Raw genomic sequence first — 53,879 nt, 5'->3', positions numbered from 1 at the left:
TGGTCGCGACCCGTGTCGGCTATACGGGCGGCGACACCGATCGGCCGGTCTACGAGACCGTGAAGACGGGAAAGACCGGTCATGCCGAGGCGATCGAGATCGAATTCGATCCCGGCAAGACCGATTATCGGGCGATTCTGGAGCTGTTTTTCCAGATCCACGATCCCACGACCCTGGACCGTCAGGGCAACGATGTCGGCAGCCAGTACCGCTCGGCGATCTTTTACACCACCGACGAACAGCGCCGTATCGCCGAGGACACGATCGCCGATGTCGAGGCGTCGGGCCTGTGGCCGGGCAGGGTGGCAACCGAAATCGTGCCGGCCGGCGCGTTCTGGCAGGCAGAGCCCGTCCACCAGGACTATCTGGAAAAATACCCGAACGGCTATACCTGCCACTTCCCGCGCCCGAACTGGACGCTGCCGGCCCGCGACAAACAAACGGCCTGACCGCCGGCGTCGCGGACCGCGACCGCACGCATGGGCGCGGCTGCCTGTCGCGCGTCGGCGGTTGCATCGTGCCATCCCGAACCGTTCTGTAGTAGGCTTCGCCATTCCGCCGCGGGCGCGAAGCCCCGGCCGCCGCAGACCGGCCGTACGGGAATGTTGAGAGGGAGCCGCGATGTCGCCGGAACTGGTTGTCGGGCTGTTGTCGCTGGTGGCCGTCTACGCCGTTCTGTCGCATGCGCTCGAGGTCCGGCTGGTCACCCTGCCGATGGTGTTCACCGCCACCGGACTCGCGATCGGGCTGGCGGGCGCGGATATCGTGCCGATACATGGCGCGCGCGAAGTCGTGCATCTGGTCGCCGAGGTGACGCTGGTGCTGGTGCTGTTTTCCGATGCCTCGCGCATCAGCCTGCGCGCGCTGTCGGGCGGCTTCGTCATACCGCTGCGCATGCTTTTGATCGGCATGCCGCTAACCGTGCTGTTCGGCACGCTGATCGCCAAATGGGTCTCGCCGGACCAGTCCTGGGCGCTTGCCATGCTGGTCGCCGCCATTCTCACCCCCACCGATGCCGCGCTCAGCCAGCCGGTCGTCACCAGCGATGCGGTGCCGGGTCCGATCAGTCGCGGCATCAATGTCGAAAGCGGGCTCAATGATGGCCTGGCCCTGCCGATCGTTCTGGTCGCGGCCACGCTCGCCGCCGGCGCGGGCACCATCGACGCGGCCCAGCAGCCCGGCGGCCTGGCCGCCTTCGCGCTGAAGCAGATCGTGCTCGGCCCGCTGGTCGGCGTGGCGATCGGTTTCGGCGCGGCGCGCCTGCTCGATGTCGCCATCCGGGCCGGCACGTTGACGGAGGTCTATCAGGGTATCTTTTTTCTCAGCATCGCCTTCATCGCCTATTTCGGGGCCGAACTGGTCGGCGGCAACGGTTTCATCGCCGCCTTCACCGGCGGGCTCGCCTTCGGCAACAGTCTGCGTGCCTCCGCGCGCTTCATCGAGGAGTTCATGGAAGGCGAAGGGCAACTGCTGACCATGCTGACCTTCCTGATCTTCGGCGCGGTGCTGGCGCCGCTCGGCTTCCAGCATGCCAGCCTCAAGACACTGGCGCTCGCGGTTCTGTTCCTGACCGTCGTGCGCATGCTGCCGATCTGGCTGTCCTTGGCCGGTTCGGGGCTCGGCAGCTACGAAAAGCTGTTTCTGGGCTGGTTCGGGCCGCGTGGACTGGCTTCGATCCTGTTCGTGCTTTTCGTGCTGGAGCGCTTCGAGGTGCCGGGGCGCGACGAATTGATCGCCTGCGTGGTTTTGACCGTGCTGATCAGCATCGTCGCTCACGGGCTGACCGCCAGCCCGCTGGCCGCCCGCTTCGCCGGCCGTGCCCCGGCCGGCAGGGGCGGCGGCCAACCGGTCGCGGAGACGCCCGACGATCCTTGAGCGCCATGTGTTCGGTCCTTCTACCCGGGCCAGACCCGGCGGCGCCGGGCTGTCAGCCGGCGACGAGCGCGATGTGGCGCTGGGCTTGGCGCAGCGCCGAGATCAGGCGGTTTTGACCGCGCACGAGCTGGGTCCTGGCGAAGCCGAGCGTGGTGTCGTCGAACCGGTCGAGTTCGGCGGCCGCCGCGATCGACGGCAGTGGCGGAATGGTCAGCGCCGGATCGTGGCGAAACCGGTTGACGCGGGTGAAGTTGATCGGCACCAGGATGCGCGCCAGATCCTGGATCACCCGGTTGGCCCTGCCGGCGTCGATCGATTTCGAGGCGACGCGATTGTAGAAATTCTCGAGCGCGGCGGCGAGGTCCGCGATCGCCTTTTTCGACGGCGTCAGGTCGAAACGATCTCCGGCCTTGACCTGGTACTGCGCCACCGTCTCGGCGAATTCTTGGTCGTGGCGCGCCAGTCGAACGGCAGGATGTCGGCATTGGCGTTGCGCAGCACGGCGAGAAGATAGACCTTGATGTCGCGCAAGAGAATGTCCTTGTCGGCGATCTCCAAGGTGTCGTTTTCGGTATGCCAGGCGATGTTGCCGCCGCAGCCGCCGACCGTGTAGTCCCCCTTTTCCTCGCGCAGCACGTCCGGCATGGTCGACGACAGCATCAGATAGCTGGAAATGCCGATAGTGTTGAAGGAATAGTCGCCCGCCCGGTGCGGTCGCTCGCCCTCGATCGCCTTGCCGGCGACTTCATCGAACTCGGCTATCCGGTGCGGCTCCTGCGCTACTGCGTCGTGCCCGATTCCGGCGGACCCGGCCGCTACCGAGGCGGCTGTGGAATCGTGCGTGAATACGAGATCCTCGCCGAGGAGGCCGTGCTCGCCGTGCGCATCGACAGCGTCAAGAACCCGCCCTGGGGCATCGATGGCGGGATGGGCGATGGCGTCGGACGCCCCACGGTCAATCCCGGCACCGGGCGCGAGCGGGTTCTTGCGCCGTTGTCGGACGGCAACCGTCTGGTGCGCGGCGACATTTTACGCATGGAGACCGTCGGCGGCAGCCTGCCCGGCTATGTCTTCACCAAGATCCTCGGCCAGCCCTCCTTCGTCATCCCCTACGCCAATGCCGATGAAGCCAACCACGCGCCGAACGAGAATTTGAAGGTCGCGTGTTTCATCGACGGCATCAAGGCGGGCGCCGCGCTGCTGGCCGAGCTGGGCATGCTAAAGCGCTGACGGCTTTGCCGTGTCGCGGAGGCCCGAGTCGCGCGACGCGGCCGGGGCCTTGCCAAGCGGCCGGCCTATCGCCGATGATCGGCATGAGCCGGCGCGGTGGGCGGACAATCTCCCGTCCGCGCCGGCCTGTTTTCGTCACGGCAGCGCGCTGCCCGCCCCTCTGTTCGGTCCCGATACGGTGATGCCACGATGACGCCGCCTCTTGCCGATCCGCGCGGGTTTCTCGCCGGCCTGTTTGCAACCGCCGTCGAGGCCGCCGATCCGCTGGCGGCGCTGCGCAACCACCTTCCGCAACGCCCCGTCGGCCGCACCGTCGTGGTCGGCGCCGGCAAGGCGGCGAGCCAGATGGCGGCCGCCTTCGAGCGCCTGTGGGACGGACCGCTCTCCGGTGTCGTGGTCGCGCGCGCCGGCCCGGTTGAGGCCTGCGCGCGGATCGAGGTGCTGCAGGCGTCCCACCCCGTGCCCGACGAGAACGGGCTTGCCGCCTCGGCGCGGCTGCTCGACGCGGTCGGCGGGCTGACCGGCGACGATCTGGTCGTGGCGCTTATCTCGGGCGGCGGGTCGGCTCTGCTCGCCGCACCGGCCGACGGCCTGACGCTTGCCGACGAGATCGCGGTCAACCGCGCGCTGCTTTCCTCGGGCGCGCCGATTTCGGCCATGAACGTGGTGCGCAAGCATATGTCCCGCATCAAGGGCGGGCGCCTCGCCGCCGCGGCGGCGCCGGCCAGGGTGGTGAGCCTGATCGTCTCCGACGTGCCGGGCGACGATCCCGCGCTCGTGGCCTCCGGGCCGACCGTTCCCGATTCCGCCACCGCCGAGGAAGCGCTTGCAATCGTGCGCGACTATCGCATCGAGCTGCCCGAGCGCGTTCTCGCCCATATCCGCTCCGCCGGGGCGAGAGCGCCGTCGCCCACAGATCCCGCCTTCCGCGACAATGTGGTTGAGGTGATTGCCTCGGCGCGGCTTTCGCTCGACAGCGCGGCTGACGCGGCGCGCGCGGCCGGTGTGGAGGCCGCGATCCTGTCCGACCGGATCGAGGGCGAGGCGCGCGAGATCGGCCGTATGCACGCCGCGCTGGCGCGCGAGCACGCCGAGCGGGCGCGGACACCGACCCGACCGGTTCTGCTGCTGTCCGGCGGCGAAACCACCGTCACCATCGGCGATGCTGCGTTCGGTAAGGGCGGCCGCAATACGGAATTCCTGCTTGCCTTCGCGCTCGAGATTGACGGGGTTGGCGGCATTCACGCGCTTGCCGCCGATACCGATGGCATCGACGGCTCGCAAGATAATGCCGGTGCGTTTTGCGACGGCGCGACGGCGGCCCGCATCCGCGCGGCGGGCGGCGATCCGCGTCGTTTGCTGCTCGCGCACGATGCCTGGTCGGCCTTCGATCTTGCCGGGGATCTGTTCGTTCCGGGCCCGACCGGCACCAATGTCAACGACTTTCGCGCCATTCTCGTCAGGTGAGAGCGGCCGTTTCGCCCATCAGCCGTTGGCCGCTGCCGGCAGCTCGAGTACAGCCCGCAGGCCGGGTAGGCCGTTTTCCAGGCTGAGCGTGCCCCCGGCCGCCGTCGCGATCTCGGCGGCGATCGACAGCCCGAGCCCGGCGCCATGTCGGTCTTCGTCGAGGCGCCGACCGCGCCCGGCGATCGAGGCGAGTGCGTCGTCCGGTATCCCCGGTCCGTCGTCGCGGATCTCGATGCGCACGCGCCCGTTGCTTTGCCGCGCCGTCATCGCGACCCGGGAGGCGGCGTGGCGCGCGGCGTTTTCGGCGAGCGCGCCGAGCGCTTCCGACAGGTCGGCCGGGTCGAGCGCCACGGCGAGCTCCGCCGGCGCGTCGATCGCCCAGTCGAGCCGCTCGCCGTTGGGCGTACGGCGCAGGACCGAGGCGATCCGCGCGACCATTTCGGCGACCGGTGCCGCTGCCTGCGCCGCGCGCGCGGCGGCCCGGGCGCGGATCAGTTCGCGATTGACATGGGTCTGCATGGCGCTGGCGACCTCTTCGATGGCGCTGGCGGCCTGATCCTCGCCGCGCGCGCGCAGCCGTCCGGCTTCGCCGAGCAGGGCCTGCAGCGGTGTCTTCAGCCCATGCGCCAGATCGCCGGCGCGGGCCCGGGCGCGTTCGACATCGGCCTGGCGTGCCTCCAGCAGGGCATCGATCTCCCCGGCGAGCGGACGCATCTCGCGCGGCCAGTCGCCGCCCATGCGCCTCACCCCGCCGTCGCGCAGGGCCGCCACCCGCGCGCCGATCCGCCCGAGCGGACGCAGCCCGAAAACGAGTTGCGCGCCCTGAGCGGCGATCAGGATCAGGGCGAGCAGCAGCAGATAGGGCGACAGATCGGCGGCGAAGGCGCGCCGCGCGGCTGAAAGTTCGGCGGCGTCCATCGCCACCGTCGCTCGCGCTGCGCCGCCGCCGAGCGAGGCCGGAAGCTCGACGATGCGTTCGAGCGCCAGCAGCGTCGTGTCGTCGGGGCCGGCGATCTCGTGGCTGTGCACCTGGCCGTCGGCCAGCTCGTCGGCCGGCAAGTCGAGCGCCGCGTCCCACAGCGAGCGCGAGCGCAGCGTCTGGTCGGTCGTCTCGATCTGCCAGTAGAGCCCGCCATAGGGCCGGCGAAACCGAGGGTCGGCGGGCGGCGTGATAAGCCGCAATGCTTGTCCCTGCCGCGCCAGGCCCGCCAGCACCTGGTCGAGTTGGACCGCCATTTCGGCTTCGGCGCGGCGTTGCACATGGGTGCCGAACAAGGCTGTCAGGCCGAGACCGGCCAGGCTGAGCGCCACGATAACCGCTGCCGCGCCGGCGAGCGCGAGCCGCAGCCGCAGCGACATGCCGCTCATGCCGTTCCACCTTCCAGGAAATACCCGAAACCGCGGCGCGTGCCGATCACGCCGGTACCGAGCTTACGCCGCAGACGGGTCATGACGGCTTCGAGCGCGTTGGCTTCCCGCGCGTCGTCATCGCCGTAAAGATGCTCGAGCAGTTCGCTCGGCGGCACCACGCGGTCTCCGTGCAGGGCGAGATAGGCAATCAGACGGTATTCCAGCGCGGTCAGCGAGACCGGCACGCCGTTCACCGACACCGTCATGCGGTTGGTGTCGATGGCGAGCGGGCCGGCCTGCTGGAGCGCGCTACCGCGCCCGGCGGCGCGGCGCACCAGCGCCCGGGCCCGCGCCACCAGCTCCTCCATCCGGAACGGCTTGGGCAGATAGTCGTCGGCACCGGCCTCGATGCCCTCGACGCGTTCCTGCCAGGACCCGCGCGCCGTCAGCACCAGCACCGGCATCTCGCGCCCGGCGGCGCGCCACTTCTTCAGCACGGCAAGCCCGTCCATGCTGGGCAGGCCGAGATCGAGCACGACGAGGTCGTATTCCTCGGTGTCGCCGAGAAACCAGGCGTCCTCGCCGTCGGCCGTCGTTTCGACCCGGAAACCGGCGTCGGTAAGTGTGGTCTTGATATCGCGCGCGATCCGCGCGTCGTCCTCGACCGCCAGGATCCGCATCAATCGTCCTCGTAATCGCTTTCGATGAGGTCGCCCGTGGCCGCGTCGATCTCGGCCTCCAGCAACCGTCCCGCCGGCGTCACGATCTCGATCTCGTAGACGAAACGTCCGTCGTCGCGACCGAGATCGACCTCGATCACCCGCCCGCCCCATGTTTTCTCGACTATCGCGAGGATCCTCGACAGGGGCAGAATGTCGCCGCGCTCGAGCGCGGCGCGGGCCCGGTCGTGGTCGTCGCCGTCGGCGATCGCCGGCGCCGACAGCATCAACAGGATGGCTAAGCAGATGGAGCGCATCATGCGCCATCTTTTACCGTCGGCAAGCTGACGGCAAGCTGACAAAACGCGTCAGGTAGGCGTCAGGCGCTATGGGGCAGAACGTGCCTTGTCAGCGCGGCAATCCCGCCGCGTCCAACAAGGAGAAACCCGATGAAACGCACCGTTTTGCTCGCCGCCGCGCTCGCGACCGCCGTTGCCCTGGCCACCGCCGGAGCCCGTGCCTCGGACGACGACGGCCGTCGCTTCGCCGACATGCCGCCGCGCGCTCAGTGGATGAGCATCGCCGACCTCGCCGCCAAGCTCGAAGCGCAAGGCTACACCGTGCGCGAGATCGATACCGAAGACGGCGTCTACGAGGTGGAGATGACCGACGCCAACGGGATGCGCGTGGAAGCCTATCTGCATCCCGTGACGGGCGAGCCGCTCCGCAGACAGAGCTCCGACGACTGATGGTCGCGGATGTCCAGGATCGAAGCACCGGGATGGAGCGGGTCTGGGACCCGCTCGTCCGCACCGGTCACTGGGTGCTGGTGGCGGGGTTCGCCACCGCCTACCTGTCCGAGGGCGAGCCCGAATGGCTGCACTCCTGGGCGGGTTACGCCATCGCCTTCGTGGTGGCTTTTCGTATCCTTTGGGGTTTTGTCGGGCCGCGGCGGGCGCGGTTTTCCGACTTCGTCACAGGGCCTGCCCGCGTGCTCGGCTATCTGCGGGACCTGGCGACTGGCCGGGCGCCGCGCCATCTCGGGCACAGCCCGGCGGGCGGGGCGATGACGCTCGCTTTGCTCGCCGCGCTGGCGCTGACGGCCGCTTCCGGCATGGCGACGCTGGCGATGGAGGAAGGGCGCGGACCGCTTGCCGGCATCGTCGCGCATGAAAGGACCGTTGAGGACGGTTCCGGCGCCTTGCGTGAAGGTGACGAGACCGGCGAGATCTGGGAGGAGGTGCACGAGATCGCGGCGAACCTGACGCTGGTGCTTATTGTCCTGCATGTCGCCGGCGTCGCGCTTGCCAGCTACGCCCATCGGGAGAACCTCGTTCGGGCTATGGTCACGGGCGCCAAACGTGCGTTGCCCGGTTCGGCTGCCGGCGGCGAACCGGATGCCGGCGGGCAGGCTAGCGGCGTGCGCGACGGATAAAAGCCCTCCCGCATTGGGCTCGGAAAGGACGGTCGCAGCCACCGGTCGGATCACGCGGGTGAGGCGCCGGCCTTGCCCGCGTTTTTCCGTCTTGCCCGTTTGCTCGGGCAAACCCTTCCCTAAGCAAAGTACCCGCGAAACCCGGCCGTCTAATCGCGCCAGGACGGATCGCGGGCGTCGAGGGTCGATTTCAAATAGTCGAAATGGCGTTGCGCCATGCCGCGATAGGCGGCCCAGCCGGCCGCGGTCGCGCGCGCGACGTCATCCGACAATACCGAAAGCGGTTGGCCGGTGGAACGTGCCAGCACCAGTGTCTGCGCGGCCTTTTCGAAAAAATAGAGGTCCTCGAAGGCATCGGCGACGGTCGCGCCGGCGATCGAGACGCCGTGATTGGCCATCACAAGCACGGTGTTGCCTTTCATCGTCTCCGCCAGGCGCCGGCCTTCCTCTGCCGCATCGGCGATGCCGCCAAAGGCAAGGTCGTAGCCGATGCGCCCGAAGAACCGGGCGGTGTTGTTGTCGAGCGGCAGCAGCGTCGGGTCCTTCAAACAGGCCAGCGCGACGGCATGGGGCGCGTGGCAATGTAGGATTACCCGTGCCTGCGGCAGCAGCCGGTGCATGGCGCCATGGATCGTCCAGGCCGACGGGTCGGGCGCGTCGGGCCGCGCCATCACGTCTGGATCGTCGGCGTCGAGCATAAGCAGATCGCTGGCCCTGATCGTGGCGAAATGCTGCCAGCGCGGATTGAGCAGGAAGCGCCGTCCGTCCGGCGACACCGCGGCGCTGAAATGATTGCCCACCGATTCGCTCCATCCGAATTGGTGGCAAAGCCGAAAGGCGGCGGCCATGTCGCGGCGCAGGGCGGCGACGTCGTCGTCAGGGTTCGCAACGGCTTTCAGGCTGCGCGTCGTCATGTCTTGAACCGCCCTTCGCCGACCAGCGCGCGATAGGTCGAGCGCATCTCGGCGCGGTCGGTATAGCAGCCGCGCAGGTGCCGGTCGCCGCTGGTTGCCGAATAGGCTGCGCGGCCATGCACGATGCGGTGATTGTCGAAGGTGATGCATTCGCCCGGCTGAAGTCTGAAATTCATCACGTAGCGCGGATCCTGCAGCATCTTCCCGAACCGGCAGAACGCCGGATAGTAGTCGTCGAGCACCTCTTGGCGCAGGTCGAAAATGTCGGCCATGTGCTGGCTGATCGTCAGGCCGGAGACCTCGCCCTTGTCGTCGAGTTCGATCACCCTTTGGCGCGACCGCATGTCGTAGCTGTCGTGCTCGCAATAAAACGGAATGTCGATGCTGGACAGGAGGTGAAAACCATGCGGGTCGGCGGCGCGGAAATCGTTGGCCACCGCCACGCCGTCGGCGAACAGGCTGCCGCCGCCCTCGACGGAATTGGCGCGGCAATGCAGGAACTGGACCCCCGGCGCCGCCTCCTCGGCCGGCGTGTCTGTATGCAGCTCCAGCGCCTTGGCCGTATAGGCGAGATTCGTCGGTTTGATATGCGTGCGCACGTCGAAATAGGCGCCGAAGAAGGTCGGGCGAACCTGGCCGATCAATTGGGCGGTCTCCGTCAGCCCCTGGTCGCTGTCGGGCATGTCGGTGACGACCGCCACGCCTTCGACGATGAGGGCCTCGATCCAGGCGGCGACCTTGCTGCGGTCTGCGATGAGGTCGGGCTGCGAGAAGCGCGCGACATCGCGGTAGTGGTCGCCATGCCAGGCCCGTCGCGGCAAGTCGGCCGGGTCGGGGCGCCGATGTCCATCGGCATAAAGCGCAAGCGTCGTGACCGGCATGCGCGTGACATGGTTCTCTCCCTGCCAGCCTACGACCAGCGCATCGCCGTCGAGTGCGGCCGTTTCGGCGCGCGGCGGCCGCTCGAGATGGAAGATGTCGAACACCCGCTCGCGCGTTGCCGGGTCGAACGAGCTCGGGCAATTGTCGCGCAGCCAGTAATAGTTGAAATAGGCTTGCCGGCCATCGGCAAGGACAACATGCAGGCCCTTTTCCGACAGGCTGACGGCTGGCTGCGCGCTGTGTACGATGTTCATGGCATGTCCTTAACTTAAGACCGGTGTCGGCTTGCGATGGCCCCAGCATCGCCTTACTCTCCGTGCCGGGAAAAGGCGGATAAAGCTGATCTCAACTTAAGTCCTGGGTTAAGTCATGGATCGCCTGCCGCCGCTTCGTCTCCTGACCGCCTTCGATCTGGTCGCACGGCTCGGCTCGATGCGCCTCGCGGCGGCCCGGCTCAACGTGTCCCAGCCGGCTGTCACCCAGGCGCTGAAGGCGCTCGAGGACCATGTCGGAACAACGCTGCTCGACCGCGGCACGCGCCCGGCGCGCCTGACGGAGGCCGGCCAGCAACTCGCCCGCGCAACCGGCGAAGGGCTCGACATGATCGCGACCGCCATCGCCGAAATCCGCGCCTCCGCCGATGTCCAGCACCAGCGGATCACCGTCGCCTGCACGCTCGGCATGGCAACCTACTGGCTGATGCCGCGTCTGCCCGACTTTTATGCCGCCCATCCCGACCTGCTGGTCAATGTGCAGGCACCGCCGACCGATCTGCCGGCGGTGTCGGCCGGCATCGACGTCGTGCTGCGCTACGGTTGGGGCGGGTGGACGGACGGGGAGACGCAAAAACTCTTCGACGAGCGCGTCTGCCCGGTCGGCCATCCCGCGTTGGTGGAGCGGCTGCTGGTCTCCGGCGCCGGCCTGGAGGGCGCGCCGCTCATCCATGTCCGCAATGCCGAGACGCGGCATTGGGCCGACTGGCCGGACTATCTGGCGCGGCGCGGCGCCGGCAGGCATGCCGGCTCCAGCCAGATCTTCGACAATTACGTCCAGGCCGTGCAGGCCGCCGTCGGCGGCAGCGGTCTGGTGCTCGGCTGGCGCTCGATCACCCAGGGGCTGGTCGACGAGGGCGCGCTGGTTGCCTGGCCGGACGCCGAGATCGATCTCGGCACCGGCTATTACGCCACGTTGTCGCCGGGTGGTGCGGTCAAGCCGGCCGCGCGCGGCTTCGCCGCCTGGCTCGGGCTGGTCTACGCGGAGCAAGGATCGAAAGAGGTCGCCCGCGCCGTCGTCGACCGCAACGGCAAACGCGAATGAGCCCACCGTCCGGCGACTTTGCCGCGGAACGGTGGGCCCGGTTTGCCCTCACATGCACGGCCGCATGGCCTTCGCGCCTCGGTCTTAGAGCTTGCAGTCCTTGGCGTAGGCGTCCTGGTGATCCTCGAAGGCGACGCCGACCACCTCGTTGGTGAGTTCGCCGTCGTCGGTCTTGACCACCTTGCGCACATAGATGTCCTGGATCGGATGATTGTTCGACCCGAAACGGAACTCGCCGCGCGTGGAGGCGAAATCGGCCGCCTTCAGGGCCGCGCGAAAGGCCTCCTTGTCCTTCACGTCCGCTTTGGCCGCGGCCGACAGGATCAGCTTGGCGGTGTCGTAGCCCTGGCTGGCGAAGATCGAGGGAATGCGGCCATATTTGGCCTTGAAGGCTTCCACGAAAGCCTTGTTGGCGTCGTTGTCGAGATCCGGCGACCATTGTGCGGTGTTGAACACGCCGAGTGCGGACTCGCCGATCGCGCCCAGCACGTCCTGGTCCATCGCGAAACCCGGCGCCATGACGGGAATGTCGACGGCCGACTGGGCATATTGTTTCATGAAGGCAATCCCCATGCCGCCCGGCAGGAAGAAATAGACCGCGTCGGCGCCCGAGGCCCGGATCTGGGCGATCTCGGAGGCATAGTCACTCTGGCCGAGCTTGGTGTAGAGCTCACCCGCCAGTTCGCCCTCGTAAAAGCGCTTGAAGCCGGTCAGCGCGTCGGTGCCGGCCGGATAGTTCGGCGCCAGGATGAAGGTTTTCTTGTAGCCCGACGTGTTGGCGTGCTTGCCCATTGCCTCGTGCAGATTGTCGTTCTGCCAGGCGGCGTTGAAATAGTTCTCGTTGCACAGCTTGCCGGCCAGCGCCGAGGGGCCGGCATTGAGCGAGACGTAGAACAGGTCCTGATTGACCGCGCCCGGCACGACGGCCATGGCGAGGTTCGACCAGATGATACCGGTCAAAACGTCGACCTTGTCGCTCTGAATCATCTTGTCGGCGATCTGCACGGCAAGGTCGGGCTTCATTGCATCGTCCTCAATGACGACCTCGACGTCCTTGTTGCCGGCTTCCTCGATCGCCAGCATGAAACCGTCGCGGGCGCCGATGCCCAGGCCGGAGCCGCCGCCCGACAATGTGGTGATCATCCCGATCTTCAGCGGTTCGGCCAAGGCCGTCGTGCTCGCCAGCGAGGCGCCGAGGAGCGCCGCGATTGCAGTGATCTTTTTCATGCCATTCCTCCCAAAAATGGTGTGTGGTGGTTTCGTGATCGCCGGCCGCGCCGGGTGTCAGTCCTCTTGTCGCTGCCCCGACATCAGCCTGCTGCCGTGATCGTAGACCCCGGTCAGCAGTCCGAGCGCCCGGGTCAGGGCCTCGAGCTGGTTGTCGCCATCGCTGAGCTCGCCGATCGAGGCGGTCAGATATTCGCGCCGCATGGCGACCAGCCGGGCGGAAATGCGCGCGCCCTCGGCGGTCACCTCGTAGGCCGTGCCGCGCTTCGACGCGCCCCGGACCTGACGCGCGAGTCCTGCCTTCATCAGCTTGCGCAGCGAATACTGGACGTTGGAGGCGTCGTCGCGATTGGCAAAGCGCAGCAGGTCGCCGACCTTGCGTGGCGAGCCCGCGACCACGAGCTGCTGCAGAATGACGCAATCCTGGCCGGTGAGATTGTTGTCGCGCGCCACCGGACCGAGCAGCGAGCTGGCGAAACGGTAGAAGGCCTCGGCAGCGCAGATCAGCGCCTGTTCGAAGGCGGTGATGGCCGCCTCGCGGCTCGTGGCCGACAAATGCGGTGCGATGCGAGGTGCGGACACACCATCGGCCTCAAGTGGACCATCACTGGATTTGGCCGATTGTTTCAATGTAATTTCACCATTAAATTCATGATGAATTATGCCGATCGCGCACGAAAGGTCAACAACGATGTCGATGGTCCTCTACGAACTCGCGGGACGCAACGGCGTGCGCTACAGCCAGTTTTCCTGGCGTTCACGCCTGGCTTTGGCCCATAAGGGCATACCGATCGCCTTGCGGGCGGTCGCCGTCAGCGACAAGGCCGCGCTCGCTTTCAGCGGCCAGGACAAGGTGCCGGTCCTGGTGGACGGCGAACGCGTCATCCCCGATTCCTGGGCGATCGCCACCTATCTCGAAGAACATTATCCCGACCGGCCGTCCCTGTTCGGCGACGCGACCGCGCGGGCGCTGGCGGCGTTTGCCGCGCAATGGGTCGACCGGCAGGTCGTGCCGGTTCTGGTGCCGCTGCTGGCGGTCGACGTGGTCGCATGCGTCGATGCGGCCGATGCGGCCCATCTGCGCGGCCAGTTCGAGCACGCCTTCGGCGCCACCCTCGAAGAGCTCGCCGCCGATCGCCAGCGGCGCATCAAGGCCTTCCGACGGGCGATCGCGCCGGCGCGCGCGGTGCTGCGCACGACACCGTTCCTGTCGGGCGCGCGGCCGGCCTATGCCGACTATGCGCTGTTCAGCGTCTTGCAGTGGGCCAGGCTGGTCAGCCCGTTCGAGCCGCTCGAGGACGGTGACCCGGTCGGCGCGTGGCGCGAGGCGATGCTGGACCTGTTCGACGGTCTCGCCCGCTCCCATCCTGCGCGGCGGGAGCGGGCCGAAGGCTAGCGCGCCTTACACCCGGTCGTTGCCGTCCCAGGCCATGCGCGACAGGAAGTCGTCGAGCGGCGTTTCGGCCAGTCGCGAGAAATAGTTGGACAGCGTCTTCATGGCCAGGGCGACCAGGAGTTCGGCCGCCTGCTGCTGGGTGAACCCCGCCTCGAGAAAGGTCTTGATCGCCGCTTCGTCGGCCTTGCCGCGCCGTTCCAGCATGTGTTCGGTGAACCCGCGCAGCGCCTGCAGCCGGGCGTCGTTGGCCGGCGCGCCGGCCCGTACCGCCTCGATCGCCTCCTTGTCGAGCTTGGCCATGCGCCCGCCCGAGGAATGCGCCGCAACGCAATAGCGGCAGCCGTTGCGGGTGCTTGCCGTCAACAGGACGAGCTGCTGTTCGGCCGGCGTGAAGGACGACCGGGACAGGATCTCCGTCAGCGTCAGATAGGCTTCCAGCACGACCGGCGCGCCGGCCATCTGGCGGTAGAGATTGGGCAGCAGCCCGCCCATCTTCTCTTGCACGCCCGAAAGTTGCGCGCCGGCATTGCCCGGCGCGGACGCGGGGTCGAAAAGTTCGTATTGCATTGTCTATCCTTGTTGGGGGTTGGGGGTGACCAGCATTGCCGCCAGCGCGCCGCGCATGACCTTGCGGGTCGGCGTCATCGGCAGTTTCGCAAGCGTTTCCAGCCTCTCGGGCCATTTATATTTGGCGACGCCGCGCGCCTCCAGCAGAGCACGGATGTCGTCGAGCGTGATCGACTGGCCGGGCCTGGCTTCCACGCACAGACAGGCGCGCTCGCCCAGGACGGCGTCGGGATAGGCGACCACGGCGCAGTGCAGCACGGCCGGGTGCGTGATCGCGATTAACTCGACCTCGACGGGATTGTATTTGACGCCGCCGCGATTGATCAGTTCCTTGGTCCGGCCGGTGAGCGTCAGATAGCCGGCCTGGTCGATGCGCGCGAGGTCGCCGGTGCGGAACCAGCCATCGGGGGTGAAAGCGCGTTCGGTTTCGGCCGGGTTGTTGAGATAGCCGGCAAAAACCGACGGACCGCGTACTTCCAGCTCGCCTTCTACGCCGGCTGCCGCCGTTTCGCCGGTCTCCGCCACGATCCGCAATTCGGTGCGCGGCGACACCCGGCCGGCCGTGCCGGTGCGCGTTTCGAGCGGGTCTTGCGGACGGCCGAACGTGCCGGCCTGCAATTCGCTCATCCCCCAAAGCTGGATCACCGCGCCGTGGCTAAGCAGCGCGTCGACCGCCGCGGCGAGCGTGGGCGGAACGGTCGTGCCAGAAAGGCAAAGCACCTCCACCGAACGCAGATGCGCCGCCGTCAGGGTGCCCTCGGCGACCAGGGGGGCGAAATGCGCCGGCGCGGCAAACACATGGGTTGGCGCGAGCGCCTCGAGGTCCTGGGCGAATGAGGCTGGCTGGAAAACCGGCAGCAGCGTGATCGTTGCCCCGGCAGCCAGCGCCAGATGGACGGTGAACAGCCCGTAGAGATGCGACAGGGCCGCGACCGACAAGACCCGCGAGTTTGGCCCGATTCCGAGTTCGGCGACGGAGCGGAACGCGTTGCCGAGAAAGGCGCGCGCGGGGTGCGGCACGCCTTTTGGTTCGGCTGTGGTGCCGGAGGTATAAAGCAGAAGATAGGTGTCGTCGGGGCCAGCCGCGCTTGTGGACCCGATCGGTTCTGAGCGCAGCAGCGCCGCGTAGGACAGGGTGCCGTCCACGGTTCCGCCGACGCTGATGACGTGCTCGAGTGTCGGCAGCTCGGCTTGCAGCGCCAGGATTTCGCTTGCCGGCGAGGTCCCGCCGGCGGCCGCGAGCGCGAACACCGCCTTGGCGCGGGCATGGCCGATGAGATAGCGCAATTCCTTGCTGCGATAGGGCATGTGCAGCGTCTGGAAGCTCGCGCCGAGCGCGGCCGTGGCCAGAAACGCGGTCACGAACGCGCGGCCATTGGGCAATTGCGCGGCCACGACGTCGCCCGTGCCGATGCCTGAAGCCGCCAGGCCCGCCGCGAGCCTGGCAACGTCGTCGGCCAGCTCGGCGTAGCTGACGTCGGCGCCGTCGCCGCTGATCGCGACGGCGCTCGGGCGCTCGCGCCGGTGGACCTCCAGCCAGTCCGGCAGCGTCGCCAATTCGGTTGTCGGCATTGATGGACCTCCCTCCTCGTGAACTCGCGGTCAGGCGAGATTATGCCGTCCGGGCGCGGCCTTCTTTTGCAGGTCGACGAGTTTTTCACGCGTCTTTTCCTGCTCACGGAAGGCCTGCATGGCGCCGGACAGATATTGTTTCGGCCACATCGCCTCGTTGCGGGTCCCGTACCAGGCGGCGGCCTGATGGGTGAAAAACGGGTTCCACAGATGCGGCCGCGCCAGCGCGACCAGATCGGCGCGTCTGGTGTGCAGAATGGTGTTGATCTGCGCCGGTTCGGTGATCGCCCCGACCGCCATCGTGGCGATTTTCGGCACGTTGCGAACGGCTTCGGCCAGATGGGTCTGGAACATGCGCCCGTAAACAGGCTCTTGGTCGGCGACCGTTTGGCCGGCCGACACGTCGATCAGGTCGCAGCCGGCCTCGTGAAAGGCCGTCGCGATGGCGAGCAGATCCGCCTCCGACAGGCCGCCCTCCTTCCAGTCGGTGCCGGAGACCCGCACCGACATCGGCCGTTCGGACGGCCATTCCGCGCGCATGGCCGAAAACACCTCAAGCGGCCAGCGCAGCCGGTTTTCGATCGGCCCGCCATAGGCGTCGCTGCGCGTGTTGGTCAGCGGCGACAGGAAGCTGGCCAGCAGATAGCCGTGTGCGCAATGCAGTTCGAGCATGTCGAAACCCGCGCGCGCGGCGCGCCGCGTCGAGGCCACGAACTGGTCGCGGATGCGCTCCATGCCGGCCCGGTCGAGCGCGGCCGGCACCGCGTTGACGCCGTCGACGAACGGGATCGGCGAGGCGGAGACGAGCGGCCAGTTGCGGCTTTCCTCGGCGATCGGCACGTCGGCCTTTTGCCAGCCGAGCTGGGTCGAGCCCTTGCGGCCGGCATGGCCGAGCTGCATGCAGATCTTGGCCCCCGAATGGGAATGCACGAAATCGACGATCTCGCGCCAGCGTCGCTCGTGCTCGTCGCTCCACAGGCCGGTGCAGCCTTCGGTGATGCGCGCCTCCGGCGACGGGCAGGTCATCTCGGTGAACAACAATCCCATGCCGCCCATCGCGTGCGAGCCGTAATGCACCTTGTGCCAGTCGGTCGGATTGCCGTTTTCGTCGGCGCTGTACTGCGCCATCGCGCTCATCACGACCCGGTTGGACAACTCCATGTCGCGCAGGCGAAAGCGGGTGAACATCGGCGTCGGGCGGATGTCGCGCACGTCCTCGCCGGTTTCACGCCAATGGCGCTCATACCAGGCGTCGTCGGCCCGTTGCACGAAGCCGGGATCGCGCAGCAGCAGATTGTCGTAGGTCACCGATTTCGCGCGACACATCACCACCATGGCGAATTGCAGCGGATCGAGATCCCATGAGCGGTCCATGTGCTCGAACCAGGCAAGCGAGACGTCGGCATTGTGCTGGGTGATCTGGCAGGGCGTGCGGCGTTCGCGGTCGTAGGCTTCGAAGGCGGCCTCGACGCCGTCTCGCTCATGCGCCACCAGCGCGTCCGACAGGGCGATGGCGCATTCCATCGCCAGCTTGGTGCCCGAGCCGATGGAAAAATGCGCCGACGCCTTGGCGTCGCCGAGGATGGCGATTTTTCCGGACCGCCAGGTCTCGCAGAACACGCGCGGGAAGCGGCGCCAGAACGAGCGGTTGAGCAGCAGCGGATGTCCCTCGAGCTCCTCGGCGAAGATGGCTTCGAGACGGCGTCGGGAATCCTCCTCGTCGAACTCGGAAAATCCGTGCCCCTGCCAGCACGCCTCGTCCATCTCGAACACCCAGGTCGAGCGGTCGGGCTGGTACTGGTAGCAATGCGCGCAGATGATGCCGTGTTCGGTCTCGCGGAAAAAATAGTTGAACGCGTCCATCGGACGCGACGATCCCATCCAGCAGAAGCGGTTCTGCTTGAGCTCGGTCTTCGGGCGGAAATCCTCGGCGAAAGTCTCGCGAATGCGCGAATTGATGCCGTCGCTGGCTACGATCACGTCGCTGTCGGCGAAACGTTCGGCGATCGTGTCCGGGTCGATTGTCGTCCCGAAGCTCAGCGCGACGCCCAGTTGCGCGCAGCGTTCCTGCAGGATGGTCAGCAATGTCTGGCGCGATACGCCGCAAAAGCCGTTGCCGCCGATGCGGATTTCCTCGCCTTTGAAATGAATGGCGACATCCTGCCAGTAGGCGAGTTCCTCGCGCATGCGCTCGAAGACCGGCTTGTCGCGGCTCAGGAATTCGTCGAGCGTCTCGTCGGAAAAGACGACGCCGAAGCCGAACGTGTCGTCGGCCTGGTTCTGCTCGAACACTTCCACCGTCCAGTCCGGCCGGGCCTTTTTGGTCAAGAGCGCGAGATAGAGGCCCCCCGGGCCGCCTCCGACGACGGTGATCTTCATGAATGGCGCTCCAGGCGGTCAATGAAATTATGTGTGAAAGCACGTATCATACACATAATTGCCAATCAAGACACGACCGTGGTAGTTGGACCCCGGGCGTGGACAGCCGGAAAGGAACGGGCCTTGGCAACGGACGAGATGCTGGAGATCGACGGCGAGGCGTGCGTGCCGCGGCCCGATGAGCCGCTGGTCGACGCGCCGGAATATCTGATCTCCTTCCTGCAGCGTCTCAACCGCGATCAGATGGAAAGCGCGCTCAGGCCCTCGGGGCTGAAGCTCACCGGCTGGCGCATCCTGTCGTGCCTCGACGAGCGCGGCCCGATGTCGCTGCTGGACCTGGCCGAACTTTCGGTGATCGAGCGCACGGTGACGAGCCGTCTCGTCGATCGCCTGATCGCCGACGGCCTGGTCAGCAAGCAGGCATTCTCGCACGACAAGCGCATTTCGATCGTCGCGATAACCGGCAAGGGGCGGGGCCTGCTGGAGGCGAGCAATCTCGGCGTGCGCACGTTGCGCGCCCAGTTGTTCCGGGATTTTTCCGACGACGACTACCGTCAGCTCTGCCGTCTCCTGCAGCGCATGAAGGCGAATGCGCAGTCGCTGCGGCGCTGAGCATGGCTTTGGATCGGGATCCGACCTTTTCGACCGTGGCCGGGCATCGCATCCGGCCTGCGCGGAACCTGATGCGCGACCCGCGCGCCACGGGCTTTATCGAGCCCTCCGCTTCCGCCGGACCGGAGATTCGGCGGACGCAACAAAGGCCGCGCCGCGCTGCCAGCCCGGCTTCGACGGGCGCCGCGCCGCTAGCTGGCATTAATCCATCCGCCGGATGGCGTTGCTTTCATCTAAGTGATTGAAAAATATAAAGAAAAAGAGATGGCGGAGAGAGAGGGATTCGAACCCTCGATACGGTTGCCCGTATACACGCGTTCCAGGCGTGCGCCTTCAACCACTCGGCCACCTCTCCGCAGGCGACGCGTCCGCGCGGGCGGACCGGTCATCCGCGCTCATCTAGTCGATATGGCCGCGAATGCCAAGCCGTCGCGACACGGAATTTGGCGCCGGCCGGCCGACGCCCGCCGCGCGCATGCCCGGGCGGGGCGCAACCGGCTCGGTTCTACGACGACCAAGCAAGAATCACCACCGCTTGCCCCGCGCGGCCGGCGGCGTGGGATGTCACATTCATGTGTGGCGATTGAAGCGCCGCGCGGTTGGCCATAAAAGGGGGCGGCGTCGAGGCCCGGGCGCGGGCGAAGGGGACGTCTCATGGCGGACACAACACGATGATCAGGTTTGTTTTCCGGCTTCTGGCAACGATCGCGCTGGCCGTTGCCGTCATCATGGCCGTGCTCGACGCCACCCGTTCGGTCGCCTCCTCGGCGCTGGTCTTCACCCCGCTCGGCACGAGCTGGTATGCGGTCTCGCCCGACACGCTCAACCTCGCCCAGGCACTCACCCAGCGATATGTCCATCCGCTGCTGTGGGATCCGGTGATGATCCGCATTCTCACCCTGCCGGGTTTTGCGGTGTTTTTCGGCCTCGCTTTGCTGCTTTATCTGATCGGCAGGCGGCCGCGCCGGCGCGGTGGTCCGCTCGGCCGCGCCAGTCGCAGCCTGTCCTGAACCGCCGGTGCGGAAGCGGAGCAAACAACGATGTTCTTTTTAAGCGATATGCTGAACAAGAAACTCACCTTGCCGACCGCCGACGAGGCGTTGCCAGGCCGCGCCAAGCCGATCGCCACTGCGGCCCGCCACGCCGTGTCGAAAAGGCCGTTGCGCGGGCCTTATCCGCAGGGTTTGGAACGCGCCTATTTCGGCATGGGCTGTTTCTGGGGCGCGGAGCGGCTGTTCTGGCAGACGCCGGGCGTGTGGGTCACCGCGGTCGGTTATGCCGGCGGTTTCACCCCCAACCCGACCTATCAGGAAACCTGTACCGGGCTGACCGGCCATGCCGAAATCGTGCTCGTGGTGTTCGATCCGACCGCGATCTCCTACCACGATCTGCTGAAACTGTTCTGGGAAAGCCACGACCCGACCCAGCGCATGCGCCAGGGCAACGATGTCGGCACCGCCTACCGTTCGGCGATCTATACGGCAAACGAGGCCCAGTCGCAGGCCGCGCTGGCCGCACGCGATGTCTATCAGGCGGTCTTGACCGGCGCCGGGCGCGGCCGCATCACCACCGAGATTGTCCCCGCCCCGGCCTTTTATTTCGCCGAGGCCGAGCACCAGCAATATCTGGCCAAGAACCCGTCCGGCTATTGCGGCTTGAAGGGCACCGGCCTGTCCTGCCCGCCGCCGGCCGCCGCGGCGGGCTAGAAAGCCGGTGCCGGTCTCCTGTGCCGAGGCCCTTGTCCGGAAGGTCAAATTTCCGCGTGAATTTTGCGCGACGCCATGCAACAGTAAAAGGCCGAGCGGGCGACGAACCCGCGGGGCCAAGCGCGGCCGCGCGCCGGCGCGCGAAGCCAGACAAGAACCGTACGCAAGACCAACAGGGTGTGGATCACATGAAGCGTTTCGTATTCGGCCTCCTGGCCGCAACCGTTTTCACCGTCCCGGCCTTGGCCGCGGACATCAAGCCCGGCCTGCTGTTCGACCTGGGCGGCAAGTTCGACAAATCCTTCAACGAGGCCTCGTTCAACGGCGCGGAGAAGTTCAAGCAGGAGACCGGCATCGAATATGTCGAGTTCGAGATCTCCAACGACGCCCAGCGCGAGCAGGCGCTGCGCCGCTTCGCCGAGGACGGTCGCGACCCGATCGTGATGGCGGGCTTTTCCTGGGCCGCGGCGCTGGAAAAGGTGGCGGCGGAATATCCCGACACCGATTTCGCCATTATCGACATGGTGGTCGATGCGCCGAACGTGCGCTCGGTCGTCTATAACGAGCACGAAGGCTCCTATCTGGTCGGCATGATGGCGGCGATGGCCTCCGACAGCAAGAAGGTCGGTTTCGTCGGCGGCATGGACATCCCGCTGATCCGCAAGTTCGGCTGCGGCTATGTCGGCGGCGCCAAGGCGGCCGGGGCCACCGACGTCATCCAGAACATGACCGGCGACACGCCGGCGGCCTGGAACGACCCGACCAAGGGCGGCGAGATCGCCAAGTCGCAGATGGACCAGGGCGCCGACGTCATCTACGCCGCGGCCGGCGGCACCGGCGTGGGTGTCCTGCAGGCGGCGGCCGACGCCGGCAAGCTCGGCATCGGTGTCGATTCCAACCAGAACCACCTGCAGCCGGGCCATGTGCTGACCTCGATGCTCAAGCGCGTCGATGTGGCGGTCTACGACGCCTTCACGGACGCCATGAACGACGAATTCGAAACCGGCATCAATGTGCTCGGCCTGGCCGAGAACGGCGTCGGTTACGCCATGGACGAAAACAACAAGGACCTCGTCAGCCAGGAAATGATCGACGCGGTCGAAAAGGCCAAGGCCGAGATCATCGCCGGCGATATCAAGGTCCACGACTACATGTCCGACAATTCCTGCCCGTACTGATCGGCACGGGCCGTTCGAGCCAAAAAAGCCGCCGGGCCCGTGCTCGGCGGCTTTTCGTTGGGCGCAGGCGACCGCATCCGATGACGGTCCGCTTCGGCTTGTATGGTCGCGGGGCGACGCCAGGCCCGATCCGCCCATGGCAGGTGGTCTTCCCGGCCGGGTGCTGTGGGCCATTTTGCAGCGCGCGCCGACGCGCTATTCAGGCCGCCGGCCGGATCGGCGGCAGACCATGGAGCGCGCATGAGGCAGGACCCGACCCCCGCAGCCGCAGGACCGCGCCGCATCGCCGCCCTCGTCTTCCTGCTTCTTGCCGGTATCCTGGCGGGAACCCAGCTGGGCAAGATCGCGCCGCTGGTCGCCTGGTATCGCGCCGAAGCCGGCTTTTCGCTGGTCATGGTCGGTTGGCTGACCTCAACGCTCGGCCTGTTCGTGGCGCTCGCCGCCCTGCCGGCCGCCTTCGCCATCGACCGGGCCGGGCTCTACCGCTCCTATCTGGTGTCGGCGATCGCGCTTGGCGCCGGCGGTGTCGGCCTGGCGCTTTTCGACGGCCCGCTCGCCGCGCTTGCCGCGCGGCTGGTCGAGGCGTTCGGCTATCTCATCCTGGTGATCGCGATCCCCGCGCTGCTCGCCACGCTCGCGCCAGAGCGGCTGAAGGCGCCGGCGCTCGCCATCTGGGGCGGCTTCGTGCCGCTCGGTTACGCGGTGGCCGATTTCCTGTCCGCCGCCATGTTGCCGGCCCATGAGCCGCAATCATTCCTGCTGGTCAGCGTGGTGTCGTTCATCGTCCTGGCCGCGCTCGCCGCGTGGCTGGCGCGCGGCCTCGAGCCGATCGCCGACACGACGCGACAGGTCGCCGATACACCGGGCGCCGCGCGCATGGCGTCGTCGTTTTCGGCGTCGGTCGCGCTCTCCGCGCTCGCCTTCGGCATCTACGTCATCCTGTCGATCGGCTTTTTCACCTTTCTGCCGAGCTTCGTCGCCGAGGGGCCGGCGGTGGCGCTGTCTGCCGGCATGATCGCGCTGCTGGTTCCGCTCGGCAACGTGCTTGCCGGCGTCCTGCTCAAGGGCGGCGACGCCCGGTTCGCCGCCCTTGTCGTCATGGCCGGGTTCCTGGCCAGCGCGGCGAGTGCGGTGCCGTTTTTCGGCGCTGCCGACCCGATTGTGGCGACGGTCTCGGCGATGGTCTTCGCGGTTGCCGGCGGGGTCGTTGCCGCCGCCATTTTCGCCAGCGTGCCCTTCATCGTGCCGCCGGGCGGGTCGTCGGCGATCGTCATCGGCCTGATCGCCCAGTCGGGCGGGCTCGGCACGCTCGCCGGGCCGCCGCTGGCCGGCTATATTATCGGACAATTCGGCTGGGCGGGTTTCGGCTGGACGCTGGCCGCCTTCAGCCTGCTCGGTTTTGCGTGCATGGCGCCGCTTCTGGCGCGGCGCCGGAGGCTGGCATGACCAAGGTGACAGGCATTGGCGGATTTTTCTTTCGCGCCCGCGATCCCCGGGCGCTGGCGGCCTGGTACGAAACCCATCTCGGCGTGAACGACATCACCATGTCGGTCTGGCGCCAGGAGGCCGGCGCGACGGTGTTTGCCCCGTTCGCGCACGATACGGACTATTTCGGCCGCCCCGACCAGGCCTGGATGATCAATTTCCGCGTCGATGACCTCGACGCGATGATGGCGAAGCTCAAACAGGCCGGCATCGCGGTCGAAACGCGCGCCGAGTGGGATTCCGAGGTCGGACGCTTCTGCCGTATTCACGACCCGGAGGGCAATCCGGTCGAATTGTGGGAGCCGGCAGGCCCTGCTGCCTGATCCGGCCGGCGGCGGGGCGGTGGCGTGCGTGTCAACGGCCCGGAACGGTCTCGTTGCGCGGACCTTGCGCGAGCGCCGTTCCCGGGCTGCCGTCCGTTTCCGCATCTGCCAGCGTGAGGCGATAGCCGCGTGCGGTCCAGGCGATGCCGCCGCTCGGCACGCTGAGCCGCGTCGACCCGGCGGCGGCAACCGTGCCCAGCGCCACCGCGCCCTCCGACGCGTCGCCGATCGCCCAAAGCCGCAACACCGCACCCACGGGAAGGTCGGCCAGGGCGAGCGGCTGAAAGTGCAATGTCCCGTCGGTGAAGTCTTCCACCAGCGCCCGTGGCATGCCCTGGGCATCGTCGAGCAGGGCGACGGCGCGTCTGTCCTGGCTGGCGCCGATCGTGCCCGCCACCATGCCGATGCCGAAGGCGGCGGCAAGGCAGACCGCGACCGCCGCGCCGCGCCAGCCGCCGAGCGCCTGCGCGGAGGCGTTAGGCTGCGGGTGCGCATCGCCGCTCGCCCGCCTCGAACGCGCGGGCGGGGCGGGGTTCATGTGCGGCAGCGCGGCAATGCCGGTCTGCACCGTCCGCCATACCTCGCCACGCGGCGTGGCGCCGTCGGCGGCGGGACCGCGCAGCCTTTGGGCAAGCCGCATCACCGCCTCGCGAAACGCGGGATCGCGCTCCAGATCCTTTTCCGCGCGCTCGCGCTCGGCCTCGTTCATCCGGCCCATGACGAAATCGTCCGCGCGCGCCATGCGCTCCCTGTCGCTAGTCATCGAAAACACCCGCGACCCGTCCGTTCCCCTGAAATCCTAGAGCCAATGGCTTGCCAAGGAAACCGAATTGCGTTGCGCCAGTCTCCCGGGCCGGACGTCACCAGTGCGGCGGTTTCGTGACCGGAACCTCGGGTGCGGTCTGTTCCTCAAGTGCCAGAAAGCGCTGGGTCAGCCGGTCGAGTTGCGCTTGCAGGCGTTCGATCGTCGTCCATTGCGCGGCGATCTCGCCCGACAGGTCCTCGATCGTGCGTTCCTGCTCGGCGACGATCATTTCCAAGGTCGCGATGCGGTCCTGTTTCATGCGATTATGCCTTCAAGTGCGGAGCGCAGCGCATCGGCGAGCGGTTCGGGACGTCGTGTTGCGCGATCCACGTAGACATGTACGAAAAACCCTTCGGCCGCCGCGTGGTCGTCCCGGTTGCGAAACAGTCCCACCTCGTAGCGCACGGAAGACCTGCCGAGCCGCGCGACCCGCAGACCGGCGGTGACGGTGTCGGGAAAGGCGAGTTCGCTGAAATAGCGGCAGCCCGTTTCCACCACAAGCCCGATCCGGTCGCCGCCGTGAATGTCGAGCACACCCTGGTCGATCAGCCAGCCGTTCACCGCCGTGTCGAACAGCGAATAATGCACCACGTTGTTCATGTGGCCGTAGATGTCGTTGTCCATCCAGCGGGTCGTGATCGGGCGGAAGGCGCGATAGGCCGCGCGCGTGGCGGGGGCCGGACGATCAGCCATCGGTTTTCTCCCCTGAGCCGCCGCCGGACCTCACCACGCCGCCCGGTAGATCGCCAGCGCGTCGGCCTCGCGCAGTTCGCGGGGATTGTTGACCAGAAGCCGCGTCTGCTTCATCGCGTCGGCCGCCATCTTGGCAAGGTGCTCCTCGCCGATGCCGACTTCGCGCAATTGGGCGGGCAGTCCGAGCTTTTTCGACAGTGCGGCCAGGGCTTCGATGAAGCTGCCGCACCGTCCCTGCGTGCCGTCTTCATGTGCCAGTTCGGGAAAGGCGTCGGCGGCGATCTCCGCGTAGAGCCCGGCTGCCTCCGGCGCATTGAAGCGCAGCACATGCGGCAACACCAGCGCGTTCGACAGGCCGTGGGGGACGTGGAACGTGCCGCCGATCGGATAGGCCAGCGCATGCACGGCCGCGACCGGCGAATTGGCGAAGGCCTGTCCGGCCAGCATCGAGCCGAGCAGCATCGCGCTGCGCGCGGCCATATCGTGGCCTGCGAAGACGGCGGTTTCGATATGCGCGCCCAGAAGCTGCAGGGCCTGGCGTGCCAGCATTTTCGACAGCGGATTGTTGTTGGCGCTTTTGGAGGCGTAGGCCTCGATGGCGTGCACCATGGCGTCGATGCCGGTCGCCGCGGTGATCGCCGGCGGCAGGCCCAGCGTCAGCTCCGGGTCGAGCACGGCGATGTCGGGCAGGATGAGCGGGCTCGAAACGCCGCGCTTTTCCTCCTCGCCGACGGTAATGATCGAGACCGGTGTCACTTCGGAGCCCGTGCCGGCCGTGGTCGGCACCAGCGCCAGCGGCAGGCGCGGTCCCTTGGCATTGCCCACGCCCCAGGCCGCGTCGAGGTCTTCGCCTGAGCCGGTGAGCAGCGCGGCGAGCTTGGCGACGTCAAGCGACGAACCGCCACCGAAGCCGGCGACGCCGGTAACGCCGGCGGCCCGGCCGGTCTCGACCGCGGCCGTCAGCGTGGCCAGCGACGGATCGGCCTCGACCCGATCGAAGATCGTCACCGCGATTCCGGCTTCTTCGAGCGAGGCCAGAGCGGCATCGCAAAGGCCGAGGGCGCGCAGGCCGGGGTCGGTGACGAACAAAATCCTCGCGCCGAGGATAGGCCCGGCGATCGCACCGAAGCGGCGGGCCGCCCCTGCCTCGAACCGGACCGATGGCGTGGTATTGAACGCAAAAGGCGGGAAAGCATCATTTGTCATGCCGGGAAAATTGACAAGCCGCCGCGCTTTTGTCGAGAGTGCTTGCCACGACGGCGCGGATTGGCAAGAGGCTTGCCGCCATGCTAGGTTTTTTACCAAACGATAAAAAACAGAGGGGTAGGCGGTTGCATGGCGCAGTCTGCAATCGAGCTTAAGGGGATCGACAAGAGTTTCGGTGCCGTGCGCGCCAATCGCGACATCGATCTCGAAATCGCGCCTGGCACCATTCACGGCATCATCGGGGAAAACGGTGCCGGCAAGTCGACGCTGATGTCGATTCTCTACGGTTTCTACCAGGCTGACCGCGGGGAAATCTTCGTCAACGGCCGTAAGATCGCCATCGATTCGCCCAATGACGCGATCGCCGCCGGTATCGGCATGGTGCATCAGCATTTCATGCTCGTGCACAATTTCACCGTGCTGGAAAACATCATTCTGGGCGCGGAGGGGGCCTCGCTGCTCAATACGGGCATCGCTCGCGCGCGCTCCGAGCTGCAGCGGCTTGAGCAGGAATACAGTCTCGAAGTCGATCCCGACGCGATTATCGAGCAATTGCCCGTCGGCCTGCAGCAGCGCGTCGAAATTCTCAAAGCGCTTTATCGCGGCGCCGAAATCCTCATCCTTGACGAACCGACCGGCGTGCTAACGCCGGCCGAGGCCGATCATCTGTTTCGCATCCTGCGCAAGCTGAAGGACGAGGGCAAGACGATCGTCCTGATCACCCATAAGCTGCGCGAGATCATGGCGGTGACCGACAACGTGTCGGTCATGCGCCAGGGCGCCATGGTTGCCACCCGCAAGACCGCGGCGACCACGGTCGAGGAACTGGCCGAACTGATGGTCGGTCGCCGCGTGCTCCTGCGTGTCGAAAAGGGCGAGGCGCGGCCGGGCGAGGTCAAGCTTTCGGTGAAGAACCTGTCCGTCCGCGATTCGCGCGGCGTTCTCATGGTCGACGACGTGTCCTTCGACGTGCGCGGCGGCGAGATCGTCGGCATCGCCGGGGTCGCGGGCAACGGCCAGTCGGAACTGATCGAGGCGATCGCGGGAACCCGCCGGGCCGAGACGGGCACCGTCCTGCTCGACGGCGCGCCGATCGACGTCGTCGGCGCGGCCGATCCCGGCGAGTTGCGCACGCGCGGCCTCGCCCATGTGCCCGAGGACCGCCACCATGTCGGCCTGGTTCTGCCCTTCGAGGAAAACGAGAACTCGATCCTCGGTTATCACGGCATGGATTTCTATCTGAACGGCCCGTTCCTCAATATCGAGGCGATCCGCTCCGATGCGCGCGACAAGATCGAGAAATACGACATCCGTCCCGCCGATTGCCGGCTGAAGACGGCCAATTTCTCCGGCGGCAACCAGCAGAAGATCGTGCTTGCCCGCGAGATGGAAAAGGATCCCGGCGTGCTCGTCGTCGGCCAGCCGACGCGCGGTGTCGACGTCGGCGCCATCGAATTCATCCACAAGCAGCTCATCGCCATGCGCGACCAGGGCAAGGCCGTGCTTCTGATTTCCGTCGAACTCGACGAGATCCGCTCCCTGTCCGACCGCATCCTGGTCATGTTCGACGGTCGCATCGTCGGCGAGCGCGGCCCGGACGCCACCGAGGGTGAGCTTGGCCTGTTGATGGCCGGTGTCGAGGCGCAGGAGGCAGCCGAATGAGCGCACCCTATGCAAAACTGCCCGCCTGGGCCGATTTCGGGCTGATCCCGCTGATCAACCTGATCGTGGCTTTTCTGGTCGCCGGGCTGGTGGTGCTTCTGGTCGGCGAAAGCCCGATCGAAGCCGCCGGCCTGTTGCTGAAGGGAGCCTTCGGCTCCGGCTCCGGGATCGGCTACACACTCTACTACGCCACCAGCTTCATCTTCACCGGGCTGGCGGTGGCGGTTGCGTTCCATTGCGGCTTGTTCAACATCGGCGGCGAAGGCCAGGCCTATGTCGGTGGGCTCGGCGTGGCGCTTGTGTGTCTGACCTTCGACGGTCTCCTGCCCTGGTGGCTCAACTTCCTGCTCGCCATTGCCGGCTGCGCGGCGATCGGCGCCATCTGGGCCATGATACCCGGCTGGCTCCAGGCCAAGCGCGGCAGCCATATCGTCATCACCACCATCATGTTCAACTTCATCGCCGCGAGCCTGATGGTCTATCTGCTCGTCGGCGCGCTGAAGCCGCCGGGCTCGATGGCGCCGCAGACCCGCACCTTTTTGCCGGACGCGCACCTGCCCAAGCTCAATTGGCTGATCGAGATGTTCGGCTTTTCCGTCCGTTCGACACCGCTCAACCTGTCCTTCATCCTGGCGCTGGTCATGGCGGTCGTGGTCTGGGCGCTGATCTGGCGCACCAAGCTCGGCTACGAGATCCGCACGATGGGCTTTTCGCCCAAGGCGGCGCGTTATGCCGGCATCAAGGAAGCCAGGATCATCGTCATCACCATGGCCATTTCCGGCGCGCTCGCCGGCATGATGGCGCTCAACCCGGTCATGGGCGACCAGCATCGCCTCCAGCTCGATTTCGTCACCGGCGCCGGCTTCGTCGGCATCGCCGTCGCGCTGATGGGGCGCTCCCACCCGGCCGGCATCGTGCCGGCGGCGATCCTGTTCGGCATGCTCTACCAGGGTGGTGCCGAGATCTCCTTCGTCATGCCGCATATCAGCCGCGACATGATCGTCATCATCCAGGGCCTGGTGATCCTGTTTGCAGGCGCGCTCGAGCACATGTTCCGCCCGGCGGTACAGGCCGCGTTCGCCAGCCTCAGTCCGCGCGCCGTCGGCATCGACGCCGAAGCCAAGGGGGAGGGTGCCTGAGATGGATGTCGTCAATCTCGTCCTGCAGCTCTTCGACGCCACCATCCGCGTCTCCGTGCCGCTGCTTCTGGCCGCGCTCGCCGGGCTCTATTCGGAGCGGTCCGGCGTGTTCGACATCGGCCTGGAAGGCAAGATGCTGGCTGGCGCCTTCGCCGGCGCTTCCACCGCCGCCGTCACCGGGTCGGCATGGCTCGGCATGCTGGCCGCCGTCGCCATTTCGGTGTTTTTCGCGCTGGTGCACGGCTTCGCCTCCATCACCCATCGCGGCAACCAGATCGTGTCGGGCGTGGCGATCAACTTCATCGCCGCCGGCTCGACCGTCATTCTCGGCCAGGCCTGGTTCAGCCAGGGCGGGCGCACGCCCTCGCTGGTCGCGGATGCGCGCTTCAACGCCATAACCCTGCCGTTCGCCGACACGCTGCGCGAGGTGCCGCTGGTCGGGCCGATCTATTCCGAGCTCGTTTCCGGCCATTCGCTGATTGCCTATGTCGCTTTCTTGATGGTGCCCTTCACCTGGTGGGTGCTGTTTCGCACCCGCTTCGGTCTGCGGCTGCGCGCCGTTGGCGAGAACCCGGCCGCCGTCGACACCGCCGGTATCTCCGTTGCCTGGCTGCGCTATCGCGCCGTCATCTGCACCGGCGTTCTGACCGGGCTTGCCGGCACCTATCTCGCCGTGTCGCAGAATGCCGGTTTCGTGAAGGACATGACCGCCGGCAAGGGGTTCATCGCGCTCGCCGCGCTGATCTTCGCCAAATGGCGGCCGGTGCCGGCGATGTTCGCCTGTCTGCTGTTCGGTTTCCTCGACGCCTTCGCCATCCGCTTCCAGGGCATCGCCCTGCCGATGATCGGCAAGGTGCCGGTGCAGTTGATGCAGGCATTGCCCTATATCCTCACCGTCATCCTGCTGGCCGGTTTCATCGGCAAGGCGATCCCGCCCAAGGCCGGCGGCGTCGCCTATGTGAAGGAACGCTGAGCATGCGCACCGCTCCTGCAGTCGCCGCCAACCGGGTGCCGGGATAATGTCGCACGATCTGTTCGAGGCCGCGGTCGCGGCGATGGCGAAAGCGCACGCGCCCTATTCGAAATTTCCGGTCGGCGCTGCGATCCGCACGGTCGACGGCCGCATTCATTCCGGCGCCAATATCGAAAACGCCTCCTACCCCGAGGGCTGGTGCGCCGAAACCACCGCCTTGGCGCATTTCGTCATGGCCGGCGGCGGGGAGATTGCCGAGATCGCCGTGGTCGCCGAGCGCATGGCCAGGATCACGCCGTGCGGCGGCTGCCGGCAAAGGCTGGCCGAATTCGCCGCCGCCGACACCAGGCTGCATTTGTGCGACGACACGGGTATAGTCGAGACCACCACCTTGGGCGCGTTGCTTCCGCTCGGATTTCGCGGAGATGGGTTGAAATGAAGGCTGCCGTGGATCTGCTTGTCGAGAGGCTGGGCGGCCTCGTCCCCGAAACCGCGATCGTCCTCGGTTCCGGTCTGGGCGGGCTGGTCGACGAGGTCTCCGATCCGGTGCGCCTGTCTTATGCCGATTTGCCCGGCTTCCCGCAAAGCGGGGTCACCGGCCATGCCGGCGAACTGGTGGCCGGCCGCTTTTCCGGCACGCCGGTCTTGATGCTGGCCGGCCGTGCCCATTATTACGAACACGGCAACGCCGCCGCCATGCGTCCCGCGCTCGAAACCCTGGCCGGCATCGGCATCAAGCGTCTCGTCCTGACCAACGCCGCCGGCTCGCTCGATCCCGACATGCCGCCCGGTTCGGTGATGCTGATCACCGACCACATCAATTTTTCCGGCACCAATCCACTGTTCGGCGAGCCGAGCGACCGCCGTTTCGTCGGCTTGACCGAGGCCTATGACGCCGCCATGCGCGCCGCGCTCGAAAACGCCGCCGAGGCGACCGGCACGCCGCTGAAAAGGGGCGTTTATATGTGGTTTTCCGGCCCGTCCTTCGAAACGCCGGCCGAAATCCGCATGGCCCGTGTTCTCGGCGCCGACGCCGTCGGCATGTCGACCGTGCCGGAGGTGATCCTGGCCCGTTTTCTGGGCATGCGGGTCGCCGCCTGTTCGGTCATCACCAATCTTGCCGCCGGCATGACCGGCGAGGAACTCTCGCACCAGGAAACCAAGGACATGGCGCCGCTCGGCGGTGCGCGCCTGGCCGCCGTGCTGCGCCGCGCGATCGGAGAGTTCCAATGAATGTCGACCCGCAAAAGACGATGGCCGACGCCGTCGGTGCGGGCGCGACCCGCGATCTCGTCCGCGTCGCGCAGCCGCATGCCCGCAATGACGGCGTCGCCTTCGACGCCGCCTGGTTCGACGCCGCCGACATCAATCTGTCGGCCGTCGAGCGCCGCACCGCCACCTTGACCACGCGCCGCACCGTCAAGAAGGAGTGGCAGGCCGCCTGGCTGGTCAAGGCGATCGAGGCGATCGACCTGACGACGCTTGCCGGCGACGACACGCCCGGACGCGTGGCGCGGCTGTGCGCCAAGGCGCGCAATCCGCTGCGCGCCGATCTGGTCGCCGCGCTCGGCCTGGAAGAGCGTCGCCTGACAACCGGCGCGGTCTGCGTCTACCCCACCATGGTGGCCGGCGCCGTGAAGGCTCTGGACGGGTCCGGCATTCCCGTCGCCTCGGTCGCCACCGGCTTTCCCGCCGGGTTGACGCCGATGGCCGAGCGGCTTGCCGAAATCCGCTACGCGGTCGGCGAGGGCGCGGCCGAGATCGACATCGTCATCACCCGCGCGCATGTTCTGACCGGCAATTGGGCCGCGCTCTACGACGAGATCGCGGCCATGCGCGCGGCCTGCGGCGACGCGCACATGAAGGCGATCCTGGCGACCGGAGACCTGAAGACCCTGACCAACGTCTATCGCGCCTCCATGGTGGCCATGCAGGCCGGCGCCGACTTCATCAAGACCTCCACCGGCATGGAGGGCGTCAACGCAACCTTGCCGGTCAGCCTGGTGATGGCGCGCGCCATTCGCGACTATCTCGAGCGCACCGGACACAAGGTCGGGTTCAAGCCGGCCGGCGGCATCCGCACCGCCAAGGACGCGCTCGCCTGGCTGATCCTGATGCGCGAGGAACTGGGGCGGGAATGGATGGAACCGGTTCTGTTCCGCTTCGGCGCCTCGGGCCTGCTTGCCGACATCGAGCGCCAGATCGAGCATTTCGTCACCGGCCGCTATTCGGCCAACGACCGCCACGGCGTGGCGTGAGGGTTTCATGAACAAGATCGTCTCAATCCTAGACAGCATGGAATACGGCCCCGCGCCGGAGGACGATGCCGTCGTGCGCGCCTGGCTGGCGCGCCACAAGGCCCGCTTCGGCCATTTCATCGCCGGCGCCTTCACCCGGCCGGGCAAGGCCAACAGTTTCGCGGCTGTCAATCCGGCCACCGGCGAGACGCTGGCCGAGGTGGCCGAGGGCGGCGAAAAGGACGTCGACGCCGCGGTCGAGGCCGCGACCAAGGCCTTCAAATCCTGGTCGGCCCTGTCCGGCACGGCGCGCGCGCGCCATCTCTACGCGCTTGCCCGCCAGGTCCAGAAACATGCCCGTTTCCTTGCGGTCCTGGAGACGCTCGACAACGGCAAGCCGATCCGCGAGACGCGCGATATCGACGTGCCGCTGGTCGCGCGCCATTTCTATCACCACGCCGGCTGGGCCGAATTGCGCGACCAGGAATTCCCGGACCACGCGCCTGTGGGCGTGTGCGGCCAGATCATTCCTTGGAATTTTCCGCTTCTGATGCTGGCCTGGAAGGTCGCGCCCGCGCTCGCCGCCGGCTGCACGGTGGTGTTGAAATCGGCCGAGCACACGCCGCTCTCCGCGCTCGCCTTTGCCGAGATCTGCCGCGAGGCGGGATTGCCGGCCGGCGTCTTCAATCTCGTCAATGGCGGCGGGGCGACGGGGGCGGCCCTTGCCGCCCATGACGGGCTCGCCAAGCTCGCCTTCACCGGTTCGACCGAGGTTGGCCGCGTCCTGCGCCGCCAGTCGGCGGGCACCGGCAAGAAATTGTCGCTCGAACTCGGCGGCAAGTCGCCGTTCATCGTCTTCGACAATGCCGACCTCGACGCCGCGATCGAAGGCGTGGTCGACGCGATCTGGTTCAACCAGGGCGAGGTCTGCTGCGCCGGCTCGCGCGCGATCGTCCAGGAAGGTGTGGCGGAAAAATTCCACGCCCGGCTCAAGGCGCGCATGGAGACGCTGCGTGTCGGCGCGCCGCTCGACAAATCGACCGATATCGGCGCCGTCGTCGCGCCGGTTCAGATCGAGCAGATCCGCGCCCGCGTCGAGGCCGGCCTGCGCGAAGGCGCCGTCCTGCATCAGCCGAGCTGGGCCGGCGAGCATTTCGCGCGTGCGACGAAGGGCGGCTGCTTCTTCCCGCCGAGCCTGTTCACCGATGTCTCGCCGGCCTCGCCGCTGGTCCAGGAGGAGATTTTCGGCCCGGTGCTGGTGTCGATGACCTTCCGCACTCCCGGCGAGGCGGTCGCGCTTGCCAACAACAGCCGCTACGGGCTTGCCGCCTCGATCTGGTCGCAGAACCTCGATACCGCCTTCGACGCGGCCCGCAAGGTCAAGGCCGGCGTGGTCTGGATCAACTCCACCAATATGTTCGACGCCGCGGTCGGCTTCGGCGGTTACAAGGAAAGCGGCTTCGGGCGCGAGGGCGGCCGCGAAGGCATGTTCGAATATTTGCTGCCCGCCTGGCAGAAAAAGGCGCGGGCGCTCCCCGAAAGCCCGCCTCTTGCCGCACCCGTGCCGGTCGACGACGAGGCCGGCCCGGGCGCCGCGCCGGCCGGGCTCGACCGCACCGTCAAGCTTTATGTCGGCGGCAAGCAGGCGCGGCCGGATTCGGGCTATTCCTACCCGGTCCTCGACGGCCGGGGGCGCCTCATCACCGAGGCCGGCCACGGCAATCGCAAGGATATCCGCAACGCGGTCGAGGCCGCCCGCAAGGCCGAGGCCTGGTCGGCGATGACCGGCCACGCCCGCGCCCAGGTGCTGTATTTCCTGGCCGAGAATCTCGAGCTGCGCGCAGCCGAGTTCGCCGCCCGCATCGCCCGCATGACCGGTGTTGCGGCAAAGAAGGCCGCGGCCGAGGTGGAGGCGTCCGTCGCCCGTCTCATCCACTATGCCGCCCGCGCCGACAAATATGACGGTCGCGTACGCGCGCCGCAGCCGCGTATGCTGGCGCTCGCCCTGCCCGAACCCTACGAGGTGATCGGCATATCCTGTCCCGACGAGGCGCCGCTGCTGGCCTTCGTTTCGCTGGTCGCGCCGGCGATCGCCATGGGCAATCGCGTCGTCGTCACGCCCTCGCAGCACCATCCGCTCGCTGCCTGCGACCTCTACCAGGTGCTCGACACCTCCGACGTGCCGGGCGGCGTGGTCAACATCGTCACCGGCGACCGCGACCAGCTCGCTTCGGTGATGGCCAAGCACAACGACATCGCCGCGTGCTGGTATGTCGGCTCGGCCAAAGGCAGCGCCATGGTGGAGGCCGAATCGGCCGGCAACCTCAAGGCTACCTGGGTCAGTGACGGCAAGGCGCGTGACTGGTTCGATGCGGGCCAGGGCCAGGGCGAGGAGTTTCTGTTCCACGCCACCCGCATCAAGTCGATCTGGACGCCGTTCGGTGTTTGATATGAGGAGCCGCGAAAGCAGGGTGGGCGGCGGAGCAGGGCGCGGGGCATGATGCTCCCCCAGGAGTTCATCCGCCTGAAGCGCGACGGCAAGCCGTTGCCGGGCGACGCGATCGCCGCCTTCGTCGCCGGCATCACCGACGGGCGCGTCACCGAGGGCCAGTTGGCGGCTTTCGCCATGGCCGTCTTCTTCAACGGCATGAGCCGCGACGAGGCGGTGTCGCTGACGCTCGCCATGCGCGATTCGGGCGACGTTTTGTCGTGGGCCGAGCTCGACGGTCCCGTCGTCGACAAACATTCCACCGGCGGGGTCGGCGACAACGTTTCCTTGATGCTGGCGCCGATCGTGGCCGCCTGCGGCGCCTATGTGCCGATGATCTCCGGCCGCGGCCTCGGCCATACCGGCGGCACGCTCGATAAGATGGACGCGATCCCGGGCTATCGCAGCCAGCCCGACAATGACGATTTCCGCCGCGCGGTGCGCGCGGCCGGCTGCGCCATCATCGGCCAGACCGGTGATTTGGCGCCGGCCGACAAGCGGTTTTATGCCGTGCGCGACATCACGGCGACTGTGGAATCGGTCCCGCTGATCACCGCCTCGATCCTGTCCAAGAAACTCGCCGCCGGGCTTGGGGCGCTGGTGCTCGACGTGAAGTCGGGCAACGGCGCCTTCATGCAAAAAAGCCGGGACGCCGCCGTGCTGGCCAAGAGCCTGGTCGAGGTGGCCAATGGCGCCGGGCTGAAGGCTTCGGCGCTGATGACCGACATGAACGAGCCGCTCGCCTCGGCGGCTGGCAACGCGGTCGAGGTCGTCAACGCGGTCGACTTTCTGACCGGCCGTTTGCGCGACCCGCGGCTGGAAGAGGTCACGCTTGCGCTTGCCGCCGAGATGCTGATGTCGGCCGCGCTGGCCTCGTCTCACCGCGAGGCCGACGCGATGGCGCGCGATGCGCTCGTCTCCGGTGCTGCGGCTGACCGTTTCGCGCGCATGGTTGCAGCGTTGGGCGGCCCTGCCGATTTCGTCGACGACTGCCGGGCGCATTTGCCGGTCGCTCCGCTTATCCGCGCGGTGCCGGCGCCAGCCGACGGGTTCGTGACGGCGATCGACACGCGCGGCCTGGGGGTTGCCGTGGTCGCGCTCGGCGGCGGGCGCGTCCGCCCCGACGATCCGGTCGATCACGCAGTCGGGCTGAGCGGTCTCGCTCCGGTCTGCGCCGAGGCGGTCAGGGGCGAGCCGTTGGCGATGGTCCATGCAAGGAGCGAGGCTGACGCCGAGGCAGCCGCGCGTGCCGTGCTTGCCGCCTACGATATCGGGCCGGCGCGTCCCTCACCCCGCAAGCCCGTCTCGCGCCGCATCGGGCCATCGACGTAAAGAGCGCTATTGTTCCATCAGCATGGTGCCGTCCTCGACGCGGAAGGCCGCCAGCTTTTTCATAAAACTCATGCCGATCAGCGTACTCGACAGCGCCTTGTCTTCGAGCACCAGCGCCTCGACGTCCTCGACATGGATGCGGCCGATCTGCAGGCTGTCTATCCGGGCCGCCGCTGCCGAAACCGTGCCGTTGGCCGTGTCGACCTCGTAGCGGAAGTCGGATTGGCTGAGCTTGATGCCGATTCGGCGCGCCGTCGTTTCGTTGAAGGCCACCAGCGTCGCGCCGGTGTCGATCATGGCTGCCACGCGATGGCCGTTGAGCTTGAATTCGGCCATGAAATGCCCGCGCGCATCCATCGGCACCTGGACCCGGCGGCCGCTCAGCTGCTTGCGCACGGGGGCCGGCTGGCTGGCCTTGGCGAGCTGCGGCTGGGCGTTTTGGGCCGGCTTTTCGGTGAGACGATCCCGCACCATCGTCTCGAACAAATCCGGATTTGCCTGATAAAGCAGCGGCACCGACGCCGCGCTGCCGACAATAATGCTGAGGGCGATCAGTTTGTGCATAATCGTTCCCTGGGGCGTAGACGCGAGGCCGGGATCCGGCCTTCGAAAGCGCTCACGCCCGAACCAAACAGGAGGATCGTGCCGGCGCTTCGCGAAGCGCGGTCATGATCCAGGCTTGGCGACAAGCATAGATTCGATTGATTGACCGGCCTTTAACCGTTCGAAATTGTGCAAAAACGGCGAGCCGGAACCCCGTTTTTGCGTTAATTCGCGGTAAAAATGCGGAAAAATACGTCTTATTTGGTGCCGTACATGCGGTCGCCCGCGTCTCCCAGCCCCGGTACGATATAGCCTTTCTCGTTCAGGCGCTCGTCGATCGCGGCGGTGAAGATCGGCACATCGGGGTGGGCGGCGGTGAAGCGCTCGATGCCCTCGGGAGCGGCCAGAAGGCACAGGAACCGCAGATTGGTGGCGCCGCGCTCCTTCAACTTGTCGATGGCGGCGATAGCGGAATTGGCCGTCGCCAGCATCGGATCGACCACGATCACCAGCCGGTCGGCAAGGTCGCTCGGCGCCTTGAAGAAATATTCCACCGCCTCCAGCGTGTCGTGGTCGCGGTAAAGCCCGACATGGGCGACACGGGCGGCCGGCACCAGGTCGAGCAGCCCTTCCAGAAGACCGTTGCCGGCGCGCAGCACGGAGGCGAAGACCAGCTTCTTGCCTTCCAGTGTGGGCGCGTCCATCGGCTGGAGCGGCGTGTCGATCCGCGTCGAGGTCAGTTCCAGCTCGCGCGTCACCTCGTAGCCCAGGAGCAGCGATATCTCGCGCAGCAGGCGTCGAAAGCCGGCCGTCGAGGTCTGCTTGTTGCGCATGATGGTCAGCTTGTGCTGGACGAGCGGGTGGTCGATGACGGTTACGCCCTTCATGACACCGGTTTCCCCTGTTCTTGTCGGCCGCGCTGACGATCAGCTTTAGCCCCTCGACGCCTCCGGCGAAACGATCCTCGCCTCCAAACCACAATTAATTGTCGATCGCCGGCGCCTATGTCTTTCGCGCCAGCCGGGAGAGCAGCGCCACTTTGGTGGCCTTGTCGACAAAGGCGGCCGTGATCGCGGTGCGCGTGATCCCGGTCAACGCCTTGTCGTCGAGCCCGAAATGCTGGCGCGCGATCTCGTATTCGCGGCCGATCGAGGTGGCGAAATAGGGCGGATCGTCCGAAGACAGCGTGACCTTGCAGCCGGCTGCGCGCAACTGCGGAAACGGATGCTCGTCGAAACTCTCGAAAACCCGCAGCGCCACATTCGATCCCGGACAGCATTCCAGCACGATCCCCTCCGCCACGATCCGACGCACGAGGTCCGCATTCTCGATCGCCCGCACCCCGTGGCCGATCCTCGACGGCCGCAAATGGTCGAGTGCGTCCTTCACGCTTTCCCAGCCGCCGAATTCGCCCGCATGCACGGTGATCCCGAGCCCTGCCTCGCGCGCGATCTCGAAGGCGCGTACATAATCCTCCGCCTGGCCGAAACGCTCGTCGCCGCCCATGCCGAAACCGGTGACAAGCGGTTCGCCGCAGCGCGCGGCGAACCGGGCCGCCGCCTCGACAGCCTCGACGCCGAAATGGCGCACGCCGGTCACGATCATGCGCGCTTCGATCCCGGTTTTGGCCTTGGCCCGCCGCATGCCCTCGGCGAGTGCCGCCGTATAGGCCGCCGGCGACAGGCCGGCACGTTCGGCATGATCGGGAGAGGTGAAGAACTCCGAATAGATCGCACCCTCGCGCGCCAGGCTGGACAGGTAGTGCTCGGCCAGCCGGGCATAGTCCCCCTCGTCGCGAAAAAGGCTCGATGCGGCGTCGTAGGCCGTCAGGAAGCTGGTGAAATCGTGCCAGACGAACGCGTCGTCGCGTATGAAGCCGGAGATGTCGGCGCCGTATTTCCGTGCCTGGCTCAGCACGAGATCCGGCGCCGCCGCGCCCTCGATATGGCAGTGGATCTCGGCTTTCAGGACCATGGTTCCTCGCCAGGCTGGAGTGATTCGGGCGCGGCGGATCACCGCGCTCGCGACAATAGCGCCACGCGGGATCATCGGCTATGGTCCGGCCGGTTTCTATGGATCGGGATTGATGTCCGAAAAGCGAACGACCGCCGCGGGCGGTATGGAACATTCCTTCGGCTTTCGCGCCGTCGCGGCGGCGGACAAGCAGCCCATGGTCAACGAGGTGTTCGACAAGGTCGCGCGCCGCTACGACGTCATGAACGATTTCATGTCGGCGGGCCTGCACAGGGTCTGGAAGGACGCCATGGTCACCTGGCTCAACCCGCCGAAGCGGGCGGACTACCGGGTGCTCGACGTGGCCGGCGGCACCGGCGACATCGCCTTTCGCATCGTCGAGGCGTCGGGGCGCCAGGCCCACGCCACGGTGCTCGACATCAATGGCGAGATGCTGGCCGTCGGCAGAGAGCGCGCGGCCAAGCGCGGCTATGACGACAATGTCGATTTCATCGAGGCCGATGCGCAGGATCTGCCGTTTGCGGACGACAGTTTCGACGCCTATACGATCGCCTTCGGCATCCGCAACGTGCCGGTGATCGACAAGGCCCTTTCGGAGGCTTTTCGCGTGCTCAAGCCGGGCGGCCGTTTTCTGTGCCTGGAATTTTCCGACGTCGAGATGCCGCTGCTCGACCGTGCCTACGAATTCTGGTCGTTCGAGGCGATCCCGCGCATCGGCCGCGCGGTCGCCGGCGAGGCGGAGCCCTATCGCTACCTGGTCGAATCGATCCGCAAATTCCCCAACCAGCGCGACTTCGCCGCCATGATCGCGGCGGCCGGCTTCGACCGGGTCACCTACCGCAACTATACCGGCGGCATCGCGGCGCTGCATTCCGGCTGGAAACTTTGAGGACGGATCCGCAATGAGCACGGCCGGGGCTTATTTCCGGCTCGCACGCGCGGGCTGGGTCATGGTGCGCGAGGGCGTTTTCGCCGCCCTGCCCGGCGACCAGCTCGTCGGCCTGCCGAAACTGGGTTGGCGGCTGTCGCGGATCCTCGCCCGGCGTCGTGCGGCGGGGCGCGATCGCTCGGAGAACCTGTCCAAGGCCGCGGCGCGGCTGGGGCCGTCCTATGTCAAGCTCGGCCAGTTCCTGGCAACCCGTCCCGACGTTGTCGGCGCGGATGTCGCGCTCGACCTCGCCAGTCTCCAGGACCGTATGGAAACCTTTCCGCGCGCGCAGGCCGTGGCGACCGTCGAGGCCTCGCTCGGCAGGCCGGTCGACCAACTCTACGGCACGTTCGGCGATCCGGTGGCCGCCGCCTCGATCGCCCAGGTCCATCGCGCCACCAGCGTCGAGACCGGCGCTCCGGTCGCCGTCAAGGTGATCCGTCCCGGCGTTCGGCGCCGCTTCTTCCACGACCTCGAAAGCTATTTCGTCGCCGCGCGCCTCCAGGAACGGTTCATCCCCGCTTCCCGTCGCCTGCGTCCGGTCGAGGTCACCCAGACCCTGGCCCAGACCACCAAGATCGAGATGGATCTCAGGCTGGAGGCGGCCGCGCTGTCGGAGATCGCGGAAAACACCAAGGACGATCCCGGCTTTCGCGTGCCGACGGTCGACTGGGCGCGCACCGGCCGCGACGTGCTTACGCTCGAATGGATAGACGGCGTCAAGCTTTCCGATATCGAGGGTGTGCGCGCGGCCGGCCACGACCTGGAGGCACTTTCCGTTTCGCTGATCCAGACCTTCCTGCGTCACACGCTCCGCGACGGTTTCTTCCATGCCGACATGCATCCCGGAAATCTGTTCGTCCAGGCCGACGGCACCATCGTGGCGGTCGATTTCGGCATCACCGGCCGCCTCGGCAAGAAGGAACGCCGCTTCCTGGCCGAAATCCTCTATGGTTTCATCACGCGCGACTATCGTCGGGTGGCCGAGGTGCATTTCGAGGCCGGTTACGTGCCGGCCAACCACGACGTTGCCGCCTTTGCCCAGGCGATCCGCGCGATCGGCGAGCCGATCCACGGTCAGCCCGCCGAGACGATCTCCATGGCCCGGCTGTTGACGCTGCTGTTCGAGGTCACCGAGCTTTTCGACATGACCACGCGCACCGAGCTGGTGTTGTTGCAAAAAACCATGGTCGTGGTCGAGGGGGTGTCGCGCTCGCTCGATCCGGCCTTCAACATGTGGAAGGCGGCCGAGCCGGTGGTGCGCGAATGGATTGCCTCGCATCTCGGGCCCCAGGGCATGCTGTCGGATGCGCGCGACGGCGTTGCAGCCGTGCTGTCGTTGGCCCGCCAGGCGCCCGAACTGGCGGCGCGCACCGAAAAACTGTCGCGCGAGATCGACCATATGGCCGAGCACGGCCTGCGTTTCGACGACGCGACAGCCAAGGCGATCGGCAAGGCCGAGGCGCGCGCCGCCCGCTCCGGCCGCATCGCGCTTTGGGTGATCGCGGCGACGCTGGTGTGGATCGCCTGGGCGCTGGATTGATTGCAATGATTGCGATGCATACATTGCAATCAAACGGAGCCGGACCATGGCGTCACTAACGATCCGCAACATCGAGACCGAGGTGAAGAGCGGCCTGAGGCTCAGGGCGGCAAGGCGTGGCGCGTCGATGGAAGAGGAGGCCCGGTCGATCCTGCGCGCTGTCGTCACTTCAGATATCGCTCTGGACGATCTTTCCGCTGCCGGCCCGCCCGCCCGCCAAAGTGCCTGGGAGGGTATCCGAAAGCTACGGGAAGAATATGGTACGTTCGACCTCGATGTCCCGGAGCGCAAGGCGATTGCGGGTGATCGACCAGTCTTCGATTGATAGTGGGGATGTTCCTCATCGACACCAATCTGGTCTCGGAAATGTTCAGGCCGAAGCCTGACGCGGGTGTCGTGCGCTTTCTTGAAGAAACGCCGCGCTCGGCGCTGTTGCTTTCATCGATCGTCGTCGGCGAGCTTTATCTAGGGCTGGCCCTTATGCCCGAGGGGCGTCGACGAGAGGCGCTCACGGTGATGATCGACGCGTTCGTCGACGCCGGCGGCGCGGCGGCCATACTGTCCTTTGGCAAGGAGGAGGCATTGCATTATGCCGGTATCGCGGCACGGCGGCGCCGAATGGGGCGGCCAATCACGGAACCCGATGCACAGATCGCCGCGATAGCGGCGGCACATCGGCTCCCTCTTGTCACCCGCAATGTCCGCGATTTCGAGGATTGTGGGATCGATCTCATTAATCCATGGGAGGCGGCCCTATGGCCTTTTCCGGCACGCGCATCCTGTTGATCATTTCCGGCGGTATAGCGGCCTACAAGTCGCTCGACCTGATCCGCCGCCTGCGCGAGCGCGGCGCGCATGTGCGCTGCGTGATGACCGAGGCCGCGCATCAGTTCGTCACGCCGCTTTCGGTCGGCGCGCTCACCGCCGATCACGTCTTCACCGATCTGTTCGACCGCCAGGCCGAGCACGATGTCGGCCATATCCGGCTGTCGCGCGAGGCCGACCTGATCGTGATCGCGCCGGCAAGCGCCGATCTCCTGGCCAGGATGGCGCACGGGCTGGCGAACGATCTGGCAACCGCCGTGCTGCTTGCCAGCGACAAGAAGGTGCTCGCCGCGCCGGCGATGAACCCGGCGATGTGGAACCATCCGGCCACGCGGCGCAACATCGAGACGCTGCGCGGCGACGGCGTTGTCTTTGTCGGCCCGGCCACCGGCGAGATGGCCGAGAGCGGCGAGGCCGGCGAGGGCCGCATGGCCGAACCGCTGGAGATCGTCGCAGCGATCGAGGCGAGCCTCGACGGCGGTTCGAAGCCGCTCGCCGGCAAGAAGATCGTCATGACCTCTGGTCCGACCCATGAGCCGATCGATCCGGTGCGCTATATCGCCAACCGCTCGTCCGGCAAGCAGGGCCATGCGATCGCCGCGGCGCTGGCGCGGCTGGGAGCCGATGTTCGTCTCGTCTCCGGTCCGGTGGCGATCCCCGACCCGGCAGGGGTCGATACCCTTCATGTCGAGAGCGCGCGCCAGATGCACGACGCCGTGCTTGCGCTCTTGCCGGCCGATGCCGGCATCTTCGTCGCCGCCGTTGCCGACTGGCGCACGCAGGATGCCGCGGGCGAGAAGATCAAAAAAGTCGCCGGCGAAGGGCCGCCGGCGCTGCAGATGGTGGAAAATCCCGATATTCTGGCCACGATCGGCCATCATCGGCAACGGCCGGGCCTGGTGATCGGGTTCGCCGCCGAAACCGCCGACGTGGAGACCAACGCGGCCGCCAAGCTTGCCAGGAAAGGCGCCGATCTGATCGTGGCCAACGACGTGTCGCATGACAGCGGCATCGGGGCGTCTGGCGTGATGGGCGGTGACCGCAACCGGGTACGCATCGTGTCGGGCGACGGATCCGACGCCTGGCCGGAAATGACCAAGGACGAGGTCGCCGCGCGACTGGCCGCGCTGGTCGCGGCGCGGCTGGCGTGAACAAGCGCGTCGTCGACGGCGTGCTCGAGGCGCCAACGCTCGAGACGGAGCGGCTGGTGCTGCGCGCCCATCGGCCGGAGGATTTCGACGCCTACGCGGCAATGTGGGGCGATCCGGAAATGGCGCGTTACGTTGGCGGAAAACCATTCAGCCGCGAAGAGGCTTGGGCGCGCATGCTGCGCCATCGCGGTCTGTGGGCGATGCTCGGCTTCGGCTTTTGGGTGGTGACCGATCGCGCCGACGGCACGCTGATCGGCGAGGCCGGCGTGCAGGAACTCAACCGCGACATCGACCCGCCGATCGCCGGCATGCTGGAGGCCGGGTGGGGCGTGATGCCGCGCGTCCAGGGGCGCGGTCTCGCCCGCGAGGCGGCGCGCGCGGCTATAGGCTGGGCGGAGACGCGGTTTCCCAGCCGGCCGTTCGCCTGCCTGATCGACGCCGGTCACGTCCGCTCGATACGGCTTGCCCGCGATCTCGGCTTCCACGATTTCGCCGTGACCCGATACGCCGGCGAGCAGGTGGTCGTGATGCGCCGCTGACTGCTGCGCGATCGAACCCGCCCGGCGATGATTGCGGATGTTGAACACTATGTCACCGCTGCCGCCGCTGCGCGACCCGGCCGGTATCGCCATATTGAGCGGGACCGCAACCACGGAGGCAGAGAAAATGTCCATTCGTCCCGTGAAGCAGCTCAGCCAGGCCCAGCCGACCGTCGAGGGCGCCGGCGTCAGGCTTGATCGCGCTTTCGGCTTCGGCGATCCCAAGCTCGCCGATCCGTTCCTGCTGTTCGACGATTTCCGCAACGAGCGGCCGGAGGACTACCGGGCCGGTTTCCCCTGGCATCCGCATCGCGGCATCGAGACCATCACCTATGTGCTGGCCGGTTCCGTGGACCATGCCGACAGCCTCGGCAATGCCGGCTCGCTCGGCGCCGGCGACGTGCAATGGATGACGGCCGGCAGCGGCATCCTGCACCAGGAAATGCCGCAGGGCGACCAGGCCGGACGCATGCACGGCTTCCAGCTCTGGGCCAATCTGCCGTCGAGCCACAAGATGACGCAGCCGCGCTACCAGGACGTCAAGGCAGCCGAGATACCCGAGATCGTCGACGATGACGGCACCCGGGTGCGTGTGGTGGTCGGCGAGTTCTGGGGCAAGAGCGGCCCGGTCGACGGCATCGCGGCCGATCCGCAATATCTCGATGTGTGGGTGCCGCCGGGCCGGCGCAAGGTGCTGCCCGTCGACACCTATCGCAGCGCCTTCGCCTATATTTTCGAGGGTTCGGGAACCTTTCGCGACGCTTCGAGGCCGTTTGGCGTGCTGCTCGAGAAGGAGGTCGACGGCCGCGAGGTGCATCTGCGCGACATGAGCGGCGACTGCACGCTGGTCGTGTTCGACACCGGCGACGAGGTGGTGGTGCAGGCCGGCGAAAACGGCATCCGTTTCCTGCTGGTTTCCGGCAAGCCGATCCGTGAGCCGGTCGCCTGGCACGGACCGATCGTGATGAATACGCGCGCCGAACTGATGCAGGCCTTTTCGGAACTTAACGCCGGCACCTTCATTCGCGAAGGCGCGGCGCGCTGACCGGGCCCGTCGTGAGGCGGCGCATGACGCGCCGCCTTACCGGGTTTCGAAGATCTGGATGAGATTGCCGCACGTGTCCTCGAAAAGCGCGATTGCGGGCAAGCCTTCCATCGCGGTCGGCTCGCCGCGAAATCTGACGCCCTTGGCGCAGAGCCGTTTGTGGTCCGCTTGAATGTCGTCGCTGGCAAAGGAGGCGGCGGCAATCCCGGCTTCAAAGAGCGCCTTTTGGTAGTCGCGCGCGAAATCGTAACCGACCGGTTCCAGAAGCAGCTCCGTTCCTTCGGTCTCTGCGGACGTTGCCACCGTCAGCCAGCGTGCGCCGCCGACCGCGAAATCCTGTTTCTTTTCGAAACCCAGAATGTCGGTATAGAATTTTTCGGCCTTGTCCTGATCGTCGACCAGCACGCTTGTCAGTGCGATTTTCAGCATGTTCTGCCTCCATTGGCATCGAAGGGTCGCCGTACGGGAGCGGGCAATGCCTGCCCCGCCGACGCGGCTCCGGCATCCTAAGTCCGGGCGAAGCGCTCCTTGTAGTCCGCCTCCAGCGCGGTGATGCGCGACCAGAAGGGCGGTGTCGCCGTGCCTGCGAGAGCGGCCTCCAGGACGGCGAGATGGGCATGCCAGCCGCTGGAAACATTGGCCATTGCGTCGGCATCGGCGAGCCGCGTGTGGGTCACCACCAGCAAGACTTCGTCTCCGTCCGGGAAAAGCTCGAACCGCACCACACTGTCCTCGCCGTCGCCCGGCCAGGTCATGGCAAGCACGCGCGGCGGATCGCATTCCAGAATGCGGGCTTCGGCGACAACGCCGTTCTCGTTCATCTCGCAATAGCGTGCCGGCGGGGCCTCGTCGGTGAAATTGGCGTGGCGGAACACGAGCCGCACCGCGCCGCCGGCGCGCAGCTCCATGTCGCCGTCGGCGAGCCATTGCCGGCGCTTGTCGGCCTGTGTCAGATAGGCCCAGATCCGTTCGGCCGGGCCCGGCAGGCGGCGCTCCAGGCGTACCGTGTCGGCCGCCGTCGCGACGCCGTAGCTCTCATCAAACATCGCCCTTCCTTTCTTGATTGCGCGACGGGGTGGGGCGGGACGAATTTGCCGGCCCGGTTTGCCGCGCCTGTGCGTCCTCGGCCTTGAGCAGGGTTTCGAGACGGTCGAGCCCGCGGGTCCAGAAGCGTTCGTAATGGTTGAGCCAGGCCTGCGCCTCGGCGAGCCGCGCCGCCTCGAGACGGCACAGATGCGTGCGTCCGCGCACCTCGCGCCGCACCAGGCCGGCGCGTTCCAGTACCTTCACGTGCTTGGCCGCGCCGGCGAAGCTCATCGCATAGGGGGCGGCCAGCTCGCCGACGCTGAGTGCGCCGTCGCGAAGCCGGGCCAGCATGCCGCGCCGCGTGCGATCCGACAGGGCATGAAAGACAATATCCAGGGAGCCGTTTGCTTGTTCAACCATTAGGTTGAATTAATGCGAGGCCGGATAATTGTCAACCGTTCGGTATAATAACGGGTCCGAAAAAAGGCCGGTGCGGGACCGGCCTTTCGTCAAATATAGGCGAGCGCTCGCTCAGGCGGCCGGCTGCTTGGTCTTGCGCAGATAGGGCAGCACCGTATCGAAGGCGCCGAACTTCTGCTTCGCCGCCTCGTCGCCGACCGAGGTCGGGATGATGACGTCGTCGCCGACATTCCAGTTGGCCGGCGTGGCGATGGTGTGCTTGGCCGCCGTCTGCAGCGCGTCCAGTGCCCGCAGCACCTCGGCGAAGTTGCGGCCGACATTCATCGGATAGGTCATCGACAGCTTGAGCTGCTTGTCGGGACCGATGATGAACACCGAGCGCACGGTGGCGCTGTCGTTGGGCGTGCGACCGTCCGGCAGGTAGGCTTCGGCCGGCAGCATGTCGAACGCCTTGGAAACCGCGAGCCCCTCGTCGGCGATGATCGGAAACTTGGCCTGCGCGCCGCCGACCTTCTCGATGTCGCCCTTCCATTTCTTGTGGTCCTCGACACCGTCGACCGAAATGCCGATCACCTTGGTGCCGCGCTTGGTCCATTCGTCGTCGAGCTGCGCGACCGCGCCGAATTCCGTGGTGCAGACCGGCGTGAAGTCCTTCGGGTGGGAAAACAGGATCGCCCAGCTGTCGCCGATCCAGTCATGCAGCTTGAACGTGCCCTGATCGGTTTCGACGGTGAGATTGGGGATCGTGTCGTTGATGCGCAAACCCATGGCGGTCTCCTTGCTGTTCGTCCGGATCGCATGTCCGGGTGTTTATGTCGGTGCGATCATAGCCGAATTCAAAGACGATTCGAGGAAATGGACCGCGCATTTCGTCGCGGTCGGGAATGAAACCGTTCCGAACGAGACGAAAACGGAATTCCGTTCCCGCGCGTCGCCGAACGCTGCCGCTACGCCGCGTCCCGGGCCTGGTAATCCTTGACGGCGTCGAAGCGAACCGCTTTCCAGCGCTCGGCCTCGTAGGTGAGGCCGAATTCGTGTGGCGCGAGAAACACCGGGTCGCCGTCGAGGTCGCGGGCGATGTCGCCGCGATGCGCATCGATGAAGCGCTGCAATTCGTCCTTGTCGGCGGTGATCCACCGGCAGACCGAAAACCGCGCCGTCTCGAAATCCACCGGCAGCGAATATTCCACCTCGAGCCGGACCTTCAAGACGTCGAGCTGCAGCGCGCCGACGACGCCGACGATCGCCGGCGAGCCGTCCTCGGGCAGGAAAAGCTGCACCACGCCTTCCTCGGCCATCTGCTGCAGCGCTTCCCGCAGCTTCTTGGCCTTCATCGGGTCGCCGAGCCGCACCCGGCGCAGGATTTCGGGCGCGAAGTTGGGCACGCCGCGGAAATAGAGTTCTTCGCCTTCCGTCAGCGTATCGCCGATCCTCAGCGTGCCGTGATTGGGAATGCCGACCACGTCGCCGGCATAGGCCTCGTCGGCGGTGACGCGCGTCTTGGCGAAGAAGAACTGCGGCGCCGACAGGCTCATCGGCTTGCCGGTCCTGACCAACTTGGCCTTCATGCCGCGCGCGAGCTTGCCCGAACAGACCCGCACGAAGGCGATCCGGTCGCGATGGTTGGGGTCCATATTGGCTTGGATCTTGAACACGAACGAGGTCATTTTCGGTTCGCTCGCCTCGACCCTGCGTGCATCGGCCTCCTGGGCGCGCGGCTGCGGGGCAAACGCCCCCAGCGCGTCGATCAGGTCGCGCACGCCGAAATTTCTGAGCGCGGAACCGAAATAGACCGGCGTCAGGTGCCCCTCGCGAAAAGCCTGCAGGTCGAACGGTCGGCACGCGCCGCGCGCAAGCTCCAGCTCCTCAATGAAATCGGCACGCTCGTTTTCCGGCAAAAGCCCGGCCACGCGGTTGGAGTCAGGCCCGTTGACCGGCAGGCGCTCGACCTGGTCGTCGCCGCGCCGGACCGCATTGTCGGCGAGATGGTAGGTGCCGGCAAACGTCTTGCCGCGCCCGATCGGCCAGGTCACCGGCGCCGTGTCGAGCGCTAGCTTGGCCTCGATCTCGTCGAGGATCTCGAACGGGTCGCGGGTTTCGCGGTCCATCTTGTTGACGAACGTGACGATCGGGATGTCGCGCAGCCGGCATACTTCGAACAGTTTCAGCGTGCGCGGCTCGATGCCCTTGGCCGCGTCGATCACCATGACCGCCGAATCCACCGCCGTCAGCGTGCGGTAGGTGTCGTCGGCGAAATCCTCATGGCCCGGTGTGTCGAGCAGGTTGAAGACATGGTCGCCATATTCGAACGTCATCACCGAGGTGACGACCGAAATGCCGCGCTCGCGCTCGATCTTCATCCAGTCCGAACGTGTCTGGATCTTGTCCTTCTTGGCCTTTACCTCGCCGGCGAGCTGGATCGCGCCGCCAAACAAAAGCAGCTTTTCCGTCAGCGTGGTCTTGCCCGCGTCCGGGTGAGAAATGATCGCGAAGGTCCGGCGGCGCGCAACAGCCTTGTCGAGTGTCTCTGCCATGTCGAGGATGTCCGTTGAATGGCGCGCTTATAACCGCGCCGGTCGTGCCTGTCGAACGGGAATTGTCCGGCCGCGGCGGCTCTGCCGGACAGGCGGCCTTGGATTATTCGAAGGCGCAAGGCCAGTTCCGCGGCGCCGTCAATCCCCGCGGCAGCTTGGTTGCCGCGTCGCCGCAGGCAATCTCGATCTGCTCCTGCCGCAATCCGGTCGCCGCCCCGAGATCGACGCCCTCGAACCGGGTCAGGAACAGGAAGGCGCCGGCGAAGTCGACCGGGCCTTCCAGCGTCGTGCCGCGAAAATCCGCCCGCGACAGGTTGGCGAGCGCGAAACTGTTGTTTGCCAGTGCCGATCCGGAAAACTCGGCCCGGCCGAGTTCGGCTTTCTGGAAATCCGCGCCTTTCAGCCAGGCATCGATGAACCGGCTGCGCTGCAACTCGGCGCTGGCAAAGGACGCGTTTTCGGCCGACAGGCCCGACAGGTCGCTGCGATAGGCCTCCACCTTGCCGAAATTGGCTTTTTCGGCGCTGGCGCCGGCAAGCGAGGCGCGCAACAGTGTCGCCTTTTCCAGATTGGCTGAATTCAGGCGCGCGCCGCGCAGATCGGTTTCGCTGAAATCCGTGTCGACGAGCGTGGCCCCTTCCAGATTGGCATCCTTCAGGATCAGCCTGCTCTTGTTGCAGTCGCGCCAGTCGATGCCGGGAACGGGCGCGCTGCGGCAGTTGGCGGCCTCGGCAGCCCCAGCAACGCACGCGAGCGCGACAGCCAATCCGACCAGCGGCACCGGTTTGCGGCGGGGTCGCGTCGTTGGGATGGTGGGTTTTGTTGGCGCCAAGGTTCGAACCTGCCCCGGGTCGATGCTGCGCTCCCTTACTACAGCAAGCGTCGGGCGGTCGCAAAGCGTATCGGCTCTTCGTCGGCAAACATCCTGGGGAGGCCTGCCTATTGTTTGTACACTGACGGTTGACAGTATCACTATATGTCAGTTGGATGACAGCAGTGGGGACAGCAATCATATCGGGAGGATGATGGCTGAGGGGGGAGCCCGGCTTGTCGTCGTTGGAGGCGGGACAGCCGGATGGATCGCGGCGCTGATGCTTCAGCGTCACGCCGCGAGCGCCGACATGGCACTCGACATCGTGGTGGTCGAATCGAGCCGCATTCCGACGATCGGCGTGGGGGAGGGCACGACCGCCGTGTTCCGTCAGGTGCTGATGGATCTGGGCATCGACGAGACCGATTTCGTGCGCAGGACCGGCGCGACCGTCAAGTTCGGCATCCGACACAAGGATTGGCGCCGCAAGGGCCACTGCTATGACGGGCCGATCGACGACCCCAATCTTTTGGCGTTGTCGCGGCAGTTCATGCCCGGCGAACAGCAGTCGATGCTACACATCTATGCCGTGTCGACCGGCCGCAGCGTTGCCGATATCCATTTGTTCGGCGAACTTATGCAGCGCCGCAAATCGCCCTTCGGCCTCGATGGCGACGAGCTCGTCCCGGCCGGACCGTTCCAGCACGCTTTCCATTTCGACCAAGCTAAGGTGGGCGCCTATCTGCGCGAGATCACCGCCGGTGTGCAACTGATCGACGCCGAGGTCGCCGATCTGCGCCGCGATGCCGAGACCGGTACTATCGAGGCTCTGGTGATGACCGACGGCACCGAACTCGCCGGCGATTTTTTCGTCGACTGTACCGGTTTCCGGCGCAAGCTGATCGGCGAGGGCATGGGCGCGAAATGGATGTCTTACCAGGACCACCTGCCGGTGAACCGCGCCATGCCGTTCTGGCTCGACCATGACGAGACGGAAGACATCGCCCCCTTCACCCTGGCCTGGGCGCAGGAGGCTGGCTGGATGTGGGCGGTCCCCACCCGGGAGCGTATCGGCTGCGGCTACGTCTATTCCGACGCGTTTACCACGCCTGACGAGGCCAAGTGTGAGATCGAACGCGCACTCGGCCGCGAGATCGAGCCGCGTGCCGATTTGCGCTTCGACAGCGGCCGCCTCGACCGCGCCTGGATCGGCAATTGCCTGGCGCTCGGCCTGTCGTCGAGTTTTCTGGAGCCGCTGGAGGCGACCTCGATTCACGGCACGATCGTGCAGTTGATGCTGTTCACCCGCTTCTTTTTCGACAAGGCTGGCCATGCCGACGACACAATGCGGCAACGTTACAATGACGCCGTGTCACGCCAGCTCGGCGATTTCCGCGACTTCATCAACCTGCATTATGTCGGCGAGCGCGACGAACCGTTCTGGCGGCATGCCCGTGGCGAATGCATGAACGAGGCCACCCGCGACATGCTCGCCTTTTGCACCGAAAACATGCCGCGCCGCGCCGATTTTCAGCCTTTTCCGGGCGACCTGCCGCACATCAACGAACAGCTTTTTTATCCGGTGCTCGACGGGCTCGGTCATTTGCAGCGCACCGTGGCCAAGACCGAGATGGCCGCCAGTCCGAAAGTGCGCGCCCATGCCCGCAAGGCGGTCGACGCCCATGTGCGCGACTACAAGAAGGCGGCCGGCGACTGCCTCGGCCACCGGCATTATCTCGACCTCGTGGCGGAAGGGGCCGTCAGCTTCCGCTGGCAATAGCCCTGTCTTCTTGGCACGCCCGAGACCGGCCGACCTCCGGCCCGTTCGCGCCTCTGCGGTGCGTGTGCTCGAACAGGTCGCGTACGATCCGGCTGGCCGTGGTTTGAAAGGCGAAAGGCAGGAAGGCATGTCCCAGCGCGGCGAGCGCCGCCAGGGCCAGGCGCCCGCCAAACCACAACGCGAACGCCATATGGCCGAAATAGGTTTCGTCGACCGAAGCCGGATGGTCGGTAAACAGCTTTGCCAGTCGTGTCTGCATGCGCGTCCTCCTGCCTATGCCGCCGCGAACGGCGGGCGTCCGAATTTCGCAAACAGAATAGTTCCTCTATGCGATAAGAAATTCCCAAAATTGTATTGAAAAACGCCCCTCTATGAGACAATTGTCCTTTCATGAAGATTGATCTCGATACGATTGATCGACGAATTCTGGCCGAACTTCAGCTCGACGCCACTTTGTCGGCCGAGCAGCTCTCGCAGCGTGTCGGCCTGTCGCGCAACGCCTGTTGGCGGCGGGTGCGCATGCTGGAGGAAAGCGGCGTCATTACGGGACGGGTCGCGCTGCTCGATCCCGAAAAGCTTGGTTATGGCCTTTCCGTCTTCATGCTGATCCGCACGTCCAGCCACGAGCCCGGCTGGCTGGAGAAATTCCGCGCCGCGGCGGCCTCTCTGCCGGAGATTACCGGCATTTACCGCATGTCGGGCGATCTCGACTATGTTCTGCGCGCGCGCGTTGCCGATATGAAGGCCTATGACAGGCTCTATCAACGCCTGATCGCCAAGGTGCCGCTGTCGGACTGCTCGGCGTCCTTCGTCATGGAGGAAATTCGCGAGACCACCACGCTCCCGATCCAGCACCGCTGAGGCTGCGCGGACGCGCTGGCACTTGCCTGCCTCTCGACCAGCGCGCACAGTTCATTCTGGGGCAGGGGGGATGCATGGGCTCTGGCGCCAAGGCCGTTTCGGTCCTGATACTCGTCGCTGCCGAGATGGCCGGGATGAGCCTGTGGTTCGTCTCCGCCGCCATCCTGCCCGAGATGGCGCGCGACGGGGCGATTTCCGACACCCGCCAGGCATTGTTGTCGAGCGGCGTGCAGGCCGGGTTCGTGCTCGGCGCGCTCGCCATCGCGATTTCGGGCCTTGCCGACCGGCTCGACCCGCGACGGGTTTTCGCGGCCTGCGCGCTCGCCGCCGCGCTTGCCAATCTGGCCCTTCTCGTCCTGCCGCCCGGCGGCAACGGTGCGATCGCCGCGCGCGTCGTTACCGGCGCGCTGCTGGCCGGCGTCTACCCGGTCGGCATGAAGATCGCCGTCGGCTGGGGCCTGCGCGATCGGGGCCTGCTCGTTGGGTTGCTGGTCGGCGCGCTCACCGTCGGCAAGGCGATGCCCTATCTCGCCGCCTATCTCGGCGGGACCGCGTGGCGGCCGACGGTGGCGCTGATCTCCGTTATTGCCGCTGCCGGTGGGCTTCTTGTGCTGGCGGCCGGTCTCGGGCCGCACCATGCCCGCGCACCGCGCTTCGATCCTTTCGCCATCCGGATCGCCTGGACGCATCCGCGTATCCGGCGGGCCTATCTGGGCTATTTCGGCCATATGTGGGAGCTGTTCGCGATGTGGGCCTGGGTCGGCGCGGCGCTGACCGTCTCCTATGCCGTGTCGATGGACACGCTCGCCGCCGAGAGCCTGGCCAAGCTGAGCACGTTCGCGGCGATCGCGCTCGGAGCTTTGTTCTGCGTGCCGGCCGGCTGGTACGCCGACCGCGTCGGCAAGGCCGAAATCACCATAGTCGCGATGGCGGTCAGCGGTGCCGCCGCTTTGTTGACCGCCTTGACCTTCGGCGGTCCGCCTTGGCTTACCTTCGCGCTGGTCGCGCTCTGGGGCATCGCCGTCATCCCCGATTCGGCGCAGTTTTCTGCCATCGTCGCCGACAATGCGCCGCCCGAACTCGTCGGCAGCCTGATGACCTTCCAGACCGCGCTCGGCTTCACCTTGACGATCGCCACCGTCCAGCTCACGCCGCTGGCGGCCGAGGCGTTCGGCTGGCCGGCGGTGCTGGCCGGGCTTGCCCTTGGACCCGCGGTCGGGATCGTGGCGATGCTGCCGCTGCGTCGGCGCGGCACGAGCGACATGTCTTAAGCCGGTTTTTTGCCGCGCCGCGCCCGTATGCGGAAACCGGGCCGTTGACCGCGCGCGCGGCGTCCGGCAAAGGAACGCCATGACCACCGCTCTCGGCATTATCCGCCTGCCGCACGCCGCCGGCCTCGACCGACCCGCCTATGCCAGTGCCGGCGCCGCCGGGCTGGATCTGCGCGCGGCCGTTCCCGAGGATCGCCAGATCATCGTGCTGCCGGGGCGGCGCGCCCTGGTGCCGACCGGCTTTATCTTCGAGATCCCCGACGGCTACGAGGGCCAGGTGCGGCCGCGCTCGGGCCTGGCGCTGAAGAACGGCATCACCTGCTTGAATGCCCCCGGCACCATCGACAGCGACTATCGCGGCGAGGTGAAGGTCCTGCTCGTCAATCTCGGCGAGGAGGATTTTGCGGTCACGCGCGGCCTGCGTATTGCCCAACTGGTGCTGGCGCCGGTTTCGCGCCTGCCGCTCGAGGAGCGCGAGCAGGCGACGGCGACCGGGCGCGGCGCCGGCGGGTTCGGTTC

The 53,879-nt window shown here is 66.7% G+C and carries 58 protein-coding genes, 1 tRNA gene and 1 pseudogene (2 of these 60 only partly in view); 33 read left to right on the top strand and 27 right to left on the bottom strand.

All coding sequences use genetic code 11. The annotated features are described in order from the left end of the window. Positions 1-449, top strand: partial view of a peptide-methionine (S)-S-oxide reductase MsrA gene (gene msrA / locus C7T96_RS18050; RefSeq protein WP_106572639.1) — the 3' portion only. It extends 82 nt beyond the left edge of the window; the window shows 449 of its 531 coding nt (coding positions 83-531); its start codon lies off the left edge, out of view; it ends in the stop codon at positions 447-449. A gap of 172 nt (positions 450-621) precedes the next feature. Beyond that, complete coding sequence (locus tag C7T96_RS18045) at positions 622-1,875, top strand: cation:proton antiporter (protein ID WP_106572638.1); 1,254 nt, start codon at positions 622-624, stop codon at positions 1,873-1,875. Positions 1,876-1,927: 52 nt separating this feature from the next. On the opposite strand, the gene C7T96_RS18040 is transcribed toward C7T96_RS18045, so the two are convergent. Both C7T96_RS18040 and C7T96_RS24225 read right to left on the bottom strand, forming a co-directional pair. Beyond that, positions 1,928-2,305: a hypothetical protein gene (locus tag C7T96_RS18040; protein ID WP_106572637.1), complete on the bottom strand. Its 378-nt coding sequence runs from the start codon at positions 2,303-2,305 to the stop codon at positions 1,928-1,930. Further along, positions 2,263-2,535, bottom strand: coding sequence for a hypothetical protein (locus C7T96_RS24225; RefSeq protein WP_199190512.1), 273 nt, complete (start codon positions 2,533-2,535; stop codon positions 2,263-2,265). The genes C7T96_RS18040 and C7T96_RS24225 overlap by 43 nt, the downstream gene beginning before the upstream one ends. A gap of 81 nt (positions 2,536-2,616) precedes the next feature. Here C7T96_RS24225 and C7T96_RS18030 point away from each other — a divergent pair. Next, positions 2,617-3,105, top strand: a pseudogene (locus C7T96_RS18030) (hydantoinase B/oxoprolinase family protein); the annotation flags it as partial. Between the two features lie 189 nt (positions 3,106-3,294). After that, complete coding sequence (locus tag C7T96_RS18025; protein ID WP_106572634.1) at positions 3,295-4,572, top strand: glycerate kinase; 1,278 nt, start codon at positions 3,295-3,297, stop codon at positions 4,570-4,572. 18 nt (positions 4,573-4,590) lie between these two features. Here the strand turns inward: C7T96_RS18025 and C7T96_RS18020 are convergent, their stop codons facing one another. The 3 genes from C7T96_RS18020 to C7T96_RS18010 are packed head-to-tail and all read right to left on the bottom strand — an operon-like array spanning position 4,591 to position 6,901. Then, positions 4,591-5,940 (bottom strand): HAMP domain-containing sensor histidine kinase, encoded by a 1,350-nt coding sequence (locus C7T96_RS18020; protein ID WP_106572633.1) that lies wholly within the window; start codon positions 5,938-5,940, stop codon positions 4,591-4,593. Beyond that, positions 5,937-6,602 (bottom strand): response regulator transcription factor, encoded by a 666-nt coding sequence (locus tag C7T96_RS18015; RefSeq protein WP_106572632.1) that lies wholly within the window; start codon positions 6,600-6,602, stop codon positions 5,937-5,939. Before C7T96_RS18015 ends, C7T96_RS18020 begins: the two co-directional genes overlap by 4 nt. Beyond that, positions 6,602-6,901 (bottom strand): PepSY domain-containing protein, encoded by a 300-nt coding sequence (locus C7T96_RS18010; RefSeq protein WP_199190508.1) that lies wholly within the window; start codon positions 6,899-6,901, stop codon positions 6,602-6,604. Before C7T96_RS18010 ends, C7T96_RS18015 begins: the two co-directional genes overlap by 1 nt. 129 nt (positions 6,902-7,030) lie before the next feature. On the opposite strand from C7T96_RS18010, the gene C7T96_RS18005 reads away from it, so the two are divergent. Beyond that, positions 7,031-7,330, top strand: a complete 300-nt coding sequence (locus C7T96_RS18005) for a PepSY domain-containing protein (RefSeq protein WP_106572631.1) — start codon at positions 7,031-7,033, stop codon at positions 7,328-7,330. Next, on the top strand, positions 7,330-8,016 hold the full coding sequence (locus C7T96_RS18000; RefSeq protein WP_106572630.1) for a cytochrome b/b6 domain-containing protein: 687 nt from the start codon (positions 7,330-7,332) through the stop codon (positions 8,014-8,016). The genes C7T96_RS18005 and C7T96_RS18000 overlap by 1 nt, the downstream gene beginning before the upstream one ends. A 149-nt stretch (positions 8,017-8,165) precedes the next feature. Here C7T96_RS18000 and C7T96_RS17995 read toward each other — a convergent pair whose 3' ends face one another. Together C7T96_RS17995 and C7T96_RS17990 are read right to left on the bottom strand one after the other, a co-directional pair. Next, complete coding sequence (locus C7T96_RS17995; protein ID WP_106572629.1) at positions 8,166-8,930, bottom strand: class II aldolase/adducin family protein; 765 nt, start codon at positions 8,928-8,930, stop codon at positions 8,166-8,168. Beyond that, positions 8,927-10,066 carry a TauD/TfdA family dioxygenase gene (locus C7T96_RS17990; RefSeq protein WP_106572628.1) on the bottom strand — a complete coding sequence of 380 codons (1,140 nt, stop codon included), beginning with the start codon at positions 10,064-10,066 and terminating at the stop codon, positions 8,927-8,929. Before C7T96_RS17990 ends, C7T96_RS17995 begins: the two co-directional genes overlap by 4 nt. Before the next feature lie 115 nt (positions 10,067-10,181). Here C7T96_RS17990 and C7T96_RS17985 point away from each other — a divergent pair, with 115 nt between their 5' ends. After that, entirely contained in the window at positions 10,182-11,129 is a 948-nt protein-coding gene (locus C7T96_RS17985) for a LysR substrate-binding domain-containing protein (RefSeq protein WP_106572627.1), read from the top strand. 84 nt (positions 11,130-11,213) lie between these two features. Here C7T96_RS17985 and C7T96_RS17980 read toward each other — a convergent pair whose 3' ends face one another. After that, a complete protein-coding gene (locus C7T96_RS17980) occupies positions 11,214-12,356 on the bottom strand; it encodes an ABC transporter substrate-binding protein (protein WP_106572626.1) in 1,143 nt (380 codons plus the stop codon). Positions 12,357-12,413: 57 nt separating this feature from the next. Continuing rightward, the gene (locus tag C7T96_RS17975; RefSeq protein WP_158264408.1) at positions 12,414-12,938 is read right to left on the bottom strand and encodes a winged helix DNA-binding protein; all 525 of its coding nucleotides are present in this window, start codon (positions 12,936-12,938) and stop codon (positions 12,414-12,416) included. A gap of 109 nt (positions 12,939-13,047) precedes the next feature. On the opposite strand from C7T96_RS17975, the gene C7T96_RS17970 reads away from it, so the two are divergent. After that, positions 13,048-13,752: a glutathione S-transferase N-terminal domain-containing protein gene (locus C7T96_RS17970; RefSeq protein WP_106572624.1), complete on the top strand. Its 705-nt coding sequence runs from the start codon at positions 13,048-13,050 to the stop codon at positions 13,750-13,752. A gap of 6 nt (positions 13,753-13,758) precedes the next feature. On the opposite strand, the gene C7T96_RS17965 is transcribed toward C7T96_RS17970, so the two are convergent. From C7T96_RS17965 to C7T96_RS17955, 3 genes are read right to left on the bottom strand one after another with little or no spacing between them, the layout of a single operon-like run. Further along, positions 13,759-14,319, bottom strand: a complete 561-nt coding sequence (locus tag C7T96_RS17965) for a carboxymuconolactone decarboxylase family protein (protein ID WP_106572623.1) — start codon at positions 14,317-14,319, stop codon at positions 13,759-13,761. A 3-nt stretch (positions 14,320-14,322) separates the two neighbouring features. Continuing rightward, positions 14,323-15,891: an AMP-binding protein gene (locus C7T96_RS17960; protein ID WP_106572622.1), complete on the bottom strand. Its 1,569-nt coding sequence runs from the start codon at positions 15,889-15,891 to the stop codon at positions 14,323-14,325. A gap of 30 nt (positions 15,892-15,921) precedes the next feature. Continuing rightward, complete coding sequence (locus tag C7T96_RS17955) at positions 15,922-18,270, bottom strand: FAD-dependent monooxygenase (protein ID WP_106572621.1); 2,349 nt, start codon at positions 18,268-18,270, stop codon at positions 15,922-15,924. A gap of 123 nt (positions 18,271-18,393) precedes the next feature. On the opposite strand from C7T96_RS17955, the gene C7T96_RS17950 reads away from it, so the two are divergent. Continuing rightward, on the top strand, positions 18,394-18,882 hold the full coding sequence (locus C7T96_RS17950) for a MarR family transcriptional regulator (RefSeq protein ID WP_127600066.1): 489 nt from the start codon (positions 18,394-18,396) through the stop codon (positions 18,880-18,882). 265 nt (positions 18,883-19,147) lie between these two features. Here the strand turns inward: C7T96_RS17950 and C7T96_RS17945 are convergent. Continuing rightward, positions 19,148-19,237 (bottom strand) — tRNA-Ser (locus tag C7T96_RS17945). 316 nt (positions 19,238-19,553) lie between these two features. On the opposite strand from C7T96_RS17945, the gene C7T96_RS17940 reads away from it, so the two are divergent. From C7T96_RS17940 to C7T96_RS17920, 5 genes are all read left to right on the top strand, one after another. Then, entirely contained in the window at positions 19,554-19,892 is a 339-nt protein-coding gene (locus C7T96_RS17940) for a hypothetical protein (RefSeq protein ID WP_106572619.1), read from the top strand. A gap of 30 nt (positions 19,893-19,922) precedes the next feature. After that, positions 19,923-20,588, top strand: a complete 666-nt coding sequence (msrA, locus tag C7T96_RS17935; RefSeq protein WP_106572618.1) for a peptide-methionine (S)-S-oxide reductase MsrA — start codon at positions 19,923-19,925, stop codon at positions 20,586-20,588. Between the two features lie 188 nt (positions 20,589-20,776). Next, on the top strand, positions 20,777-21,766 hold the full coding sequence (locus C7T96_RS17930; RefSeq protein WP_106572617.1) for a BMP family ABC transporter substrate-binding protein: 990 nt from the start codon (positions 20,777-20,779) through the stop codon (positions 21,764-21,766). Positions 21,767-22,006: 240 nt separating this feature from the next. Then, entirely contained in the window at positions 22,007-23,212 is a 1,206-nt protein-coding gene (locus tag C7T96_RS17925) for an MFS transporter (protein ID WP_106572616.1), read from the top strand. Continuing rightward, positions 23,209-23,574 carry a VOC family protein gene (locus tag C7T96_RS17920; protein ID WP_106572615.1) on the top strand — a complete coding sequence of 122 codons (366 nt, stop codon included), beginning with the start codon at positions 23,209-23,211 and terminating at the stop codon, positions 23,572-23,574. Before C7T96_RS17925 ends, C7T96_RS17920 begins: the two co-directional genes overlap by 4 nt. Before the next feature lie 31 nt (positions 23,575-23,605). On the opposite strand, the gene C7T96_RS17915 is transcribed toward C7T96_RS17920, so the two are convergent. The 4 genes from C7T96_RS17915 to C7T96_RS17900 form a co-directional block, all read right to left on the bottom strand. Next, positions 23,606-24,337, bottom strand: coding sequence for an anti-sigma factor (locus tag C7T96_RS17915; protein ID WP_146149204.1), 732 nt, complete (start codon positions 24,335-24,337; stop codon positions 23,606-23,608). Between the two features lie 97 nt (positions 24,338-24,434). Further along, complete coding sequence (locus C7T96_RS17910) at positions 24,435-24,638, bottom strand: SlyX family protein (RefSeq protein WP_106572613.1); 204 nt, start codon at positions 24,636-24,638, stop codon at positions 24,435-24,437. Further along, positions 24,635-25,072 carry a thioesterase family protein gene (locus tag C7T96_RS17905; protein WP_106572612.1) on the bottom strand — a complete coding sequence of 146 codons (438 nt, stop codon included), beginning with the start codon at positions 25,070-25,072 and terminating at the stop codon, positions 24,635-24,637. Before C7T96_RS17905 ends, C7T96_RS17910 begins: the two co-directional genes overlap by 4 nt. A 30-nt stretch (positions 25,073-25,102) precedes the next feature. Further along, positions 25,103-26,278 (bottom strand): iron-containing alcohol dehydrogenase, encoded by a 1,176-nt coding sequence (locus C7T96_RS17900; protein WP_106572611.1) that lies wholly within the window; start codon positions 26,276-26,278, stop codon positions 25,103-25,105. Positions 26,279-26,407: 129 nt separating this feature from the next. Here C7T96_RS17900 and C7T96_RS17895 point away from each other — a divergent pair, with 129 nt between their 5' ends. Genes C7T96_RS17895 through deoA form a run of 8 tightly spaced genes read left to right on the top strand, consistent with a single transcriptional unit; the run spans position 26,408 to position 36,109 of the window. Further along, positions 26,408-27,940, top strand: coding sequence for an ABC transporter ATP-binding protein (locus tag C7T96_RS17895; RefSeq protein WP_106572610.1), 1,533 nt, complete (start codon positions 26,408-26,410; stop codon positions 27,938-27,940). Continuing rightward, positions 27,937-29,079, top strand: coding sequence for an ABC transporter permease (locus C7T96_RS17890; protein WP_106572609.1), 1,143 nt, complete (start codon positions 27,937-27,939; stop codon positions 29,077-29,079). The genes C7T96_RS17895 and C7T96_RS17890 overlap by 4 nt, the downstream gene beginning before the upstream one ends. Before the next feature lies 1 nt (position 29,080). Beyond that, entirely contained in the window at positions 29,081-30,052 is a 972-nt protein-coding gene (locus C7T96_RS17885; RefSeq protein WP_106572608.1) for an ABC transporter permease, read from the top strand. A 46-nt stretch (positions 30,053-30,098) separates the two neighbouring features. After that, positions 30,099-30,491, top strand: coding sequence for a cytidine deaminase (cdd, locus tag C7T96_RS17880; RefSeq protein ID WP_106572607.1), 393 nt, complete (start codon positions 30,099-30,101; stop codon positions 30,489-30,491). Continuing rightward, a complete protein-coding gene (locus tag C7T96_RS17875; RefSeq protein ID WP_106572606.1) occupies positions 30,488-31,285 on the top strand; it encodes a purine-nucleoside phosphorylase in 798 nt (265 codons plus the stop codon). The genes cdd and C7T96_RS17875 overlap by 4 nt, the downstream gene beginning before the upstream one ends. Then, a complete protein-coding gene (gene deoC, locus C7T96_RS17870) occupies positions 31,282-32,310 on the top strand; it encodes a deoxyribose-phosphate aldolase (protein ID WP_238719934.1) in 1,029 nt (342 codons plus the stop codon). Before C7T96_RS17875 ends, deoC begins: the two co-directional genes overlap by 4 nt. A 7-nt stretch (positions 32,311-32,317) precedes the next feature. Next, a complete protein-coding gene (locus C7T96_RS17865; protein WP_106572605.1) occupies positions 32,318-34,738 on the top strand; it encodes an aldehyde dehydrogenase family protein in 2,421 nt (806 codons plus the stop codon). A 51-nt stretch (positions 34,739-34,789) separates the two neighbouring features. Next, positions 34,790-36,109, top strand: coding sequence for a thymidine phosphorylase (gene deoA, locus C7T96_RS17860; RefSeq protein WP_106572696.1), 1,320 nt, complete (start codon positions 34,790-34,792; stop codon positions 36,107-36,109). 6 nt (positions 36,110-36,115) lie between these two features. Here deoA and C7T96_RS17855 read toward each other — a convergent pair whose 3' ends face one another. The 3 genes from C7T96_RS17855 to C7T96_RS17845 all read right to left on the bottom strand — a co-directional run bounded on the left by C7T96_RS17855 (position 36,116) and on the right by C7T96_RS17845 (position 38,626). Further along, positions 36,116-36,673: a TIGR02281 family clan AA aspartic protease gene (locus C7T96_RS17855; protein ID WP_348627257.1), complete on the bottom strand. Its 558-nt coding sequence runs from the start codon at positions 36,671-36,673 to the stop codon at positions 36,116-36,118. A 236-nt stretch (positions 36,674-36,909) separates the two neighbouring features. Continuing rightward, positions 36,910-37,539: a uracil phosphoribosyltransferase gene (gene upp, locus C7T96_RS17850; RefSeq protein WP_106572603.1), complete on the bottom strand. Its 630-nt coding sequence runs from the start codon at positions 37,537-37,539 to the stop codon at positions 36,910-36,912. A gap of 115 nt (positions 37,540-37,654) precedes the next feature. Continuing rightward, positions 37,655-38,626 (bottom strand): adenosine deaminase, encoded by a 972-nt coding sequence (locus C7T96_RS17845; RefSeq protein ID WP_106572602.1) that lies wholly within the window; start codon positions 38,624-38,626, stop codon positions 37,655-37,657. Positions 38,627-38,738: 112 nt separating this feature from the next. On the opposite strand from C7T96_RS17845, the gene ubiE reads away from it, so the two are divergent. The 7 genes from ubiE (at position 38,739) to C7T96_RS17810 (ending at position 44,657) form a co-directional block, all read left to right on the top strand. After that, a complete protein-coding gene (gene ubiE / locus C7T96_RS17840) occupies positions 38,739-39,515 on the top strand; it encodes a bifunctional demethylmenaquinone methyltransferase/2-methoxy-6-polyprenyl-1,4-benzoquinol methylase UbiE (RefSeq protein ID WP_106572695.1) in 777 nt (258 codons plus the stop codon). Between the two features lie 13 nt (positions 39,516-39,528). Beyond that, positions 39,529-41,097: a 2-polyprenylphenol 6-hydroxylase gene (gene ubiB / locus C7T96_RS17835; RefSeq protein ID WP_106572601.1), complete on the top strand. Its 1,569-nt coding sequence runs from the start codon at positions 39,529-39,531 to the stop codon at positions 41,095-41,097. Positions 41,098-41,143: 46 nt separating this feature from the next. Further along, positions 41,144-41,422: a plasmid stabilization protein gene (locus C7T96_RS17830; protein WP_106572600.1), complete on the top strand. Its 279-nt coding sequence runs from the start codon at positions 41,144-41,146 to the stop codon at positions 41,420-41,422. Positions 41,423-41,430: 8 nt separating this feature from the next. After that, positions 41,431-41,883 (top strand): type II toxin-antitoxin system VapC family toxin, encoded by a 453-nt coding sequence (locus C7T96_RS17825; RefSeq protein WP_106572599.1) that lies wholly within the window; start codon positions 41,431-41,433, stop codon positions 41,881-41,883. Next, a complete protein-coding gene (coaBC, locus tag C7T96_RS17820; RefSeq protein WP_106572598.1) occupies positions 41,853-43,073 on the top strand; it encodes a bifunctional phosphopantothenoylcysteine decarboxylase/phosphopantothenate--cysteine ligase CoaBC in 1,221 nt (406 codons plus the stop codon). The genes C7T96_RS17825 and coaBC overlap by 31 nt, the downstream gene beginning before the upstream one ends. After that, complete coding sequence (locus C7T96_RS17815) at positions 43,070-43,612, top strand: GNAT family N-acetyltransferase (protein ID WP_158264407.1); 543 nt, start codon at positions 43,070-43,072, stop codon at positions 43,610-43,612. Before coaBC ends, C7T96_RS17815 begins: the two co-directional genes overlap by 4 nt. 127 nt (positions 43,613-43,739) lie before the next feature. Further along, positions 43,740-44,657, top strand: a complete 918-nt coding sequence (locus tag C7T96_RS17810; protein WP_106572694.1) for a pirin family protein — start codon at positions 43,740-43,742, stop codon at positions 44,655-44,657. Positions 44,658-44,693: 36 nt separating this feature from the next. On the opposite strand, the gene C7T96_RS17805 is transcribed toward C7T96_RS17810, so the two are convergent. The 6 genes from C7T96_RS17805 to C7T96_RS17780 form a co-directional block, all read right to left on the bottom strand. Continuing rightward, positions 44,694-45,086 carry a VOC family protein gene (locus C7T96_RS17805; protein WP_280951741.1) on the bottom strand — a complete coding sequence of 131 codons (393 nt, stop codon included), beginning with the start codon at positions 45,084-45,086 and terminating at the stop codon, positions 44,694-44,696. 77 nt (positions 45,087-45,163) lie between these two features. Beyond that, complete coding sequence (locus C7T96_RS17800; protein WP_106572596.1) at positions 45,164-45,703, bottom strand: SRPBCC family protein; 540 nt, start codon at positions 45,701-45,703, stop codon at positions 45,164-45,166. After that, the gene (locus C7T96_RS17795; protein WP_106572595.1) at positions 45,696-46,103 is read right to left on the bottom strand and encodes a metalloregulator ArsR/SmtB family transcription factor; all 408 of its coding nucleotides are present in this window, start codon (positions 46,101-46,103) and stop codon (positions 45,696-45,698) included. Before C7T96_RS17795 ends, C7T96_RS17800 begins: the two co-directional genes overlap by 8 nt. Before the next feature lie 111 nt (positions 46,104-46,214). After that, entirely contained in the window at positions 46,215-46,871 is a 657-nt protein-coding gene (locus tag C7T96_RS17790; protein WP_106572594.1) for a peroxiredoxin, read from the bottom strand. Between the two features lie 179 nt (positions 46,872-47,050). After that, positions 47,051-48,637, bottom strand: coding sequence for a peptide chain release factor 3 (locus C7T96_RS17785; protein WP_106572593.1), 1,587 nt, complete (start codon positions 48,635-48,637; stop codon positions 47,051-47,053). A gap of 103 nt (positions 48,638-48,740) precedes the next feature. Beyond that, on the bottom strand, positions 48,741-49,403 hold the full coding sequence (locus C7T96_RS17780; protein WP_348627256.1) for a pentapeptide repeat-containing protein: 663 nt from the start codon (positions 49,401-49,403) through the stop codon (positions 48,741-48,743). On the opposite strand from C7T96_RS17780, the gene C7T96_RS17775 reads away from it, so the two are divergent. Then, positions 49,330-51,228, top strand: coding sequence for a tryptophan halogenase family protein (locus C7T96_RS17775; RefSeq protein ID WP_106572592.1), 1,899 nt, complete (start codon positions 49,330-49,332; stop codon positions 51,226-51,228). The two genes, C7T96_RS17780 and C7T96_RS17775, sit on opposite strands and share 74 nt — an antisense overlap. On the opposite strand, the gene C7T96_RS17770 is transcribed toward C7T96_RS17775, so the two are convergent. Then, complete coding sequence (locus C7T96_RS17770) at positions 51,209-51,487, bottom strand: DUF6356 family protein (RefSeq protein WP_238719936.1); 279 nt, start codon at positions 51,485-51,487, stop codon at positions 51,209-51,211. The two genes, C7T96_RS17775 and C7T96_RS17770, sit on opposite strands and share 20 nt — an antisense overlap. A gap of 131 nt (positions 51,488-51,618) precedes the next feature. On the opposite strand from C7T96_RS17770, the gene C7T96_RS17765 reads away from it, so the two are divergent. The 3 genes from C7T96_RS17765 to dut all read left to right on the top strand — a co-directional run. After that, positions 51,619-52,089 (top strand): Lrp/AsnC family transcriptional regulator, encoded by a 471-nt coding sequence (locus C7T96_RS17765; protein ID WP_106572591.1) that lies wholly within the window; start codon positions 51,619-51,621, stop codon positions 52,087-52,089. 74 nt (positions 52,090-52,163) lie between these two features. Then, entirely contained in the window at positions 52,164-53,360 is a 1,197-nt protein-coding gene (locus C7T96_RS17760) for an MFS transporter (protein WP_106572590.1), read from the top strand. Positions 53,361-53,439: 79 nt separating this feature from the next. After that, on the top strand, positions 53,440-53,879 hold the 5' portion of the coding sequence (dut, locus tag C7T96_RS17755) for a dUTP diphosphatase (RefSeq protein WP_106572589.1). Its footprint extends 16 nt past the window's final position; the window shows 440 of its 456 coding nt (coding positions 1-440); it begins with the start codon at positions 53,440-53,442; its stop codon lies off the right edge, out of view.

It is taken from the genome of Nitratireductor sp. StC3, assembly GCF_003015025.1.
In the GTDB taxonomy this organism is placed as follows: domain Bacteria; phylum Pseudomonadota; class Alphaproteobacteria; order Rhizobiales; family Rhizobiaceae; genus Mangrovimarina; species Mangrovimarina alexandrii.
This window is presented reverse-complemented; position numbering and strand designations above follow the sequence as displayed.

What these genes read in the sequence shown, in the direction of transcription:
- C7T96_RS18045 (WP_106572638.1), top strand. Translation starts at nt 622, where the DNA reads ATGTCGCCGGAACTGGTTGTCGGGCTGTTGTCGCTGGTGGCCGTCTAC.
- C7T96_RS17800 (WP_106572596.1), bottom strand. Translation starts at nt 45,703, where the DNA reads ATGTTTGATGAGAGCTACGGCGTCGCGACGGCGGCCGACACGGTACGC.
- C7T96_RS17785 (WP_106572593.1), bottom strand. Translation starts at nt 48,637, where the DNA reads ATGGCAGAGACACTCGACAAGGCTGTTGCGCGCCGCCGGACCTTCGCG.
- C7T96_RS17890 (WP_106572609.1), top strand. Translation starts at nt 27,937, where the DNA reads ATGAGCGCACCCTATGCAAAACTGCCCGCCTGGGCCGATTTCGGGCTG.
- C7T96_RS17765 (WP_106572591.1), top strand. Translation starts at nt 51,619, where the DNA reads ATGAAGATTGATCTCGATACGATTGATCGACGAATTCTGGCCGAACTT.
- C7T96_RS18010 (WP_199190508.1), bottom strand. Translation starts at nt 6,901, where the DNA reads ATGATGCGCTCCATCTGCTTAGCCATCCTGTTGATGCTGTCGGCGCCG.
- C7T96_RS17905 (WP_106572612.1), bottom strand. Translation starts at nt 25,072, where the DNA reads ATGGCTGATCGTCCGGCCCCCGCCACGCGCGCGGCCTATCGCGCCTTC.
- C7T96_RS17770 (WP_238719936.1), bottom strand. Translation starts at nt 51,487, where the DNA reads ATGCAGACACGACTGGCAAAGCTGTTTACCGACCATCCGGCTTCGGTC.
- C7T96_RS18025 (WP_106572634.1), top strand. Translation starts at nt 3,295, where the DNA reads ATGACGCCGCCTCTTGCCGATCCGCGCGGGTTTCTCGCCGGCCTGTTT.
- msrA (WP_106572618.1), top strand. Translation starts at nt 19,923, where the DNA reads ATGTTCTTTTTAAGCGATATGCTGAACAAGAAACTCACCTTGCCGACC.
- C7T96_RS17875 (WP_106572606.1), top strand. Translation starts at nt 30,488, where the DNA reads ATGAAGGCTGCCGTGGATCTGCTTGTCGAGAGGCTGGGCGGCCTCGTC.
- deoA (WP_106572696.1), top strand. Translation starts at nt 34,790, where the DNA reads ATGCTCCCCCAGGAGTTCATCCGCCTGAAGCGCGACGGCAAGCCGTTG.
- upp (WP_106572603.1), bottom strand. Translation starts at nt 37,539, where the DNA reads ATGAAGGGCGTAACCGTCATCGACCACCCGCTCGTCCAGCACAAGCTG.
- C7T96_RS17990 (WP_106572628.1), bottom strand. Translation starts at nt 10,066, where the DNA reads ATGAACATCGTACACAGCGCGCAGCCAGCCGTCAGCCTGTCGGAAAAG.
- C7T96_RS18015 (WP_106572632.1), bottom strand. Translation starts at nt 6,602, where the DNA reads ATGCGGATCCTGGCGGTCGAGGACGACGCGCGGATCGCGCGCGATATC.
- C7T96_RS17960 (WP_106572622.1), bottom strand. Translation starts at nt 15,891, where the DNA reads ATGCCGACAACCGAATTGGCGACGCTGCCGGACTGGCTGGAGGTCCAC.
- C7T96_RS17790 (WP_106572594.1), bottom strand. Translation starts at nt 46,871, where the DNA reads ATGGGTTTGCGCATCAACGACACGATCCCCAATCTCACCGTCGAAACC.
- C7T96_RS17920 (WP_106572615.1), top strand. Translation starts at nt 23,209, where the DNA reads ATGACCAAGGTGACAGGCATTGGCGGATTTTTCTTTCGCGCCCGCGAT.
- ubiB (WP_106572601.1), top strand. Translation starts at nt 39,529, where the DNA reads ATGAGCACGGCCGGGGCTTATTTCCGGCTCGCACGCGCGGGCTGGGTC.
- C7T96_RS17940 (WP_106572619.1), top strand. Translation starts at nt 19,554, where the DNA reads ATGATCAGGTTTGTTTTCCGGCTTCTGGCAACGATCGCGCTGGCCGTT.
- C7T96_RS17970 (WP_106572624.1), top strand. Translation starts at nt 13,048, where the DNA reads ATGTCGATGGTCCTCTACGAACTCGCGGGACGCAACGGCGTGCGCTAC.
- C7T96_RS17955 (WP_106572621.1), bottom strand. Translation starts at nt 18,270, where the DNA reads ATGAAGATCACCGTCGTCGGAGGCGGCCCGGGGGGCCTCTATCTCGCG.
- C7T96_RS17855 (WP_348627257.1), bottom strand. Translation starts at nt 36,673, where the DNA reads ATGCACAAACTGATCGCCCTCAGCATTATTGTCGGCAGCGCGGCGTCG.
- C7T96_RS17825 (WP_106572599.1), top strand. Translation starts at nt 41,431, where the DNA reads ATGTTCCTCATCGACACCAATCTGGTCTCGGAAATGTTCAGGCCGAAG.
- C7T96_RS17775 (WP_106572592.1), top strand. Translation starts at nt 49,330, where the DNA reads ATGCCGGGAACGGGCGCGCTGCGGCAGTTGGCGGCCTCGGCAGCCCCA.
- ubiE (WP_106572695.1), top strand. Translation starts at nt 38,739, where the DNA reads ATGTCCGAAAAGCGAACGACCGCCGCGGGCGGTATGGAACATTCCTTC.
- C7T96_RS17930 (WP_106572617.1), top strand. Translation starts at nt 20,777, where the DNA reads ATGAAGCGTTTCGTATTCGGCCTCCTGGCCGCAACCGTTTTCACCGTC.
- C7T96_RS24225 (WP_199190512.1), bottom strand. Translation starts at nt 2,535, where the DNA reads ATGCTGTCGTCGACCATGCCGGACGTGCTGCGCGAGGAAAAGGGGGAC.
- C7T96_RS17910 (WP_106572613.1), bottom strand. Translation starts at nt 24,638, where the DNA reads ATGAAACAGGACCGCATCGCGACCTTGGAAATGATCGTCGCCGAGCAG.
- C7T96_RS17885 (WP_106572608.1), top strand. Translation starts at nt 29,081, where the DNA reads ATGGATGTCGTCAATCTCGTCCTGCAGCTCTTCGACGCCACCATCCGC.
- deoC (WP_238719934.1), top strand. Translation starts at nt 31,282, where the DNA reads ATGAATGTCGACCCGCAAAAGACGATGGCCGACGCCGTCGGTGCGGGC.
- coaBC (WP_106572598.1), top strand. Translation starts at nt 41,853, where the DNA reads ATGGCCTTTTCCGGCACGCGCATCCTGTTGATCATTTCCGGCGGTATA.
- C7T96_RS17795 (WP_106572595.1), bottom strand. Translation starts at nt 46,103, where the DNA reads ATGGTTGAACAAGCAAACGGCTCCCTGGATATTGTCTTTCATGCCCTG.
- C7T96_RS17865 (WP_106572605.1), top strand. Translation starts at nt 32,318, where the DNA reads ATGAACAAGATCGTCTCAATCCTAGACAGCATGGAATACGGCCCCGCG.
- C7T96_RS17995 (WP_106572629.1), bottom strand. Translation starts at nt 8,930, where the DNA reads ATGACGACGCGCAGCCTGAAAGCCGTTGCGAACCCTGACGACGACGTC.
- C7T96_RS17900 (WP_106572611.1), bottom strand. Translation starts at nt 26,278, where the DNA reads ATGACAAATGATGCTTTCCCGCCTTTTGCGTTCAATACCACGCCATCG.
- C7T96_RS17985 (WP_106572627.1), top strand. Translation starts at nt 10,182, where the DNA reads ATGGATCGCCTGCCGCCGCTTCGTCTCCTGACCGCCTTCGATCTGGTC.
- C7T96_RS17760 (WP_106572590.1), top strand. Translation starts at nt 52,164, where the DNA reads ATGGGCTCTGGCGCCAAGGCCGTTTCGGTCCTGATACTCGTCGCTGCC.
- C7T96_RS17830 (WP_106572600.1), top strand. Translation starts at nt 41,144, where the DNA reads ATGGCGTCACTAACGATCCGCAACATCGAGACCGAGGTGAAGAGCGGC.
- C7T96_RS18020 (WP_106572633.1), bottom strand. Translation starts at nt 5,940, where the DNA reads ATGAGCGGCATGTCGCTGCGGCTGCGGCTCGCGCTCGCCGGCGCGGCA.
- C7T96_RS17810 (WP_106572694.1), top strand. Translation starts at nt 43,740, where the DNA reads ATGTCCATTCGTCCCGTGAAGCAGCTCAGCCAGGCCCAGCCGACCGTC.
- C7T96_RS17980 (WP_106572626.1), bottom strand. Translation starts at nt 12,356, where the DNA reads ATGAAAAAGATCACTGCAATCGCGGCGCTCCTCGGCGCCTCGCTGGCG.
- C7T96_RS17845 (WP_106572602.1), bottom strand. Translation starts at nt 38,626, where the DNA reads ATGGTCCTGAAAGCCGAGATCCACTGCCATATCGAGGGCGCGGCGGCG.
- C7T96_RS17925 (WP_106572616.1), top strand. Translation starts at nt 22,007, where the DNA reads ATGAGGCAGGACCCGACCCCCGCAGCCGCAGGACCGCGCCGCATCGCC.
- cdd (WP_106572607.1), top strand. Translation starts at nt 30,099, where the DNA reads ATGTCGCACGATCTGTTCGAGGCCGCGGTCGCGGCGATGGCGAAAGCG.
- C7T96_RS18005 (WP_106572631.1), top strand. Translation starts at nt 7,031, where the DNA reads ATGAAACGCACCGTTTTGCTCGCCGCCGCGCTCGCGACCGCCGTTGCC.
- C7T96_RS18000 (WP_106572630.1), top strand. Translation starts at nt 7,330, where the DNA reads ATGGTCGCGGATGTCCAGGATCGAAGCACCGGGATGGAGCGGGTCTGG.
- C7T96_RS17805 (WP_280951741.1), bottom strand. Translation starts at nt 45,086, where the DNA reads ATGCTGAAAATCGCACTGACAAGCGTGCTGGTCGACGATCAGGACAAG.
- C7T96_RS17895 (WP_106572610.1), top strand. Translation starts at nt 26,408, where the DNA reads ATGGCGCAGTCTGCAATCGAGCTTAAGGGGATCGACAAGAGTTTCGGT.
- C7T96_RS17915 (WP_146149204.1), bottom strand. Translation starts at nt 24,337, where the DNA reads ATGACTAGCGACAGGGAGCGCATGGCGCGCGCGGACGATTTCGTCATG.
- C7T96_RS17965 (WP_106572623.1), bottom strand. Translation starts at nt 14,319, where the DNA reads ATGCAATACGAACTTTTCGACCCCGCGTCCGCGCCGGGCAATGCCGGC.